Annotated in this window: 47 protein-coding genes and 3 pseudogenes (1 of these 50 cut by a window edge); 19 read left to right on the forward strand and 31 right to left on the reverse strand. The window is 72.2% G+C overall.

The window, feature by feature from the left end; genetic code table 11:
- The 4 genes from ASC60_RS17055 to ASC60_RS17075 all read left to right on the forward strand — a co-directional run.
- Positions 1 to 1,755: the 3' portion of an FAD-dependent monooxygenase gene (locus tag ASC60_RS17055; RefSeq protein WP_055551719.1), read on the forward strand. Its footprint begins 18 nt before the window's first position; 1,755 of the gene's 1,773 nt are visible here — the last part of the coding sequence; the start codon falls outside the window, past its left edge; the stop codon is at positions 1,753 to 1,755.
- Positions 1,756 to 1,797: 42 nt separating this feature from the next.
- Positions 1,798 to 2,670 carry a dioxygenase gene (locus ASC60_RS17060; protein WP_055551720.1) on the forward strand — a complete coding sequence of 291 codons (873 nt, stop codon included), beginning with the start codon at positions 1,798 to 1,800 and terminating at the stop codon, positions 2,668 to 2,670.
- A gap of 111 nt (positions 2,671 to 2,781) precedes the next feature.
- Positions 2,782 to 3,705 (forward strand): YceI family protein, encoded by a 924-nt coding sequence (locus tag ASC60_RS17065; protein WP_055551722.1) that lies wholly within the window; start codon positions 2,782 to 2,784, stop codon positions 3,703 to 3,705.
- A 461-nt stretch (positions 3,706 to 4,166) separates the two neighbouring features.
- Positions 4,167 to 4,655 carry a glutathione peroxidase gene (locus ASC60_RS17075; RefSeq protein WP_055551726.1) on the forward strand — a complete coding sequence of 163 codons (489 nt, stop codon included), beginning with the start codon at positions 4,167 to 4,169 and terminating at the stop codon, positions 4,653 to 4,655.
- A 78-nt stretch (positions 4,656 to 4,733) separates the two neighbouring features.
- Here the strand turns inward: ASC60_RS17075 and ASC60_RS17080 are convergent, their stop codons facing one another.
- On the reverse strand, positions 4,734 to 6,524 hold the full coding sequence (locus tag ASC60_RS17080; RefSeq protein ID WP_055551728.1) for a glycoside hydrolase family 9 protein: 1,791 nt from the start codon (positions 6,522 to 6,524) through the stop codon (positions 4,734 to 4,736).
- Positions 6,525 to 6,547: 23 nt separating this feature from the next.
- The gene (locus tag ASC60_RS17085) at positions 6,548 to 7,585 is read right to left on the reverse strand and encodes a glycoside hydrolase family 5 protein (protein WP_055551730.1); all 1,038 of its coding nucleotides are present in this window, start codon (positions 7,583 to 7,585) and stop codon (positions 6,548 to 6,550) included.
- A 237-nt stretch (positions 7,586 to 7,822) separates the two neighbouring features.
- On the opposite strand from ASC60_RS17085, the pseudogene ASC60_RS17090 reads away from it, so the two are divergent.
- Positions 7,823 to 8,038 (forward strand): annotated as a pseudogene (locus ASC60_RS17090) (sigma factor); the annotation flags it as partial.
- Here the strand turns inward: ASC60_RS17090 and ASC60_RS44090 are convergent.
- The 3 genes and pseudogenes from ASC60_RS44090 to ASC60_RS17100 form a co-directional block, all read right to left on the reverse strand.
- Positions 7,998 to 8,168 (reverse strand): annotated as a pseudogene (locus ASC60_RS44090) (IS5/IS1182 family transposase); the annotation flags it as partial. The pseudogenes ASC60_RS17090 and ASC60_RS44090 overlap by 41 nt on opposite strands.
- 311 nt (positions 8,169 to 8,479) lie before the next feature.
- Positions 8,480 to 9,292: a carbon-nitrogen hydrolase family protein gene (locus ASC60_RS17095; protein ID WP_055551734.1), complete on the reverse strand. Its 813-nt coding sequence runs from the start codon at positions 9,290 to 9,292 to the stop codon at positions 8,480 to 8,482.
- A 10-nt stretch (positions 9,293 to 9,302) separates the two neighbouring features.
- The gene (locus ASC60_RS17100) at positions 9,303 to 10,061 is read right to left on the reverse strand and encodes an HpcH/HpaI aldolase/citrate lyase family protein (RefSeq protein WP_055551735.1); all 759 of its coding nucleotides are present in this window, start codon (positions 10,059 to 10,061) and stop codon (positions 9,303 to 9,305) included.
- Positions 10,062 to 10,117: 56 nt separating this feature from the next.
- Here ASC60_RS17100 and ASC60_RS17105 point away from each other — a divergent pair, with 56 nt between their 5' ends.
- Positions 10,118 to 10,798, forward strand: a complete 681-nt coding sequence (locus ASC60_RS17105) for a GntR family transcriptional regulator (RefSeq protein ID WP_055551861.1) — start codon at positions 10,118 to 10,120, stop codon at positions 10,796 to 10,798.
- A 26-nt stretch (positions 10,799 to 10,824) separates the two neighbouring features.
- On the opposite strand, the gene ASC60_RS17110 is transcribed toward ASC60_RS17105, so the two are convergent.
- The 11 genes and pseudogenes from ASC60_RS17110 to ASC60_RS17160 all read right to left on the reverse strand — a co-directional run bounded on the left by ASC60_RS17110 (position 10,825) and on the right by ASC60_RS17160 (position 23,035).
- Positions 10,825 to 12,501, reverse strand: coding sequence for an ABC transporter ATP-binding protein (locus ASC60_RS17110; protein WP_055551737.1), 1,677 nt, complete (start codon positions 12,499 to 12,501; stop codon positions 10,825 to 10,827).
- 17 nt (positions 12,502 to 12,518) lie between these two features.
- Positions 12,519 to 13,346: a creatininase family protein gene (locus tag ASC60_RS17115; protein ID WP_055551739.1), complete on the reverse strand. Its 828-nt coding sequence runs from the start codon at positions 13,344 to 13,346 to the stop codon at positions 12,519 to 12,521.
- Between the two features lie 45 nt (positions 13,347 to 13,391).
- Positions 13,392 to 14,285, reverse strand: coding sequence for an ABC transporter permease (locus ASC60_RS17120; RefSeq protein WP_055551741.1), 894 nt, complete (start codon positions 14,283 to 14,285; stop codon positions 13,392 to 13,394).
- Positions 14,286 to 14,287: 2 nt separating this feature from the next.
- A complete protein-coding gene (locus ASC60_RS17125) occupies positions 14,288 to 15,232 on the reverse strand; it encodes an ABC transporter permease (RefSeq protein ID WP_055551742.1) in 945 nt (314 codons plus the stop codon).
- A complete protein-coding gene (locus ASC60_RS17130) occupies positions 15,229 to 16,737 on the reverse strand; it encodes an ABC transporter substrate-binding protein (protein ID WP_234356979.1) in 1,509 nt (502 codons plus the stop codon). Before ASC60_RS17130 ends, ASC60_RS17125 begins: the two co-directional genes overlap by 4 nt.
- A 491-nt stretch (positions 16,738 to 17,228) precedes the next feature.
- Positions 17,229 to 17,558, reverse strand: a pseudogene (locus tag ASC60_RS17135) (discoidin domain-containing protein); the annotation flags it as partial.
- Complete coding sequence (locus ASC60_RS17140) at positions 17,450 to 18,607, reverse strand: transposase (RefSeq protein WP_370592923.1); 1,158 nt, start codon at positions 18,605 to 18,607, stop codon at positions 17,450 to 17,452. The gene ASC60_RS17140 and the pseudogene ASC60_RS17135, both read right to left, overlap by 109 nt.
- A 138-nt stretch (positions 18,608 to 18,745) precedes the next feature.
- The gene (locus tag ASC60_RS17145) at positions 18,746 to 19,741 is read right to left on the reverse strand and encodes an aldo/keto reductase (protein ID WP_055551748.1); all 996 of its coding nucleotides are present in this window, start codon (positions 19,739 to 19,741) and stop codon (positions 18,746 to 18,748) included.
- Positions 19,742 to 19,831: 90 nt separating this feature from the next.
- The gene (locus ASC60_RS17150) at positions 19,832 to 20,749 is read right to left on the reverse strand and encodes a CoA ester lyase (RefSeq protein ID WP_055551750.1); all 918 of its coding nucleotides are present in this window, start codon (positions 20,747 to 20,749) and stop codon (positions 19,832 to 19,834) included.
- Positions 20,739 to 21,956, reverse strand: coding sequence for a CaiB/BaiF CoA-transferase family protein (locus ASC60_RS17155; RefSeq protein WP_055551752.1), 1,218 nt, complete (start codon positions 21,954 to 21,956; stop codon positions 20,739 to 20,741). Before ASC60_RS17155 ends, ASC60_RS17150 begins: the two co-directional genes overlap by 11 nt.
- Before the next feature lie 140 nt (positions 21,957 to 22,096).
- Positions 22,097 to 23,035 carry a LysR family transcriptional regulator gene (locus ASC60_RS17160; RefSeq protein ID WP_055551754.1) on the reverse strand — a complete coding sequence of 313 codons (939 nt, stop codon included), beginning with the start codon at positions 23,033 to 23,035 and terminating at the stop codon, positions 22,097 to 22,099.
- 145 nt (positions 23,036 to 23,180) lie between these two features.
- Between ASC60_RS17160 and ASC60_RS17165 the strand changes: the two genes are divergently transcribed.
- Positions 23,181 to 24,524: a CitMHS family transporter gene (locus ASC60_RS17165; protein ID WP_055551755.1), complete on the forward strand. Its 1,344-nt coding sequence runs from the start codon at positions 23,181 to 23,183 to the stop codon at positions 24,522 to 24,524.
- Positions 24,525 to 24,555: 31 nt separating this feature from the next.
- Positions 24,556 to 26,631, forward strand: coding sequence for a 3-hydroxybutyrate oligomer hydrolase family protein (locus tag ASC60_RS17170; protein WP_063787154.1), 2,076 nt, complete (start codon positions 24,556 to 24,558; stop codon positions 26,629 to 26,631).
- Positions 26,632 to 26,824: 193 nt separating this feature from the next.
- On the opposite strand, the gene ASC60_RS17175 is transcribed toward ASC60_RS17170, so the two are convergent.
- The 5 genes from ASC60_RS17175 to ASC60_RS17195 form a co-directional block, all read right to left on the reverse strand.
- Positions 26,825 to 27,889 carry a zinc-dependent alcohol dehydrogenase family protein gene (locus ASC60_RS17175; RefSeq protein WP_055551759.1) on the reverse strand — a complete coding sequence of 355 codons (1,065 nt, stop codon included), beginning with the start codon at positions 27,887 to 27,889 and terminating at the stop codon, positions 26,825 to 26,827.
- A 59-nt stretch (positions 27,890 to 27,948) separates the two neighbouring features.
- Positions 27,949 to 28,746: an SDR family oxidoreductase gene (locus ASC60_RS17180; protein ID WP_055551863.1), complete on the reverse strand. Its 798-nt coding sequence runs from the start codon at positions 28,744 to 28,746 to the stop codon at positions 27,949 to 27,951.
- Between the two features lie 84 nt (positions 28,747 to 28,830).
- Positions 28,831 to 29,184, reverse strand: a complete 354-nt coding sequence (locus tag ASC60_RS17185) for a hypothetical protein (RefSeq protein ID WP_055551761.1) — start codon at positions 29,182 to 29,184, stop codon at positions 28,831 to 28,833.
- 56 nt (positions 29,185 to 29,240) lie between these two features.
- Positions 29,241 to 30,416: an amidohydrolase family protein gene (locus ASC60_RS17190; RefSeq protein ID WP_055551763.1), complete on the reverse strand. Its 1,176-nt coding sequence runs from the start codon at positions 30,414 to 30,416 to the stop codon at positions 29,241 to 29,243.
- 3 nt (positions 30,417 to 30,419) lie between these two features.
- On the reverse strand, positions 30,420 to 31,871 hold the full coding sequence (locus ASC60_RS17195) for a glutamine synthetase family protein (protein WP_055551765.1): 1,452 nt from the start codon (positions 31,869 to 31,871) through the stop codon (positions 30,420 to 30,422).
- Between the two features lie 284 nt (positions 31,872 to 32,155).
- Between ASC60_RS17195 and ASC60_RS17200 the strand changes: the two genes are divergently transcribed.
- Complete coding sequence (locus ASC60_RS17200) at positions 32,156 to 33,298, forward strand: glycoside hydrolase family 105 protein (RefSeq protein ID WP_234356980.1); 1,143 nt, start codon at positions 32,156 to 32,158, stop codon at positions 33,296 to 33,298.
- Positions 33,299 to 33,357: 59 nt separating this feature from the next.
- Here ASC60_RS17200 and ASC60_RS17205 read toward each other — a convergent pair whose 3' ends face one another.
- Both ASC60_RS17205 and ASC60_RS17210 read right to left on the reverse strand, forming a co-directional pair.
- Positions 33,358 to 34,449 carry a sorbosone dehydrogenase family protein gene (locus ASC60_RS17205; RefSeq protein ID WP_055551767.1) on the reverse strand — a complete coding sequence of 364 codons (1,092 nt, stop codon included), beginning with the start codon at positions 34,447 to 34,449 and terminating at the stop codon, positions 33,358 to 33,360.
- Between the two features lie 11 nt (positions 34,450 to 34,460).
- Positions 34,461 to 34,682, reverse strand: coding sequence for a hypothetical protein (locus tag ASC60_RS17210; protein WP_055551769.1), 222 nt, complete (start codon positions 34,680 to 34,682; stop codon positions 34,461 to 34,463).
- Between the two features lie 453 nt (positions 34,683 to 35,135).
- Between ASC60_RS17210 and pqqA the strand changes: the two genes are divergently transcribed.
- From pqqA to ASC60_RS17240, 6 genes are all read left to right on the forward strand, one after another.
- Positions 35,136 to 35,276, forward strand: coding sequence for a pyrroloquinoline quinone precursor peptide PqqA (pqqA, locus tag ASC60_RS17215; RefSeq protein WP_055551866.1), 141 nt, complete (start codon positions 35,136 to 35,138; stop codon positions 35,274 to 35,276).
- Between the two features lie 11 nt (positions 35,277 to 35,287).
- Positions 35,288 to 36,190 (forward strand): pyrroloquinoline quinone biosynthesis protein PqqB, encoded by a 903-nt coding sequence (gene pqqB, locus ASC60_RS17220; RefSeq protein ID WP_055551771.1) that lies wholly within the window; start codon positions 35,288 to 35,290, stop codon positions 36,188 to 36,190.
- Positions 36,187 to 36,909 (forward strand): pyrroloquinoline-quinone synthase PqqC, encoded by a 723-nt coding sequence (pqqC, locus tag ASC60_RS17225; protein WP_055551773.1) that lies wholly within the window; start codon positions 36,187 to 36,189, stop codon positions 36,907 to 36,909. Before pqqB ends, pqqC begins: the two co-directional genes overlap by 4 nt.
- Positions 36,906 to 37,172 (forward strand): pyrroloquinoline quinone biosynthesis peptide chaperone PqqD, encoded by a 267-nt coding sequence (gene pqqD, locus ASC60_RS17230; protein ID WP_055551775.1) that lies wholly within the window; start codon positions 36,906 to 36,908, stop codon positions 37,170 to 37,172. Before pqqC ends, pqqD begins: the two co-directional genes overlap by 4 nt.
- Positions 37,160 to 38,281, forward strand: a complete 1,122-nt coding sequence (pqqE, locus tag ASC60_RS17235) for a pyrroloquinoline quinone biosynthesis protein PqqE (RefSeq protein WP_055551868.1) — start codon at positions 37,160 to 37,162, stop codon at positions 38,279 to 38,281. The genes pqqD and pqqE overlap by 13 nt, the downstream gene beginning before the upstream one ends.
- Positions 38,282 to 38,368: 87 nt before the next feature.
- Positions 38,369 to 39,895: an SDR family NAD(P)-dependent oxidoreductase gene (locus tag ASC60_RS17240; protein WP_234356981.1), complete on the forward strand. Its 1,527-nt coding sequence runs from the start codon at positions 38,369 to 38,371 to the stop codon at positions 39,893 to 39,895.
- Between the two features lie 33 nt (positions 39,896 to 39,928).
- Here ASC60_RS17240 and ASC60_RS17245 read toward each other — a convergent pair whose 3' ends face one another.
- On the reverse strand, positions 39,929 to 41,194 hold the full coding sequence (locus ASC60_RS17245) for a glycosyltransferase family 4 protein (protein ID WP_055551777.1): 1,266 nt from the start codon (positions 41,192 to 41,194) through the stop codon (positions 39,929 to 39,931).
- 173 nt (positions 41,195 to 41,367) lie between these two features.
- On the opposite strand from ASC60_RS17245, the gene ASC60_RS17250 reads away from it, so the two are divergent.
- A complete protein-coding gene (locus ASC60_RS17250) occupies positions 41,368 to 42,072 on the forward strand; it encodes a response regulator transcription factor (protein WP_055551778.1) in 705 nt (234 codons plus the stop codon).
- A 3-nt stretch (positions 42,073 to 42,075) separates the two neighbouring features.
- Positions 42,076 to 43,476, forward strand: coding sequence for a HAMP domain-containing sensor histidine kinase (locus ASC60_RS17255; RefSeq protein ID WP_055551780.1), 1,401 nt, complete (start codon positions 42,076 to 42,078; stop codon positions 43,474 to 43,476).
- A gap of 10 nt (positions 43,477 to 43,486) precedes the next feature.
- On the opposite strand, the gene ASC60_RS17260 is transcribed toward ASC60_RS17255, so the two are convergent.
- Genes ASC60_RS17260 through ASC60_RS17270 form a run of 3 tightly spaced genes read right to left on the reverse strand, consistent with a single transcriptional unit; the run spans position 43,487 to position 45,467 of the window.
- Positions 43,487 to 44,308: an SAM-dependent methyltransferase gene (locus tag ASC60_RS17260; protein WP_079038442.1), complete on the reverse strand. Its 822-nt coding sequence runs from the start codon at positions 44,306 to 44,308 to the stop codon at positions 43,487 to 43,489.
- On the reverse strand, positions 44,305 to 44,607 hold the full coding sequence (locus tag ASC60_RS17265; RefSeq protein WP_055551783.1) for a DUF397 domain-containing protein: 303 nt from the start codon (positions 44,605 to 44,607) through the stop codon (positions 44,305 to 44,307). Before ASC60_RS17265 ends, ASC60_RS17260 begins: the two co-directional genes overlap by 4 nt.
- A gap of 2 nt (positions 44,608 to 44,609) precedes the next feature.
- Positions 44,610 to 45,467 (reverse strand): helix-turn-helix transcriptional regulator, encoded by an 858-nt coding sequence (locus ASC60_RS17270; protein ID WP_055551784.1) that lies wholly within the window; start codon positions 45,465 to 45,467, stop codon positions 44,610 to 44,612.
- Between the two features lie 268 nt (positions 45,468 to 45,735).
- On the opposite strand from ASC60_RS17270, the gene ASC60_RS17275 reads away from it, so the two are divergent.
- A complete protein-coding gene (locus ASC60_RS17275) occupies positions 45,736 to 46,158 on the forward strand; it encodes an ATP-binding protein (protein WP_234356982.1) in 423 nt (140 codons plus the stop codon).
- 52 nt (positions 46,159 to 46,210) lie between these two features.
- Positions 46,211 to 47,146 carry a TAXI family TRAP transporter solute-binding subunit gene (locus ASC60_RS17280; RefSeq protein WP_055551788.1) on the forward strand — a complete coding sequence of 312 codons (936 nt, stop codon included), beginning with the start codon at positions 46,211 to 46,213 and terminating at the stop codon, positions 47,144 to 47,146.
- Here the strand turns inward: ASC60_RS17280 and ASC60_RS17285 are convergent.
- From ASC60_RS17285 to ASC60_RS17300, 4 genes are all read right to left on the reverse strand, one after another.
- Positions 47,137 to 48,480, reverse strand: coding sequence for a HAMP domain-containing sensor histidine kinase (locus tag ASC60_RS17285; RefSeq protein WP_055551789.1), 1,344 nt, complete (start codon positions 48,478 to 48,480; stop codon positions 47,137 to 47,139). The two genes, ASC60_RS17280 and ASC60_RS17285, sit on opposite strands and share 10 nt — an antisense overlap.
- Entirely contained in the window at positions 48,471 to 49,142 is a 672-nt protein-coding gene (locus ASC60_RS17290; protein ID WP_055551791.1) for a response regulator transcription factor, read from the reverse strand. Before ASC60_RS17290 ends, ASC60_RS17285 begins: the two co-directional genes overlap by 10 nt.
- 30 nt (positions 49,143 to 49,172) lie before the next feature.
- Entirely contained in the window at positions 49,173 to 50,516 is a 1,344-nt protein-coding gene (locus tag ASC60_RS17295; RefSeq protein WP_055551793.1) for an MFS transporter, read from the reverse strand.
- A gap of 569 nt (positions 50,517 to 51,085) precedes the next feature.
- Entirely contained in the window at positions 51,086 to 52,183 is a 1,098-nt protein-coding gene (locus ASC60_RS17300; protein ID WP_055551795.1) for a helix-turn-helix domain-containing protein, read from the reverse strand.
- Positions 52,184 to 52,382: the final 199 nt, after the last annotated feature.

Consider the following 52,382-nt stretch of genomic DNA (forward strand, 5'->3'; position numbering starts at 1 on the left):
GACGTACTGGTCGTCGGCAGCGGCCCGGCCGGAGCCGCGACGGCGCTCGCCCTGAGCACCTACGGCGTGCCCAACATGATGGTCACCCGGTACGGCCGCCTCGCGGACACGCCCCGCGCGCACATCACCAACCAGCGCACCATGGAGGTGCTGCGCGACCTCGGCGTCGAGGAGCGGGTACGGGACCGGGCCACCCCGCAGCACCTCATGGGGAACACCGTCTTCTGCACCAGCCTCGCGGGCGAGGAGCTGGGGCGGCTGCGCTCCTGGGGCAACGACCCGCGCGTGCAGGCCGAACACGAACTGGCCGGTCCCAGCCCCCTGTGCGACATGCCGCAGCACCTCATGGAACCCGTCCTGGTGGACGCCGCCGTCGCCCGGGGCACCGCGCTGCGCTTCGACACCGAGTACCTCGCGCACGAGCAGGACGACGCGGGCGTGACCGCGACCGTACGGGACCGGCTGCGCGGTGACACCTACCGAGTGCGGGCCCGCTACCTGGTCGGCGCGGACGGCGGGCGCAGCCGCGTCGCCGAGAACGCCGGGCTGCCCACCGTCGGGCGGATGGGCGTCGCGGGCAGCCTCAACATCGTCTTCGAGGCGGACCTGACCGCCCTCACCGCCCACCGCCCCTCCACGCTCTACTGGGTGCTCGCCCCCGGCGCCACCGTCGGCGGCATCGGGGCCGGACTGGTGCGCTGCGTACGCCCCTGGACCGAGTGGATGGTGGTGTGGGGGTACGACCTGGAGGCCGGTCCGCCGGACCTCACCGAGGAGTTCGCGCTGTCGGTGGTGCGCCGCCTGCTCGGCGACGACGAGATCCCGGTCCGTATCACCTCGACCTCGGCGTGGACGGTCAACCACCTGTACGCGGAAGACTACGCCGACCGGCGGGTGCTGTGCGCGGGCGACGCCGTCCACCGCCATCCGCCGTCCAACGGCCTGGGCTCCAACACCTCCATCCAGGACGCGTACAACCTCGCCTGGAAGCTCCGCCACGTCCTCGACGGCACCGCCGCGCCCGCCCTCCTGGACACCTACTCCGCCGAGCGGGCCCCGGTCGGACGGCAGATCGTCGAACGCGCCAACAAGAGCATCGGCGAGACCGCGCCGGTCTTCGAGGCGCTGAACGTGCTGTCCACCGCCGACCCCGAGCAGATGTGGCGCAACGTCGCCGCCCGCAAGGACGCCACCGCCGAGGCGGAGAAGCAGCGGCGGCGGCTGCGGGAGGCCATCGCCGCCAAGGTGTACGAGTTCAACGCGCACGGCGTGGAGATGAACCAGCGGTACGCCTCGGCCGCCGTCGTCCCCGACGGCACCCCCGACCCCGGCTTCGTCCGCGACCCGGAGCTGTACCACCAGCCCTCCACCCGGCCCGGCGCCAAGCTGCCGCACGCCTGGGTCACCCGCGGCCGTGACCGGCTCTCCACCCTGGACCTCGGCGGCCACGGCCGGTTCACCCTCTTCACCGGCATCGGCGGGGACCGGTGGCGGCAGGCGGCCGAGGCCGCGGGCCGCGCACTGGGCATCGAGATCGCCACCGTCGTCATCGGGCCCGGTCAGGAGTACGAGGATCCGTACGGCGACTGGGCCGCACTGCGCGAAATCGGCGACGGCGGCGCCCTGCTGGCCCGCCCCGACAACTACATCGGCTTCCGCCACGCCACGGCCTCGCCGGACGCGGCGGGCTTGCTGACCGGTGCGCTGAGGCAGATCCTCGGACATGCGCGCCCCGCACATCAGGAGGACCACTGACGGTACGCGGCACACCCGGCGTACGAAGCGAAGGGGAGAGGCATGGCCACCGACTTCACCGAGGACACCGCGACCGAAGCCGTCATCGACAGCTTCGCCGCCACCCCCGACCCGCGGCTGCACACTCTCCTCACCTCCCTGGCCCGACATCTGCACAACTTCGTGCGCGAGACCGAACCGACCCCGCAGGAGTGGGAGGCGGCGATCGGCTTCCTCACCGAGACCGGCCGTCACTGCACCGACACCCGGCAGGAATTCATCCTGCTCTCCGATGTCCTCGGGATCTCCACACTGGTCGAGACGATCAACGGGCGGGGGGCGGAGGGGGCCACCGAACCCACCATTCTCGGCCCCTTCCACCTGACCGGATCGCCGCGCCGGGACCTCGGTGACACCATCGATCTCGTGGGCACCGGCGAGCCCTGCGTCGTCACCGGCCGGGTGACCGGCACCGACGGCACCCCGCTGCCCGGAGCCGTCCTCGACGTCTGGCAGGCCAGTGACCAGGGCTTCTACGATGTGCAGCAGCCCGGCGTCCAGCCGGAGGGCAATGGGCGCGGGCTGTTCACCGCCGACGCCGAGGGCCGCTTCTGGTTCCGCACCTGCGTACCGAGTCCGTACCCCATCCCCACCGACGGACCGGTCGGCGCCCTGCTGCGCGCCACCGGCCGGCATCCGTACCGGCCCGCGCACATCCACGTCATCGCCGAGGCCGCCGGGCACGCCACCTTGACCACCCATGTCTTCGTGGCGGGCAGCCCGTATGTGGAGTCCGACGCGGTGTTCGCCGTCAAACGGAGCCTGGTGCAGGACTTCACCCTGGTCGACGACCCCGACCTCGCCACCCGCTACGGTGTCAGCATCCCTTTTCGTCGCGCCGACTTCGACCTCGTACTGTCGCGTGCCGCCTCATGAACGGTGTGCACGAGGCCGAGGCCGTTGGCCGATACAACCGCCCCTGATGGGTGACGTCCCCCGGCGCCCCCATCATGGGGAGACCCCGTTACCGAGAGAAACCTTAGAGAGATGACTGCAACACCGTTCGCACTGCTCCGGCGCATGCGAACCAAGCGCCCGAACCGTGGATCGGGTCTCCGCCTCCCCATGCCCGTCGGTGCCGGCGCCTTCAGCTGCGAGGTCCTGGATCCCGTCGGCCAGCCGCTGGGCGGTGTCGAGGTCACCATCACCGCGACCCGCGGCGCGGGCAAGCAGGCGATCAAGGCCACCACCGACCCCCACGGGCTGTTCGTCGCCACGCTGGAGCCGGGCGAGTACTCGGTGCTGCTCACCGGCAGCGGCCTGGAGCCCCATCGCCTCACCATCGAGATCAGGGCGGGCGAATGCGCCGACCTCCAGCGCATCCCGATGCAGCCCTCGCAGCAGCTCGAACTCCCCCCGCCCGGCACCTGGCTGTTCGACCCCCCGCACACCGCCATCCGCTTCATCGCCCGCCACGTCGGCATGGCCAACGTGCACGGCCGCTTCACCCGCTTCCGCGGCGGCATCCATGTCGCCGAGCGCATCGAGGACTCCCGCATCGAGGTGCTCATCGACGCCTCCAGCATCTCCACCGGCAACAACACCCGGGACAACCACCTGCGCTCGGCCGACTTCCTCGACGTCGAGAACTACCCGGACATCCACTTCGTCAGCAACCGCTTCACCTGGCGCAGCGGCCCGAAGTGGAACATCCAGGGTCCCCTGACGATGCACGGCGTCAGCCGCTCCGTCACCCTCGACACCACCTACCTCGGCGCGGTCAACGGCGGATACGACCAGGAACTGCGCTGCGCGGCCCGCGCCACCGCCGAACTCCACCGCGAGGACTACACGCTGAACTGGCGCAACATGCTCGCCCGCGGCATCGCGGTCGTCGGACCGACGGTCAAGCTGGAACTCGACATCCAGGCGATGTACCGCAACCACGAAACCCCGACCCCGCCGGAGTAACCGCACACCGGCCATCACACCACGGGGCGCGCCACCGCGGCGCGCCCCGTCGCCGTGTCACCGGTGGAAGACGGCGACCCCGCCGTGATGCGAGCACGCGCCCTGATGGTGTGCGGCGTACGAAAGCGTCCCGTCCTCACCTCGCCGTGGCCCCGCTCCCCGCCCCGGAAGACGAACCCCCGGCTCGGCCGTGACAGTCTTCGTGACGGTCGGCGTCGGCTCGGCCTTGAGCTTGGTCTGGGCGGGCTTCGCGGTGACCGTCACCGTCACCGTGGGTGCGGGCTTGGCCCGGCCTGCCGCCTTGGTATCCTCCCCATCCGCCCCGCCCGATCATCCGCTTCATGTCCCGGCCTGCAGCCGGATCACCCAGCAGTGAGCCGGCGTCGATCCACGCCGGGACGTGGTGGCGCCCGCAGGGCATAGATTGGGCGCATCTTCTGACGACGAAGGTGGTATCCGCGATGAGTCTGTACGACATTCCCCTGCGCACCCTGTCCGGCGAGCCGACCACCCTCGGCGCGCATCAGGGTGCCGCGGTGCTGGTGGTCAACGTGGCGTCCAAGTGCGGGCTGACGCCGCAGTACGAGGGGCTGGAACGGTTGCAGCAGCGGTACGCCGGGCGCGGCTTCACCGTGCTGGGGGTCCCGTGCAACCAGTTCGCGGGGCAGGAGCCGGGGACGGCGGAGGAGATCGAGACGTTCTGCTCGACCACGTACGGTGTCTCCTTCCCGCTGCTGGAGAAGACGGACGTCAACGGCGAGCAGCGGCATCCGCTCTACGCCGAGCTGACCCGGACGCCGGACGCGGCGGGGGAGGCCGGGGACGTGCAGTGGAACTTCGAGAAGTTCCTGGTCTCGCCGCAGGGCGAGGTGGCCGGCCGGTTCCGGCCGCGGACCGAGCCGGAGGCGGCGGAGGTCGTCGAGGCGATCGAGGCCCAGCTGCCGCGCTGACCGGGAGAGGCCACCGGCCGGCGCCCTCTGCGACGCTCGCGCGTCGTCGGGCGCCGGCCGGCGGCTCACCAATGGCGCTCAGCGTTCGGCGGCGAACGCGGCCAGCCAGGCCAGCGGGGCGTTCCAGTTGATGGCCACCTCGTTGGTGGAGTACGAGCCGATGTCGTCGATGTAGCACTTCGCGGGCGCGCACCCGGCCAGCTTCTCCTGGGCCACCGGGTCCTGCAGTGCCGCGTTCGGGCCGCCCGCGAAGGAGCCCGCGGGCGGGTGCGGGAGGGAGGCGTCGTACTGGTGGGCCCAGAAGCGGTGGTGCTGGTTGAGGGAGGTGTGGTCGCCGTAGCCGGTGACGTAGGACTGACCGAGGGCGTTGCGGCCGAGCAGGTAGTCCAGGGCCTCCAGCGCCCCGGTGCGGTAGCGCGGTCGCTTGGTGAGTTCGTAGGCGATGGCGATGACGCTCGCGTTGTTGGCCACCTGGCTGTTGGAGCCCCAGACGTAGCCGTCGGTGGGCAGGGGGACGGCGTATCCCTGGCGGCTCATGGTGGCCAGGTGGCCGTCGGCGGCGGTGACCACGGAGGCGCGGACGCGGGCGAGGTCGGTGGCGGGCAGCTTGTTCGGGACGGTGGCCAGGGTGATGCGGCCGAGGGCGGCGGTATCGGCCCAGCCGAACCCGCCCGGGGTGAACACGCCGTCGGCGGTGTGGAAGGGCGAGGAGGTCACCGCGTCCCGGTACTGGCTCTCCTCGGTGGTGGCGTACAGCTCGGCGGCCGCCCAGTAGAACTCGTCGCCGACCCGGGTGTCCCCGTAGGCGCCGCCGCCGGTGCTGTCGGAGTCCGGTGCGAGCAGGCCGGGGTGGGCCTGGGCGGCGGTCCAGGCGCGGCGCGCCGAGGTGAGGCAGCGGGCGGCGAAGGCCGCGTCGTAGGGCGCGTAGACGCGTGCGCACTGCGCCGCGGCGGCCGCCAGGTTGAGGGTGGCGGCGGTGGACGGCGGGTGGAGTTCACGCGGCTGGGAGTCCTGTTCGGGGCGGGTCGGCAGGCCGGTCCAGGCCGCGTCGTGCACCTTGTGGAAGGCCATGCCCGCGAGCGGCTTCCCCTCCGGGATCTGCATCCGCATCAGGAACTCCAGCTCCCAGCGCGCCTCGTCGAGGACGTCGGGCACCTTGTTGCCCCGCTCCGGTACGCGCAGGGTGGAGTCGCCGAGCGCCGCGGAGTGGCCGGTCCGCTTGGCGCGCTCGAAGGAGTTCACCAGCTGCCAGGTCGCGATGCCCCCGTTGACCACGTATTTGCCCTGGTCACCGGCGTCGTACCAGCCGCCGCGGACATCTCGCGCGTAGTCGCACACCCCGGGCTGGCAGGGCACGCTGGTGTCGCCCGTGTTGGGCGCGACACCCAGGTGCCCGGCCGGGCGCGCGTACGCCGCGCCGGCGAGCCGGGCCTCGATGGGGGTGCCGCTGCGCTGCTGGTAGAAGAAGGACATCGCGTCCGCGCGCAGCCCGTCGTACAGGCCCGCGCGGATGTCGAACGGATCGCTGGTCCGCCCGTCAACGGTGAGGGTGTAGCCCGTGCCGGTCCCCCGGTACGAGGAGAAGTCCACCAGCTGGGTGGAGTCGCCGGAGGCGGCGTCGGCGCCGCCCGCGGTGGTGGTGCCGGAGGCGGCCGTCGCGCCGGAGGCGTCGCGCAGCTGCCAGGGCAGGGCGGTGGTGCTCGCGCTGACGACGGTGGCGCGTTTGGGGCCGTCCGGCAGATAGCCGAGCTGGTTGACGTGGACGGCCGAGGGCGCGGCCACGGCCGCCTGGGTGGTGGGCGCGGCGGCGAACAGCAGCGCTCCGGCCAGCAGGGCGGCGGCGGTGCGTGGGAGGGGGGACTTGGGCATGGTGGAGGCCCTTCTGTCGGGGGCTAGGAGCGGTAGACCGTGGCTTCTCTGGACGTCGAGCCGATGCCGTTCGCACCGTTGAAGATTCGCTGTCCCCAGCCGGTGAGCGCCGCGGCGTTGAATCCGGTGGCCATGTCCAGGTATTCGACACCGCCGCTGTTGCCGCTCCAGGACCAGCCCAGATAGCCGACGCCGAGCTCCTGGGCGTGTCCCATGATGGCGTCCTCATCGGGGTTGCCGTCGGAGTGGTTATGGCCGAACTCGCCCACGACGAGGGGTAATTGGGCGTTCACGAAGCGGGTGAGGTAGTCCTTGACCTCGGCGGCGGTGTCGAAGACCCCGTACATGTGGACGGAGAACACGGTGTTGCGGTCCGGGTCGGCGGCCAGGACCGAAGCCGCGTTGTCGCGCATGGTGAAGCCCCAGTCCTGGCCCCAGTTGGGGGCGTCGGCCATCAGGGCGTGATGGATTCCGGCGGTGCGCAGCTTCCGGATGGCGGCCTTGGTGTCGGCGGTCCACGCGGTGGCGCCTGTGTTGCCGTACGGCTCGTTGCCGAGGTTGACGACGACGTAGCTCTCCTGGCCCGCGAGCGCGGAGCGCACGCTGATCCAGTAGTCGGCGGCGCGGGAGAGGGTGATGGCGCCGCCCTGCTCGCCGTAGCCGGTGGTGTCATGGGCTTCGAGCACGCAGATGAGCCGGGCGCGCTTGCACTGCGCGACGACGTTCGCCACATCGGCGGTGTCGTTCTTGGCCCAGCGGTCCCCGGTGGACAGCACCACTCGCACGGTGTTGGCGCCCAGCGCCTTGATGTCCGAGAGGGCCTGGGGGGTCCGGGAGGCGTACCAGGTGTGGGCGTGGTTGACGCCGCGCATGACGAAGGGGCTGCCGTTGCCTTCGACCAGCTTGCCGCCCGCGACGTGCAATCCGCCCGCGACGGGTAATGCGCCGGCGGCACGGGCGGGTGGCGCGAGGGAGGGCAGGGACAGCAGCAGGGCGGCGAGGGCGGCGAACACGACGGCCACGACGCGGGGGGTGGCACCGCCGGGGGCGGTCTTACGCATGGGCGACTCCTGGTGGGGGAGCGGTCGGGCCCGAGGATTGCCCCGAGCATGACAACAATGTCCGGAAACGGTGAACGGCTTGGGAGCGCTCCCAAGTTATTAGCCAGGGCGCCGCGGCGCGTCAAGGGCTGGGGGCCGAACGGGCGTACCGGCCCACTGCGGTGTCCGCCCGTCTGTCACATCCGCCGCGGCCCGTACGTCAGTGTTCTGATGACAACCGACGACGAGAGAGGCCCGATGGGCGGAAACGCGTTCCTGGCGGAGAACTTCGAGGCACACCGCGGCCATCTGAGGGCGGTGGCCTACCGCATGCTGGGCTCGCTCAGCGAGGCCGACGACGCCGTTCAGGAGGCCTGGCTGCGGCTCAGCCGCTCCGACACCGGCGAGGTGACGAACCTGGGCGGATGGCTGACGACGGTCGTCGGCCGGGTGTGCCTCGACATGCTGCGAACTGTTCGTCAGTGAACAGAACACCCAGCTCATCCCGGACCCGGATCGCCAGACTGCCCTTGGGGAAGGCTGCGCGCGCCACCCCCACCGTCTCCACCGGAACTTCCCCCGGCTCCTGTGGCTGCATCGACACCGACACCCTCCCCAAACGACAACGTCGGCCTTCAAGACCACAACCAGGTCTTGAAGGCCGACGTCACGCAGGGAGCCGGATTCGCCAACAGCATCTCCTTGGGTCCGGCCCTTCGTGTCACCGGGGGACCGCGCATGCCGGACCCATGCCGCGGACGAGTCCGACGAGATCCGACGGGTCCGCCGGCACGGACGCCGGGGCCGCCCGGCACCCGCACCGGGCCGTGCGCGAACGCGGCCGGACGCGCGCCGCCCGGCGCCCCGTCCGGCCGCGTTCGCGTGCCGGGTGGCGCGAGCCGGGAGCCCCTCCGGTCACAGCACCGGCTGCTCCGGGCCGAAGACGACACGGAACCGCCGGTTCGCGAGGCTGGGGTTCCTGGCGCGGACGGCCGCCACCCGCGCCTGGTCGATGTCGGCCGACGCCACGCCCGGAGCTTCACCCCCCGAGGCCGCCACATGGCCCATCGGGTCCACGATCAGGCTCTGGCCGGTGCAGACGGGGCCGGTCTGGCCACAGGCCAGGACATAGGCGGTGTTCTCGATCGCCCGGGCGCGGACCAGCGTGGTCCAATGGTCCTCCTTGGCCGGGCCGACCACCCAGGCAGCGGGCACGACGAGGGCCGTGGCCCCCGCGTCGACGAGGAACCGGGCCATCTCCGGGAACCGGAGGTCGTAGCAGGTCATGACGCCGAAGGTGACTCCCTCCAGGTCGAAGAGCAACGGCGAGGGCGCATGGGCCTGGACACGGTCCGACTCGCGGTACCCGAAGGCGTCGTAGAGGTGGACCTTGCGGTACACCCCGAGCGGATCGCCCTTGCGGTCCACCGCGAGGACGGCGTTGCTGGGCCGGTCGGCGCCGGTGGGCGGTGTCTCGGTCATGCCCGCCACGACGGCGATGCCGTGCTGGGAGGCCAGCGTGCTGATCGCGGTGGCGAACGGGCCGTCGATGTGCTCCGTGTGCGGGGTGATGTCCGCTTCGGGGTCCGGGTTGGAGTACATGGCGTTCTCGGGCAGTACGACGAGCTGTGATCCCCGGGCGGCCGCCTGCCCGATCAGGGCTGCGGCGGCCTCGAGGTTGGCGGCCTTGTCGGTGGTGGCGCCGAACTGGCCGACGGTGGTGAGCACGATCTGTCTCCTAGCGGTGCGGGTGGAGGGCGGCGGTCAGTTCGGTGGTCTCGGCGAGAACCGTCCGGAAGCCGGCCATGAGGGCGCCGTGCTCCATGGTGAGGACCAGTTGGTCGGCCCCGTGGGTCAGCGCGAACTCCTTCTCCGCCGCGGACCAGGCCGGCAGCACCCAGGGCTTGCCGGCGGCGCGCGCCGCCTCCGCCACGGTCCGGAGGTCGGCGAAGTCGCCGGCGGACCTGGTGTAGGCGCCCCGCTCACGCCGCATGGAGAGGTCACTGGGGCCGATGAAGACACCGTCGACCGTGGGGAGCGCCAGGATGTCCTCGATCTCGTCGAGCGCGCCGGCGTCCTCGATCATCGGGTACACCCGGGTCCCGCGGTCCTGCCGCGCGATCCAGTCGTCGTCGAAGCCGCCGTAGCGCGCGGTGCGGCCGCCGGCGAAGCTCCGGTCGCCCAGGGGCGGGAACTTGGCGAAGGCGCAGACGGTGGCGGCGTGCACGGCGTTCTCGATGTGGGGGACCACGACCGCGGTGGCGCCGAAGTCGAGGGCCTGCTGGATCGGCCCGCGCTCCGGCCCCAGCACCTTCGCCAGCACATCGAGGTTCAGCTGCCGGAGGAACGGGATGAAGCGTTCGAGGTCGGCGAGATCGAAGGAGCCGTGCTCGATGTCCAACACCACCGCGCCATAGCCGAGTTGGGCGACGATCTCGGCCGCTGCGACGCTCGGGCCGGACAGCCAGGCGGCGTATCTGCGGTTCTGCTCAGGCACTGCGGAACTCCTTCATGAAAGCTGGTATACATTGGGTATACATGCAAAGGGGCGAGATGGACTGGTCATTCGACGAAGGTCAGCCCGCTACGGCCGGTGAGCGGGCCTACCGGTGGGCGAAGGAGGCGATCCTCTGCGGTCGGTTCCCCGAGGGGACCTTCCTGGAGGAGAAGATGGTCTCCGACGAGGCGGGGGTGTCGCGGACGCCGGTGCGCGAGGCGCTCCACCGGCTGGCGGCGGAGAGATTCATCGACCTGCTTCCGCGGCGCGGCGCCCAGGTGCGCCGAGTGACGGCCGGAGAGCTCTTTGAGACCTACGAGATGCGGCAGGTCCTCGAGATCCACGGGTTCAGGATTCTCTGTGTGAAACACATCGAGCCTCCCGCCGACCTCACCGGGCTTCTGGACGCCATGGAGGATCCGGACACGCTGGCGCGGTGCCGGGCCGGGGACCGCGAGGCCATCGCCGAGCACGCGAAGATGGATTTCCTCTTCCACTTCTCCTTCGTGAAGGCGACGGGAAACAGCGTCCTGGTCGACCTCTACCGAAGCCTCCAGCCGAGGCATCAGCGGATCGGGGTCAGAGCCGTCTCGGTCCGCCCCAAGAGGCTGACGGTCATCGGCCCGGAGCACCGGGCGCTGCTGGAGGCGCTGAGGGTGCACGACTTCGACGCCGCCGAGCACACACTGCGCCGCCATCTGCAGCCGGACGAGCAGGTGCTCTCGCACCTGCCCTGACCAGGGCCCCGGTGGGCGACGGCGGGTCACTTCGCCGTCGCCTGCCAGAGCCTGCGGCGCTCGGCCTGCTCCGCCGGGTCGGGCACCGGCGCGGCCGCCACCAGCCTGCGCGTGTAGTCGGTGCGCGGGTTGTTCAGCACCTCGCCGGCGGGGCCGTGCTCGACCAGCCGGCCGTGCTGCAGTACGGCGACCTCGTGGGCCAGCAGCTCGACCACGCCCAAGTCGTGGCTGATGAACAGGCAGGAGAAGCCGAGCCTGTCCTGCAGTTCCTGGAAGAGCCGCAACACGGTGGCCTGGACGGAGACGTCGAGGGCGGAGGTGGGTTCGTCGGCGATGAGCAGTTCCGGCTCCAGGGCCAGCGCGCGGGCGATGCCCACACGCTGGCGCTGACCGCCGGAGAGTTCGTGCGGAAACCTGTCGGTCCAGCCGGAGGGCAGCTCGACCTGGTCGAGGAGGTCGCGCACACGCCTGCGGATGGCGGAGCGGTCCGCGAAGCGGTTGATGATCATGGGGGCGGCGATCGAGTCCCCGATCGACAGCCGGGGATTCAGCGACGACCCCGGGTCCTGGAAGACCATCGAGTACTTCCCGCGGAAGTCCCGCAGCGCCCGGCCCCGCAGGCGCGTCACGTCGGTGCCGCAGATCTCCACCGAGCCGGCCGAGGCCCGCGCCAGGCCGACGATCGCCCGGCCGATGGTGGACTTGCCGGAGCCCGACTCGCCAACCAGACCGAGGACCTTGCCCTTGTCGATGGCCAGGCTCACGCCGTGCACGGCCTTGAAGCCCTTGCGGCCCAGCCGTCCGGGATATTCGACCTCCAGGTCGCTGACCCGGAGCGTCGCGGCCCCACCCGGTGCGGCGCCGGGGGCGGCCGGTGCCGGTTCCGTGCGGCCGCCGGCCCGCCGGCGCGGCACCGCGGCGAGCAACCGGCGGGTGTACTCGTGCTGCGGGTCGGAGAAGAGCGTGTCGACCGGGGCCTCCTCGACGACCTCGCCCCGCCGCATGACCACCACCCGGTCGGCGAGGTCGGCGACGACCCCCATGTCATGGGTGATGATGACGACCGCCGAACCGAGATCCTTCTGCAGGCGGCGGAGCAGTTCCAGGATCTCCGCCTGCACCGTGACGTCCAGCGCCGTGGTCGGCTCGTCGGCGATGATGACCTCCGGCGAGTGGGAGACCGCCATGGCGATCATCGCGCGTTGGCGCTGCCCGCCGGAGAGCTGGTGCGGGTAGCTGTCGATGCGGCGCTCCGGCTCCGGGATGCCGACCTCCGTCAGAAGCTGGAGCGCCCGCGCCCGGGCCTCGGCGGCCGGCACGGGCTCGTGGCAGCGGATCGCCTCGATGATCTGCTCGCCGATGGTGTGGACGGGGTTGAGGGCCGTCATCGGCTCCTGGAAGATCATCGCGATCCGCTTGCCCCGGATGGCCCGCAGACCCTCGGCGTCGAGATCGAGCAGTTCCGTGCCGTCGAAGCGGATGCTGCCGTCGCGTCGGCATCCCGGCCCCAGCAGACCGAGCACGGACATCGAGCTGACGGACTTGCCGGAGCCCGACTCCCCGACCAGCGCGACCACCTCGCCCTTGGCCACGGAGAAACTGACGTCCCGCACGGCGGGTGTCCAGGCACCGGCGATCCGGAAGTCCACCGAGAGCCCCTCGACCGAGAGGATCGGGTCGGATGAAGTCGTACCGTTTGTCATGGCGTCTCCTCGGACGGTCACGCGGGACGGGCGGGGGGCTGCTTCGTGGAGGTGTTCCGGTCGTATTCCTGGAGGTAGGCGGAGCAGAATCCGATCACCCGCTCGATCCAGATCCGGCCCGTGCTCGCGCTCCCCAGGCTCACGTCGCCGGTGCATCCGGTCGGACTGACCTCGGAGAAGTCCCACAGGACGGTGCCGCGGACGTCGTAGCCGGGGATCGCCGCCTCGTTGTAGCTGGTCGGCGCCCAGCCGGCGGCGGACTCCAGGCCGCCGGCGACGGCGAGGTCGCCGCGCACCTGGTCGGGGAAGAGCGCGAGCATCGCGGAGTGCTCGGGTTCCGCCCCGTGGCCGTACGCCGTGGCCGGGTCGTCGTACACGTCCCGCATGAGCGCGTAGCCCAGTTGCCAGGGGTAGAGGTGCCCGACCAGGATCCCGAAGTCGCGCCGCGCGTCGAGACCCGCACCGGTGACCGGCCCGACGTTGCCGCCATTGTTGTCGATGACGACGATGCGCCGGAACCCGGACCGGACCAGTGCCTCGATGAGTTCGTAGGTGACCGTGCGCAGCGTCGCCTGACTCAGGGACAGGTTGCCGGGGTATCCGCGGAAGGTGCCGGAGTGCCCGTAGTGGAGCGCGGGTGCGACGTAGCAGTTGTCGTTGTCCTTCGCCAGCCGGTCGGCCACCCACTCGGCGACGATGGAGTCCTCGTGGATCGGCAGGTGCGGCCCGTGCTGCTCGACCGCGCCGATGGGCAGCAGGATGATCGGGTCCTGCTCGGCCAGCTGCTCGACCTGGGTCCAGGAGAGTTCGCCGAGCCGGTGGGTGGTGGGGAGGGCCTCGGACATCTGGTTCCTTTCACTGTGGGTGGTGCCGCCGGGGAGACGACGCGGTCAGGAACTCCTGTCGCGACGGCGCGGGTCGAGCAGGTCGCGCATGCCGTCACCGAAGACGTTGAGCGCGAGGACGATGAGGATGATCAGCACCGAGGGGTAGATCAGCAAGGTGGGCTGGACCTCGAGGAAGTCGCGTCCGGAGCCGACCATCGAGCCCAGGGACGGCAGGGGCGGCTGGGCCCCGAGGCCGAGGAAGCTCAGGCCGGCCTCCATCTGGATGGCGAAGCTCACCGAGAGGCTGAGCTGCACGATCACGGGGGCGGCGACATTCGGCAGGATCGTCCGCAGGGCGATGACGGCCGGGCGCGTGCCCATGATCTCCGCGGCCTCGACGTACTCCACGTGCCGGATCGCGAGCACCTGGCTGTAGACGATCCTGGTGAACCGGGGGATGTAGAGGACGCCGATCACCAGCACCACGTTGGCCAGGGCCGGGCCGAGCACCGCCACCACCGCGATCGCCAGCACGATCGGCGGGAAGCTGAGCAGGATGTCGATGCCGCGCATGATGACGAGCGAGACCGGGCGGCCGGCGTATCCGGCCAGCAGTCCCAGCACGACCCCGAGCACGGCGGCCACCAGGACGGCCGACAGGGCCACGCCCAGGGAGGTGGAAAGTCCGATGAGTAGCCGGGAGACGACATCGCGGCCGAAGTCGTCGGTCCCCAGGACCCCGCCGGAGGAGAGCGGTCTGCCGACGATCTCGCGGTAGTCGTGCGGGGCGATCAGCGGTGCGAAGATCGCGAGGAAGGCGACCAGCAGCAGGAAGGCACCCGCCACGGAGGTCCTGCGGTTCGCCACCATCCGTGCGAGGAAGGACTTCTTGCCGCTGCCGCCGCTCGTCGGCGCATCCGGCAGGGCCGGCACCAGGGGGTGTGAAACGGTGCTCATGATCAGTTGTCCTCCGCCCGGGGGTCGATGGCCCTGACCACCAGGTCTCCGACCAGGTTGATCAGGATGACGATGGTCGCGACGGCCAGCACCACGGCTTGGATGACGGGGTAGTCACGCTGTCCCACGGCGGCCATCAGCAGGGAACTCATGCCGGGCCAGCCGAAGATGGTCTCCACCAGGACCGTGCTGCCGATGAGCGTGGTCAGCTCCACCGTGGTCGCCGAGACCACCGGCAGCAGGGCGGTGCGCAGGGCGTGGCGGTTGATCACGTGCCGTTCGGCCAGCCCCTTGGAGCGGGCGGTGCGCACGTAGTCCGCGGTGAGCGTCTCGAGCATGGCCGCCCTGGTCATCCTGGTGATCACGGCGCACGACGCCGCGGTCAGCGTGATCACCGGCAGCACCAGCGTCTGCAGATGGGTGAGGGGGTCCTCCAGAGGCGAGGTGAAGCGGCGCGGCGGCAGGACGGGGACGAGGAACGCGAAGACGAGCAGCAGCAGGGTGCCGACGACGAAGACCGGCAGGGAGATGCCGAAGATGGACCCCGCGACCAGCGCGTGGTCCGCCGGCCGGTCGGCACGGGTGGCGGCCAGCCTGCCGAGGATGATCCCGACGACCAGGGCGATGGCCAGGGCGACGAGGACCAGTTCGAGGGAGTTGCCGATCCGGGACGGCAGATCCTGCATCACCTCCCGGCCGCTGATCAGGGAGGTGCCCAGGTCGCCCTGGAACAGCCGCCCCCAGAACCCGAGGAACTGCCGCAGGAACGGCTCATCGAGGTGCATCGCCTGCCGGGTCTGGGCGATCTGCTCCTCCGTGGCGGCGTCGCCGAGGACGGCCCGTGCGGGGTCGCCCGGTATGAGGCGCACCAGGAAGAAGACGATGCTTCCGACGACGAACAACTGCACGGCCGCCTGGGCGAACCGTCTGAGAAGGAAGAGTTTCACGCTGTCTTCTCCATCCAGGTCCGGCGCAGGGCCACGGCGGTCCACGCACCCTTCGATGGGTGCTGGTAGCCCTTGACGTAGTGGTAGTGGGCCTCCCCCTGCTCACGGCGGACGGTGTAGGCCATCGGGACCAGCTTCAGCGCCCGCCGTTCCGCCTCCAGGTAGATCTCGTCGCGCAGCGCGGGGTCGGCCGTCCGCCGCCCCTGGACGAGGAGTTCGTCGATCCGGTCGTCCTGGAAGTCGAGGTTCATCGCGAAGGCGCCGGTGCCGCCGATGAAGTCGACGAGGGAGGCGGGGTCGCCGAACTTGGGCGCCGTCCCCCAGGAATGGACCGGGAACGACTTGGCGGCCACACTGGCCCGGAAGGTCAGCCACTCCTGCTGGGTGAGTTCCGGCTTCAGGCCGGCCGCGCGCAGACCGGGCAGCATGGCCTGCGCCGGCCGGGAGATCACCGAGTACGAGCTGGTGGTGACGACCGGCAGCGCGAGCCCCTCCTGCCCCGCCTGCTTGAGCAGGAACCTCGCCTGCTCCGGGTCGTACGGCATCGAGCCGTCGAGTTGCCCCGCGTAGCGGGCGAAGGAGCCGGACATGAGCCCTCCTTCCATGGGCTGTCCGTGCCCCAGCAGCGCGGTGTCGAGGACCGAGCGCCGGTTGATCGAGAGGGCGACCGCCTTACGGACCCGGACGTCGTCGAAGGGCGGCTTGCTGGTCACGAACCCGACGAAACCGAAGCCGAAGGTCCGGTCCGAGGCGAACCGCAAGCGGGGGTTGCGGGTGATGACGCCGACGTGGGTGGCCGGGACGTAGTCGATCATGTCCACGGTGGCCGTGCGCAGTGCCGTCACCCGGGCGTAGTCGTCGCCCATGGGCTGGAAGACGATTCCGTTGAGGTACGGCAGTTCCGGCTCGAAGTACTCGTCGAACCGGACGAAGGTGGTACTGACGCCCGGGATCCGCTCCACGAAGCGGAACGGGCCGGTACCCATCATCTGGATCTTGGTGTCGGCGCCCGACTCGATCCACCGCTTCGAGACGACGTTGGACGTCGGTGCCGCCAGGGCGAACGGGAAGGCCACGTCGGGCTGCGTCAGGTGGAACACCACCGTGGTGGCGTCGGCCGCCTCGACGGACTTCACCCCGGCGAGCAGCTGACCCGAGGTGGCCGCGGTCTCCTTGTCCATCATCCGGCGGAAGGAGAAGACCACGTCCTCGGCGGTCATCACCGACCCGTCGTGGAAGGCGACCTTCGGCCGCAGTCTGACCTTGTACGTGCGCCGACCCGCCCAGCCGAACTCGGACGCGAGGTCGGCGACGATTGCTCCGGAGCCGTCGTACTGAAGCAGGCCGTTGTACACGAGCTGTCGCAGGTAGTCGGAGGCGGTGCCGGTCGAGACGTGCGGGTCCAGGTTGGCCGGGTCGGTGGAGAGCCCGAAGTGGAGGACCCCGCCCCGGTTCGGACCGTCGGCCTTCGAGTGGACGGCCTCCATGGATTCGGGCAGGGTCACCGGATTTCCGCAGGCCGCCAAAGTGGTCGTTCCCAGTGCGGCGGCGCCTCCCCTGAGGAAGACCCGCCTGTTCATCACTCCCATGACATCTCCACCCGCCAGGCCCGGGATGGGGCCGTTCCGAAGAATGATTCACCACGTATGGCGCATGTATACATGGGGTCTACTTGACCGTCAACGGGATGGACCGCATGTGTGTCCGATGGTTTTCGGCCAGAGGAATGCATCGCGTTCCGGCCAGGCTAATCGGGGAGGCGCACGGGTGACCGGTCCCGGTTGTCCGGTTTGGGAGGTGATCGGGTCCGGGCCCGGGGAGCAAGGGTGCTCCGCGGAGCCGGGCCCCAGCGGCGCCGATGTCAGCCGGCCGCTACTGCCGCTACCGCGCCTCGGCCACGCGTCCGTCCGGCCGGACGCTCCCCGCGTGGCCCTGGTCGGGTCGGCCAAGGTCAAACCCACCCGCCGGAAAACAGCCACATCACCCGGTATTGGGGCTAGTTCTCCTGGGCCGCGTAGGCGGCCACCGACCAGGGGGAGTAGCCGAAGCGGGTGGCGCGCTCGACGCCCTGGACGCGGATGAAACGCGTGTCCGGGGCGTCCATGCCGATCGACTCCCGCCCGCCCTTCCCATGGGCGACTGTCGCCGCCTCGCGCCAGGTGCGGCCGTCCCCGGAGACCTGGACGCGGTAGCGGGAGGCGTACGCGTCCTGCCAGGTCAGCTCCAGGCGGCCGATCCGGGCCGGGTGGGCCGGCTCCAGCTGGAACCAGGCGCCGTCCTCGGCCCGGGAGGACCAGCGGGTATCCGACTTGCCGTCGATCGGCACGGCGGCAGCAGCCTGCGGCGCTTGAGCCGGGTGTGGATGCCGGGCAGAGCCTTCGCGTCGTAGCCGGTGGCGTCGGTGGTGGCCACATCCGTGATCACGTTGACGCCGTCGGGATCACAGGTCTCGGTGAGATGCGCGACGAACCCCTTCCATCGGGTGGCGTGTCCGCTGCGTGCGTAGCGGGCCGTCGGCTCGTAGGGCGGGACGACCGCGACGGCCGAGGGCGGCAGGCCGCCGTCCTCGGCGGTGCGCCGGCGCAGGCGGCCGGCCCCGTCGCGGTGGTGGTTCTGCACCATGATCTGCCGCAGGGCCTGGACGCGGGGCCCGGACAGGCGTTCCGGCCCTTGGTGCCCGAGGTGTTCGATCAGCCGGGCGGCGTCGCCTCCGGTGGCGAGGATCCTGGTCTTGGGGCGGGTGGGGTTCTTGCCCAGCCGGACCGGGCGGCCGTAGCGGCGCCCACACTCCTCGTCGACCAGGCCGGCCAGCAGGTGCGGGGCTGTGCCGGCCAGCTCTTCCAGCGCGGCGCGGACGGCCTCGGTGACCAGTTCCAGCCGGGTCAGGTCGCGCACCGCAGCCAGGACGTGGGTGGAGTCCGTGCGCTGGGTGGTGCGCTCGCGGACGAGACCGGCCTCCTTCGGACGCGCGAGCGCGAGGTCGAGGAGCCGGTCGGCTCGGCCGTGCTCGGTGAGACGGTCACGGAAGTCGGCGAGCACGCTGTGGTGGAAGCCGGGATCGTCCAGTTCCATGGCCGGCGCGTACGTGAAATCGATGCGGCAGCGAACCGCTTCGGCCGCCTGCCGGTCCGACAGGCCGAGGAGGAACTGGAGCACGCGGACGGTGGCCAACCGAGCGGGCGAGAGACCCGGACGGCCATCACGCGGATACCAGTCGGCGAAGTCCTCGTCACGCCACAGCCCGCCCAGGTGGTCTCTCACCCACAACGCCGTCGTACCGCCCGGGTTACTCGCCCGCGCCATCCGCACGGTCAGAGAAGGCACTTGCTCACCAGAACGGGCACGGAGCGACAACGGGCACCTCGACAACCGCATCGGTTGAACAGAGCCGAGCAGGCCCGTTGATCATGCTGCCCCGCCGGGGATCCCCAAGATCCCCGACAGAGTCAGCATCCGACCGGCCGGGGCGCCCCCAGCGGCGGCCGGGGGCGCTCCGGCCGCCGCAGACCGCCGCTACCGCCCCAGGATCCGCTCGATGTCGGCCATCTGCCCGGCGGTGAGCGGTCCCTTCGCGATGGCGCCCGCGTTCTCCTCGGCTTGGGCGACCGTGCGGAAGCCGGGGATGGGGATCGTCCGCGGGTCGCGGGCCCAGATCCAGGCGAGGGCGCCCTGCGCGAGGGTGCGGCCGTCGCTGGTGAGGACGGACCGCAGCGCGTCGACCCGCCGGAGCCAGGCCGGGTCGGCCCCGGCGTTCGCGGTGAACCCCGGCAGCCAGGCGGGCGGCGCGTTGCGGATGTCCCCGCTCTCCAGGGCGCGCCCGGCGGTGTGCTTGCCGGTGAGCAGGCCCATGGCGAGCGGGCTGCGGTTGACGCTGGCGAGGCCGGACTCCGCGCAGAGGGCGAGGAGCCCGGGCGCGTCCTGGAGGACGTTCAGCCGGTGCTGGACGGCCGCGCAGTGCGGGCCCTCGGCGAAGACGGCGGCCCGGGCGGGGTCGTCGGTGCTCCAGGCGTACGCGCGGATCAGCCCCTCGCGTACGAACTCCTCACACGTCTCGCGCAGCCGGGCGGCGCGCTCCGGGTCGGCGTCGGAGATGTGGAGCTGGTACAGGTCGATGTGGTCGGTGTCCAGGCGCCGCAGGGAGGCGGTCAGGGCCCGGCGCGCGTGCTCCGGGGAGTCGTCCTGTCCGAGGCGGGTCCGGGTCCGCTCGTCGAAGACGTTGCCCCACTTCGTGGCGACGACGACGTCGGCGCGGCGCTTGCCGAGGGCGCGGCCGAGTACGCGTTCGCTGTGGCCGGTGCCGTACGCGTCGGCGGTGTCGAAGAAGGTGACGCCGAGGTCGAGGGCGCGCCGGATCGCGCGCACGGACTCGTCGTCGTCGACCTTGCCCCAGCCCAGTGGCTGCCCGTCGGGGGACTGCCACTCACCGCCGATGGCCCAGCAGCCGAAGCCGAGGGCGCTCACCTCGATGCCGCCGCGGCCCAGCGTTCTGTTGTGCGCCATGGTCTCCATGGCTGTGGACTGTAGGAGTTGGAGCGCGCTCCAGGGCAAGCCCCCGGGCGTGGAGCGCGCTCCAGGGCAAGCCCCCGAGCGGAACGGGAGTCAGCCGTGCCGGGCGAGCGTGTGGCGGGCCGTGGCCGCCATCGCCTCGTCCACCATTCGCCCCTCGAACCGCACGGCCCCGGCCCCGCGCGCCTGGGCCTCCTCCACCGCCGCGATCAGCCGGGCGCAGCGGGCCAGCTCGTCGGGGCCGGGGGAGAACGCCTCGTTGACGACCGGCACATGGGAGGGGTGGATCACCGCCATCCCCTCGTACCCCAGGGCGCGGTTCTGCTCGGCGAAGCGGCGCAGCCCGTCGAGGTCCGCGAGGTCGGTCCACAGCCCGGCCACCGGGTGGGGGCGGTCCGCGGCGCGCGCGTCGAGCAGTACCCGGGCGCGCAGTTCGCGTGTCTCCTCGCCCTCCCGGCTCCAGCGGTAGCCCACGGCGCGCTCCACGTCCCCGCCGGGGCCGGTGAGCGCGCCCAGGTGGGCGACGCGGTCGGCGGCGCGGCCGATGGCGTAGGCCTCGCGCAGTCCGCGCGCGGTCTCCAGCAAGGGGATGAGCGCGAAGTGGCCCTCGGGCAGGCCGTGGTGGTGCTCGCACCACGCCAGCATCCGGTCGGCGGCCGTCACGTCGTCGGCGTGGGCGACCTTGGGCAGCACGATGCCGTAGAGGCCGGGGCGGGCCACGGCGCGCAGTTCGTCGGCGGCCTGCCAGCCCGCCCCGCGGTCGAGGGAGTTGACGCGGACCAGCAGCCGCATCCGGCCGGTGGCGGCTTGCGCCGCCGCCTCGTCGACGGCGCGGGTCACCGCGTCGAGCGCCGCCGCTTTGCCGTCGCCCGGGACCGCGTCCTCCAGGTCGAGGATCGCGGCGTCGGCGCCCGCCGCCCGCGCCTTGGGCAGCCAGTCGGTTCTGCTGCCCGGGACGAACAGCAGGGAGCGCAGGGGGACCCGGGCGGGTGCACACGGTTCAGATGACACCGTCGTCCTCCAGTTTCGCCAGCCGCTTGTCGTCGATGCCGAGCCACTGCCCGTAGACCACGGCGTTGTCCTCGCCGAGCGCCGGGCCGGTGCGCCACACGGCGCCGGGGGCCTGGCGGAAGTGGGGGATGACCGCCTGCATCCGGACCGGGCCGAGGTCGGGGTCGTCGACGGTGATGATGTCCTCGCGCTCGGCGTAGACGGGGTCGGCCGCGATGTCGGCGGCGGTGAAGACGCGGGAGGCCACCACCTCGGCGCGTTCGAACTCCGCCAGGCATGCGGCCGAGGGGCGCCCGGCGACCCACTCGCGCAGCGCCGTGTCCAGCCGGTCGCGGCCCGCGTGCTGCTGCTCGACGGTGGCGAACTCGGCGTCGGGCAGGCCGAGCAGACGGACCACGTTGCGCACCGAGCGGGTGGTGGCGGAGGTGACGGTGAGCCAGTCGCCGTCCGCGCTGCGGTAGGTGTTGATGACGGCGGCGGGGGCGACCGCGAGCTGGTTGCCCGCCCGCCCGGGGGCCGTACCGAGCTGGTCGTACGCGATGATCTGCCACTCCACGAGGCGGTAGAGGGGTTCGAAGAGGGCGAGGTCGATCCACTCGCCGTCGAAGTCCGGGTCGGTGTTACGGCGGTGCAGCGCGGCGAGCACCGCGAACGCCCCCATCAGGCCGGTGACGGCGTCGCCGTGCGAGAAGCCGGTGTGCACGGGCGGGCCGTCGGGGAAGCCGGTGAGGTGGACGACCCCGCTGCGGGCCTCGCCCATCTTGCCGAAGCCGGGGGCGTCCGCGCGGGAGGAGGTGGCGCCGAAGCCGGAGATCTGGAGCAGGATGGCCCGGGGGTTGAGCGCGTGGACGGCCTCCCAGTCCAGCCCCCAGGTCCGCAGCCGCCCGGCGCGCAGCGTCACGATCACCACATCGGCCCAGGCGACCAGCTCCCGGGCGACCTCCCGGCCCGTCTCGTGGTGCAGGTCGAGCGTCACGGAGCGCTTGTTGCGGCCGGCGACCTTGAACCAGAGCGGGACCCCGTCCCGGCGGGGCCCCATGGCCCGGGCGGCGTCCCCGTCGCCGGGCGGCTCGACGTGTACGACGTCGGCCCCCTGGTCGGCGAGCATGCCCCCGGCGAGCGGGCCCGCCACGACGTGGGCGAACTCCACCACCTTGAGTCCCGCGAGCTGTCCCTGCCCCTGCCGTGTGCTGGTGTGGTCCTCCATGCGGTTCAGGCTGCGGGCTGGGGCATATGCGGGTCCAGCATTGAACGAGCATCAATTCATGCGGATGTCGCAACAACGAACGGGGCGCCCGGCCAGGGACCGGCCGGGGACCTGCCGCTGAGGGATCAGCCGCTGAGGGATCAGTCGGCCTCCTCCCACGCCACCCCGTCCGGGAGCCCCCGGCCCGCCGCCCGGCACGCCTCCAGCTCCTCCAGGAAGCGCCCCGCTCCCGGCGGGAGCGCCCGGTGCGCCGGGAGGACCACGTACAGGCGGCGCTCCAGCACCGGGGCGACCAGCGGGCGGCGGACCACGGGGCCCGGCGGGATCAGGGGGTGGACCAGGGCGGGGAGGGCGGAGACGCCGAGGCCCGCCGCCACCAGGCCGCCCACCGTGGCCACGCTCGACGCCTCGGCCGCCGGGGCCGCGTCCCTGCCCGCCCGGGCGAAGGCGGCGTCCGTCATGCGGCGGACGCTGGAGTCCGTACCGACCGCGAGGAACGGTTCGCGGCCCAGCTGGTCCCAGGTGACCTCCTCCCGCTCGGCGAGCGGATGGTGTTCGGGGAGCACCGCGTGGAAGCGGTCGCGCACCAGGGGCCGCAGCCGGACGCCGCCGGTCGCCTGGTGGTGGGGGACCGTGCTCACGGCGAAGTCGGCGTCGCCGTCCACGACCCGCTGCAGCACCGAGCGTTCCAGGCCGTCCAGGAGCCGTACGGTCATCTCGGGGCGCCGGGCGCGGAAGACGGAGATGACCGGCGGCAGGAGGACGGCCGCCACCGAGGGGAGCGCGGCCAGCGACACGGCGCCGCGCTCGCCGGCCACATAGCGGCCCAGCTGGGCGAGGCCCGCCCGGTGCGCGGCGAGGATCTGTTCGGCGATCCGCAGCGCCTCCGCCCCGGCCGGGGTGAGTTCGACGTTGCGGGTGTCGCGTTCCAGCAGCCGCATGCCGAGGGTGCGTTCCAGATCGGCGACCGCACGGCTCAGGGAGGACTGGGACACGTGCAGTTCGGCGGCGGCCGCGGTGAAGCTCACCGCGCGGGCGACCGCGGTGTACGCCGTGAGCTGGCGGAGGGTGACGTCCATGGTCGGCGAGCGTATGCGCGACCGCCGTCCGGGGGAACTGTTGCGCAGAACGCATGGATAGATCTGTGTTCGATGCTGGACGCGGATCTATCACCGCTCCGACACTCTTCGGCAACACCTGACCGGACGAGGAAGAGAGCGGCCCATGCTGGCAGCCCTGGGATTCTGCACGATCGGCGGCTTCCTGCTGCTCACCATGTTCAAACGGGTCTCGGTGCTGGTCGCCCTCGTGCTGACACCGGTGGTCACCGCGGTGGCCGGCGGCTACGGGGACGAACTCGGCCCGATGGCGCTCGACGGGCTGTCCCAGGTCGCCCCCACCGGCATCATGATCGCCTTCGCGGTGCTCTACTTCAGCCTGATGATCGACGCGGGTCTCTTCGAACCGCTGATCCGCGCCATCCTGCGCATCGCGAAAAACGACCCGGTCAGGGTCGCGGTCGGCACCGCCGTCCTGACGATGTGCGTCGGACTCGACGGCGACGGCGCCTCGACCTTCCTCATCACCATCTCCGCCCTGCTGCCCGTCTACCGGCGGCTCGGCATGAGCCGGCTCGTGCTGGCCGGGATCGTCGCGCTCGGCGCGGGCGTCATGAACATGATCCCCTGGGGCGGGCCGACCGCACGGGCCGCCGCCGCCCTCAAGCTCGACACCTCCGATGTGATCACCCCGCTGCTGCCCGCGTTTGCCGCGGGTCTCTGCTGGGTGCTGCTCGCCTCGTACCTCATCGGCCGCCGCGAACGCACGCGCCTCGGCGCGCTCGGCCGGGAGTCCGGCCCGGAGCCGACCCCGGAGCCGACCGCGGTGGCGGCCACCGGCGACGGTCCGGGCACGCCCCGGGTGGCGGCGCGGGCGGGCACCGCGCTCACCGTCTTCAACCTGGCCCTCACCCTGGCCCTGCTGACCTGCCTGGTGCTGGAGGCCATGCCGCTGCCGGTGCTGTTCGTGCTCGCGTTCGCCATCGCGCTGCTGGTCAACCACCCGCGCTGGGAGGACCAGCAGGCCCTGCTGGAGAAGCACGGCAACAGCGTCGTCCTCGTCACCACCATGATCTTCGCCGCCGGTGTGTTCACCGGCATCCTCACCGGCACCGGCATGATCGGGAAGATGGCCCACGCGATCGTCGGGGTCATCCCCGACGGCCTCGGCGGGCATCTGCCCGCGCTGGTCGCCGTCACCAGCATGCCGCTCAGCCTCGTCTTCACCCCCGACGCCTACTACTTCGGCATCCTGCCCGTGCTCGCCGGGACCGCCGACTCCTTCGGCACCGACCCGGCCGAGGTCGCCCGCGCCGCCGTCCTCGGCCAGATGACCACCGGCTTCCCGCTCTCCCCGCTCACCGCCGCGACGTTCATCCTGCTCGGCATGAGCGGGGTGCAGCTCGGCGAGCACCAGCGGTTCATCTTCCGCTGGGCGTTCGGCTCCACGCTGGTGATGACCGCGGTCGCCATGGCGACGGGCGCGATCCCGGTGTGCATTCGTTCGTAACGCTGTGACGCCCCGAGGAGGAGCCTCCGCGATGCCATCCGTACGCCGTACGTCCGTGAGCCTGCTGACCGTCGCCCTGACCGCGGCGTCCCTCACCCCCGTCGCCGCGGCGGAGCGGTCCCTGCCGCCTCCCGGCTTCCACCACCTCACCTCCGTCCACTACGACGGCACGGGCGACGATCTGCTCACCGCCGGGCTCGGCTTCGACGGCCTGCGCGGCCCGCTGCCCGCCCCCGCCGACCCCGACCGGCCCACCACCGCCGAGCTGCGCCGCCAGGCCGTCTGGGCGTCCGCCGGGATGTCGGCCGGCTCCGGCGGCGGACTCGGGCGGCTGTACGGGGCCAACGTCGACCGGGGCCGCCCGCTGCCCGGCGACGGCCGGATCGCGGGCACCGAGTACCGGGCGGTGGCGGGGCGCGGCGCGGACAGCGTGAGCTTCGTCGTCCAGGTGCCGGACACCTTCGACCGCGCCCGGCCCTGCGTGGTGGCCGCGCCCGCGACCGGACTCGGCGGCGTCTACAGCATGGTCGGCACGGCCGGGGCCTGGGGCCTGCACCGCGGGTGCGCCGTCGCCTACACCGACAAGGGCATGGGCCCGGCCTTCGACGACGTGCACTCCGGCACGGTCATGGCCTACGACGGCACGACCGGGCCGCGTACGGAACTCGACGGCCGCAGCGCCTTCGACGCCGGGCTGACCGACGCCGAGCGGGCCCGCTTCGACACCGCCCGCCCGTACCGCGTGGCGTACAAGATGGCCCACTCCCGGACCGATCCGCAGGCCACCTGGGGGCGCGATATGCTGCGCTCGGTGCGGCTCGCGCTCGCCGTCCTGAACCGCGACCGGGCAAGCGGCGCGCCCCGCGGCGGCTACACCGCGGCCACCACCACGGTCCTGGCCACCGGCGTCTCCAACGGCGGCGGCGCGGCCGTCGCCGCGGGCGAGGACGACCGTGCCGGGCTCATCGACGCCGTCGTCGCCTCCGAACCGCAGATGAACCTCGCCCCGCGAGGCGGCATCCGGGTGCGCCAGGGCGGGCGCGCCGTCCCCGTGGCCGGGCTCCCGCTGATCCGGTACAACTCCCTGGCCTCGCTGCTCCAGCCGTGCGCCGCTCTCACCGAACCCTCCGCGCCCGGCTACGCCACCCTGGACGTCCCCGCCGCGCGCCGCCGGTGCGCGGCGCTGGTCGGCGACGACCCCCGGCTCATCACGCGCCGCGACGCGCGCCGGGCGGGGGAGGACGGTCTGCCACGGCTCGCCGCACGGGCCCTGGCGCGCGCCGGATACCAGCCGCAGTCCGGGTACTTGCAGCTGTCGCACTACGATCCGCAGACCCCGGCCTCGTACGCGATGAGCTACGCGCGCGCCTCCGTGGACGACGCGCTGTGCGGATACGGGTGGGCGCGCACCGACGGCTCCGGCACCCCGGTGCCCTACCGCCGCTCCGAGCTGGCCGCCGCCTTCGGCACCAGCCCGGGGCGGGCGCCCGCCCCGGGGACGCTGATCGACGAGAACGCGCCCGGCGGGCCCGTCGCCGACAGCAAGTCCCGTGGCGCGGACGGCCGTCACGACTACAACCTGCGCGGCGAGCGCTGCGTGTACGGGCTCGCCTTCCCGCGGCCGGGCGCCACCGAGGGACGGGGCTGGGCGGCGCGGCTGGCCGCCGGACTCGATGCCACGCGCCGCAGCGGCGACCTGCACGGCAAACCGGCGCTCATCGTGCACGGCCGGGACGACACCAGGGTGCCCGTGAACCACAGCTCGCGGCCGTATCTGGGGCTCAACGCGCGTGCGCAGCACGGGACTCCCACGGTCGCTTACGTCGAGGTCACCCACGCCCACCACAGCGACGCGCAGACCCCGGGGCTGGACAACCGGTACGTCCCGCTCGGGTACTACTACCAGCAGGCGCTGGACGTGATGTGGCAGCGGCTGCGGGGGCGGGGCGGGGAACTGCCGCCCAGCCAGGTGGTGCGGACGGTGCCACGGGGCGGCGAGCCGGGACACGCCCCGGAGCTGACCCCCGCCAACGTCCCCGCGATCGCGGCCGATCCGGCGGCGGCGGACCGGGTGCGGGTGGTGCGGAACACCGTACGGGTGCCGTAGGGCGGGGCCTGCGGTCCGTCACGCCTCCGGTGGTGTGGGGGCGAATCCGCGGATCGTCGCGATCGGCATACCGGAGGGGCGGTCCTCGCGATGCGCGACATCACCATCCCCACCCCACCGGGCCGCGGACGCACGTCCGCCCCACGAGCCGGTGACCGGGCGGCGGCGACGCCCGCCCGGAGCCGAGCCGGTGTCAGCGGCCGGAGGGCGGTGCGCGATGGGGCTCTATCATCGTCACTCCGCCCTTGGCCGCCGACGTCAGCGTGGTCAGGGCCTCGGGGACGGCGTCCAGCCCTATGACGTCGGTGACCAGCAGATCCGGCCGCAGCGTCCCGGCATCGACCATCTCCATCATCGGCCCGTAGGCGTGGGCGGCCATGCCGTGGCTGCCCAGCAGCTGGAGTTCGAGCGCGATGACCCGGTCCATCGGGAGCATCGGGTTGCCGGCGGCGGGCGGCAGCAGGCCGATCTGGACGTGGCGGCCGTGGCGGCGGAGGCTGCTCACGGAGGCCGCGCAGGTACGGGGCGAGCCCAGCGCGTCGACGGAGAGATGGGCGCCGCCGCCCGTCGCGTCCGCGACGGCCTCGGCCACCGAGCCCAGGGTGGAGGACGCGTCCACGCAGACCGCCGCGCCGAAGCGGGAGGCCAGGGCGAGCGCCCGGGCGGAGATGTCGACCGCGACGACCCGCGCCCCGCAGGCCGCCGCGATCATGACGGCGGACAGTCCGACCCCGCCGCATCCGTGCACCGCGACCCATTCGCCCGGAGCGACCCGGCCCTGGGTCACCACCGCGCGGAAGGCGGTCGCGAAGCGGCAGCCGAGCGAGGCGGCGGTGGTGAAGGGCAGTTCGTTGCGGATGCCGACGAGGTTGACGTCGGCGTTCTCGACCGCGACGTACTCGGCGAACGACCCCCAGTGGGTGAAGCCCGGCTGCGTCTGCCGCTCGCACACCTGCTGGGCGCCGTCCGCGCACGCGGCGCAGCGGCCGCAGGCGCAGACGAAGGGCACGGTGACCCGGCGGCCGGGGCGCCAGTTCAGGACCTCGGGGCCGATCTCCTCGACCGTGCCCGCGAGTTCATGGCCGGGGACGTGCGGCAGCCGGATGTCCGGGTCGTGGCCCATCCAGCCGTGCCAGTCGCTGCGGCACAGCCCGGTGGCCTCGACGCGGATCACCGCGCCGCGGGGGGAGGGGGTGGGATCGTCGACGGTCCGTACCGCGGGCCTGCGCCCGAAGTCGTCGAACACCACAGCACGCATGAACCCGCTCCCTCGCTCGTACTCCCGGTGGGGTCGCCCGAACCTACACCACGCCGCGCTCAGCGCTTGTCGCGCTGTCCGTCGGCGAGCTGCCGGGACGTCTGCCCGGCCCCGGCCCCGCGCTGGGCGCGCTCGGCGAGGGTGGGGAAGAGGCCGCCGAGGGCGCTGCCGAAGCGCAGCTCCAGCGGGGCCACGTTCACCTCGGCCCGGTTCCGTTCGATCCCGCGGAGCGTGGCCGCCGCGACCCGGCCGGTGGTGATGGTGCGCACTCCGGGCGGCGTGGAGGCGCCGGAGCCGGCGAACATCCCGGCGTCGCCGACGAACCCGGGCTGTACCACCGTGACCCCGACGCCCGTGCCGTGCAGGTCCTGCCGCAGCCCGAGCGCGAAGCCGCGCAGCCCGAACTTGGCCGCGTTGTAGAGCGCGGCGCCGGGGGAGGCGGTACGGCCCGCCAGCGAGCCGATCATCACCAGCTGCCCCGAGCCCGCGGCCACCATCCGCGGTGCCATCAGCCGGGACAGCAGCAGCGGGGCGCGCAGATTGACGTCGAGGGCGCGGTCGAGGTGGTCGGTGTCGCAGCCGAGGACGTCACCGCTGGAGGGCAGCGCGGCGTTGGCGATGAGGATGCGGGTGTCCGCCGCCTCCGCCTCCTCGACGAGCCGCTCCAGATCGGACCGGTCGGCCAGGTCGGCCACGATCGCGCGGGCGCCGAGCCGCTCGGCCAGCGGCCGCAGCACCTCCTCGCGGCGCCCGGTGAGCAGCAGCTTGGCGCCCCTGGAGGCGAGGGCCCGGGCGAGGGTCTGCCCGATGCCCCCGGTCGCTCCGGTGAGCAGGACGGTGGTGCCGCTGATCCGCATGCGTTCTCCTCCGGCGACGCTGACGTGGTGGGCGACGGCGGCACGCACCATCGCCCACGCCGAACCGTACCCGCCGGTAGATCCTCACGTGCCTCCGGGATCCATGCCGCTGGCCCGGGCTATCGCCTCGACCTCGCGCCGGTCGCGCTCCTGCTGGTCGCCGAACTCGACGATCAACTGCAGCCCGTGCGGCCCCAGCAGACTGGTCAGCTCGGCCAGCTCCCGTCCGAGAGCGGGGGTGAACAGATCCCGGTCGAGCGCGGTGACCGGCACGTCGATACCGGTGGCGCCGCCCGAGGACCGGCCCACGATGGCCTCGTTGACGCCGTGCAGTATGCGCAGCAGCAGATCGTACGACGCGGGGTCGAGACGCGACTGAAGCTCGGCCAGGTGAAGCGCGAACTGCTGGGCGCGCTCCAGGAATTGCTCTTCGTCCATCCCACCATCGTGACGAAACTCCTCGCCCGGTGCCCCGCGAACCGGGGATTCTGCGGTCAAGGCTGATGATCACGGGTGATCGTACTGCCGAGCCCGTACACTCGGCGCGCGTTGTCCGCGCCGAGGAGCGCCGCCACCCGCCCGGCGTCGCCGCCCGACCACGCCCCCTCGCGCACCCACTGGGTCAGCAGCGCGGTCAGCGCCTCCCGGAAGAGCCGGGCGCCCACCACGTACAGCTCGGGCAGCCCGTAGGCGTCGGTGGAGAAGAGCACCTTGCCGAACGGGGCCAGCTCCAGCATCTCGGCGAGCACCGCCCCGGCCCGCGCCCCGGTATGGGTCAGGGACAGGCCGACGTCGGCGTAGACATGCGGGAAGACGGCGGCGAGGTAGGCAGCGCCGCGGTGGTACGGATAGCCGTGCAGCAGGATCAGCGAGCAGCCGGTGGGGCGCACGGCGCGGATGAAGTCGGTGAGCGCGAGCGGATCGCAGCGGTCCAGCCGCAGATCCGGATCGCCGAAGCCGGTGTGCAGCTGGAGCGGCAGCCCGGTGTGGGCCGCGGACCACAGCAGATGGCGCAGCAGTACGGGATCGTCCACCCGGGCGGCGGGCGCGCCGCCCTCGGCACGGTGGGCGAGCCAGCGCTCGGCCGCGGTGTGCACGGCGGCGGGGGCGGGCGGATCGGGCTCGAAGTGGAGGCCGTAGCGGTAGGCGGCCACCGATTTGAAGCCCGCGGCGGTACGGGCGGCCTCCCGGATCCCGTCGGCGAGCCCGGTCAGGAAGTCGTCGGCGCCGCGCGAGGTGTCGGCGGTCCGCTCCGCGAGGTGTTCCAGCCGGACGATCTCGTGCGCGGTGCCCCCGGCCGCCGCGGCCAGCTCGTCCGGGGTGGTGAGGCCGCCGGGGAGGCCGGTGTCGACGAGGAATTCGGTGATCCCGGCGGCGCTCAGCAGCCGCCGGTTGACCTCGCCCGCCCCCAGCTCCCGCCGCCGGGCGAGGTAGCGGGCGGGCGGGCAGTGCGGTTCGAGGTCGAGCAGCGGCGGGCACCAGCGGCGCAGCGCGAAGCCGAGCTGGCTGTCGAAGAAGGTGGTGCCGAGCGCGGCGGGCGCGTCGGACTCGGTCAGGAACGCCTCGAACGCGGCGGCGTCCAGTTCGTGGCGGGCCACCCCATGACAGTGGTGGTCCACCAGCGGCGGCAGAGGCGGACCGCTCGGCGCCGTCTCCTCGGCGGAGCGCATCGGTCAGTACCGTCCCCGGGTCGCGGCCGCGATCTCCTGCGGGGTGGCCTTCTCGAACAGCGCCGCCTCGGCGCGGCGTACGGCGGCGATCGACTCGAAGAGCGGATCGCCCAGCGCCTCGCGCAGGACGCCCGAGTCCTCGAAGTGCTCCAGCGCGGTGAGCAGCGAGGTGGGCAGCCGCGGCTCCCGGCCCGTCCGCGCCGGGTCGCCGCAGACCGGTGGCGGCAGGGTGAGCCCGGCGTCGAGCCCGGCGAGCCCGGCGGCGATGACCGCGCCCGTCAGCAGATAGGGGTTGGCGGCCGGGTCGAAGCATTTGATCTCGGCGTTGGCCGCGCCCGGATCGTCCGGGGCGCCGGTGATGAAGCGCAGCGCGGCCTCGCGGTTCTCCAGCCCCCAGCACTGATACGCCCCGGCCCAGCGGGAGGGTTCCAGGCGCAGATAGCTCGCGGGGGAGGGGGCGCCGAGGGCGAGCAGGGCGGGCAGCGCGCGCAGCACTCCGGAGAGGAACGCCTCGCTGGTCGCGGTCATGCCGTGCGGCCCGTCCCCGTCCCGGCACAGATTGCGGTCGCCCTGCCACAGACTCAGGTGCAGATGGCCGCCGTTGCCGACGCTGCCCGCCTCGGCCACCGGGCCGAACAGCGGTGTCAGCCCGTGCCGGGCCGACACCCCGCGAATCGTCTCGCGGACGAGGACGGCGAGATCGGCGGCGCCCACCGGGTCCGAGGGCGCCACCGACACCTCGAACTGCCCGGCCGCGTACTCCGGATGCAGCTGCAGCACCTCCACGCCCTGGGTGCGCAGCGTGCCGAGCACGTCGGCGAGGTAGCCGGAGAGGTCCACCAGGCGCGCCATGCCGTAGGCCGGGCCCGTACCGGCGTAGCGCGGGCCCGGGGCGGCGCCGTACGGGGCCGTGCCGCGGGGGGTGGTGTCGTACGGGGTCACGTCGTACGGGCCCGGGCCGGGCGTGTCGCGGGCGGGGCGCGGCGCGCCGGTGCCGCCGGTGGTGACGACCCACTCCGTCTCGAACCCCATGCGCAGCGCGATCCCCCGCCCGTGCGCCCGCTCGGTCATCCGGCGGGCGAACAGCCGCTGGCAGGCGGGGTGTTCCAGGCCGGACTGGGCGTAGCGGTCGGCCGGTGCCCACGCCCAGCCGGGCTGGGCGGCCAGCACGGTGAGCCGGCCGAGATCGGGGAAGAGCCGCAGATCGCCGTCGGGGCCGCCGATATGAGGGCTCGTCGTCATGGAGTCGTCCACGAGGTACACGTCGAACACCGGGGACATGCCGACGCCCCGCCGCGCGGCATGGGCCAGCCGCCCGGTGGGCACGGACTTCACCCGGGTGAGTCCCGCGTTGTCCACCCAGGTCAGCGCGATGCCATGGATGCCCTGCGCGGTGAGCCGGTCGGCCTCCTGCCGCGCCCGTGCCTGTGCCTGTTCACGATCGCCCGTCCCCATGGGCTGCCTCCTCCGCCGCGGCCTGTACGCCGAGACTATTGCCTGCGGAGGGCATTATGGTGACAGATTGTCCCGATCGCATACGGGGTGTGACGGTGGGATATGCCTTCCCCATAACCGTCGCGAACGTCCGGCTCCGCCGCGGTGAACGGGGCCTCATGGCAACCCCTGGTCGCTGACGGGAGTTGCGGATCCGGCTGATTCCTCCGCGTTTGATCACAAAAGGCGGGTTCTTCGCTATGCTTGGCGCGTACATGGCATTCACGGAAGAGGAGAGTCCAGTGATGAGACGCAGGACCGTACTCGCGAGCGCGTTAGGCATCGGCGGCGGCCTTCTGCTGCCGGGGACCGGGGTAGCCCATGCGGCCCGTACGGACTGGTCGCGGGCGGTGGTGGAGTCCACCCTGGCCCGCTACCCGGACCCGGTCTCGCTCGGCGGCTGGGGCTACACCCGGGGGCTGTTCCTGCTGGGGGCCTACCGCGTCTACCAGCGGGTGCGGGAGCCCTCGTACCTGGCGTACATCAAGGCTTGGGTGGACAACTTCGTGGACGCCGAAGGCCATATGGCCCGCACCTTCGACAACCTCGACGCCATGCAGTCCGGCAACCTGCTGCTGATGCTCCACCGGGAGACCGGCGACGCACGCTACCGGGCCGCCGCCGACCAGATCCGCGACCGCTTCACCAGCTATCCGCGCACCGCGGACGGCGGCATGTGGCACGCCACCGGCAAGACCAACGAGCTGTGGGGCGACGGGGTCTTCATGGCCCAGCCGTTCCTGCTGCGGTACGGCATCGCCTACGGGGACAGGTCGTACGCGTACGACGAGGTCACCCGGAACCTCTCGGTGTACTTCCGCCACTTGAAGGCGCCGAACGGGCTGATCTACCACGCCTACGACGCGGACGGCGACGCCCCCTGGAACCCGGACCCCACCACCGGCACCTCCGCCCACTTCTGGGCCCGGGCCATCGGCTGGACCGCGATGACGCACATCGAGGTGCTGGAGATGCTGCCCGCCGACCACCCCCGCCGCGCCGAACTCATCGGCAACGTGGCGCACTTGGCCAAGGGATTCCTGCGCTACCAGGACCGGGCGACCGGCCGCTGGTTCCAGGTCGTCGACAAGGCGAGCGAGCCCGGCAACTGGACCGAGACCTCCGCCTCCAGCATGTACACCCTGATGCTGCACGCCGCCCTGGGCCACGGCTGGATCCGCGGCGACGGCTACGCGGCGGCGGCGCGCCGGGGCTACCAGGGTGTCCTGGACAAGGTGACGGTGGACGCGGACGGGCGGACCAGCATCACCGACATCAGCGAGGGCACCAACGTCGGTGACCTGGCGTACTACCTCGGCCGCAAGCGCAACACGAACGATCTGCACGGGTTGGGCGCCTTCCTGCTGATGAACGAGCGGATCGCCTGACGACGCGCGTGTGCGGCCGCGCTCCGCGGAGCGCGGCCGCACCCAGCGGCACGGGGGGCCTACTGCAGGTCGACCTGGAACACCTTGTCCGCGCCGTCCGGCTCCCCGCCGTTTTTGTCGGCGTTCGTCGTGGACAGCCACAGCGTGTTCTCGCCGGGCACCGTCTCGACGGTGCGCAGCCGCCCGTAGGAGTTGGTGTAGTACGCCTGCGGGGTGCCCGCGCTCGTGCCGTCGACCGGTATCCGCCACAGCCGCTCGCCCCTCAGCGCGGCCATGTACAGCGCGCCGTCGGCGTAGGTGACCCCGCTGGGCGAGGCGTCGCCGACCGACCACTGGCGCTTGGGGCTGGTCATCCCGGAGGTGGAGCAGGAGCCCTCGCAGGTGGGCCAGCCGTAGTTCTTGCCCGGCTCGATGAGGTTCAGCTCGTCGTACTTGTTGTTGCCCAGCTCCACCTCCCACAGCCGGCCCTGCGGATCCCAGGTGAGGCCCTGCGGGTTGCGGTGGCCGAGCGAGTAGACGAGGGTGCCGAACGGGTTGCCGGGGGCGGGCTTGCCGTCGGTGGTCATCCGCAGGATCTTGCCGTTGAGCGAGTCCTTGTCCTGGGCGAGGTCGGCGGTCTGGGCGTCCCCGGTGCTGGCGTACAGATAGCCGTCCGGGCCGAACTTCAGCCGCCCGCCGTTGTGGTACCTGTTCTTCTTGATGCCGGTGGCGAGAGCCTTGTAGCCGCTCAGTGAGGAGCCGTCGTAGGTCATGCGGGCGATCCGGTTGCCGTCGGACGCCGTATGCATGAGATAGACGTAGTGATCGGTGTTCCAGTTCGGGGAGACGGCAAGGCCCATCAGCCCGCCCTCGCCGCTGGTGGTCACCACATTGGGCACCGTGCCCACCTGGGTCTTGGTGCCCGACTGGGTGAGCTTGAAGAGTTTGAACGAGTCCCGCTCGGTGATGAGCGCCGAGCCGTCCGGCAGCCAGCCCAGCCCCCAGGGGACCGTCCAGTCCGACGAGACGGTCTTGATGGTCGAAGGGGCCGAAGAAGCCGAATCGGCGGCGGTCGGTGCGGCGTTGCCCGTGCCCGCCTGGGCGAGCAGCAGCCCGGCGGTGAGCGCGGTGGTGGCGACCGCGGCCACCAGGGTGTTCCGACAGTTCTTCATCGCGTCTCCTCCTACTGGAGCTTGTACGCCTTGAAGTTCCGGGTGAGCAGAGAGGTGGTCTGCAGCGGCGCCATGCCGGCGGCTCCGGCCTCGGGGTGCCATGTGAGGCTCCAGGACGCGGCAGGCGCCTGCGGAGCGCGCTCGGTGCCGTAGGCGACCGCGGCCGGGGCGATCAGTGCCGCGGTGGCCGCGAGGGTGAGGGCGGTGCGCGGTAAGAGCGGTGGGCGCTCCATCAAGGATTCCCCTGTCCGATCCTTGTTCATCGTTCATCAACTTCTTTGGGCGTGACGGCGCATCGCGGAAGGTAGGAGGTATGGCGCGATGAGTCAAGGAATGGTGTGGACCAAGAAAATGTCCTGATAGGCAGTCAGTAGTGAAGTACCGGCATCCACCTGCGAATTTCGCTGAGCTGGTCGAGATATACGTGACATATCTATTCAAATAGGTCGGAGGAATTGCCTGCATGCTTCTTGACCGGACACCGACAGGGCGGTGACGCTGCAACAGCACCGCACCCGACCGCGGCCCGGCTTCAGCGGCGTCACCGGCGCCCCGTGGTCCGGCACAGCGCCACCACCGACGGCGAGCGCTTGCGCCGGCACCACCGGCTGACCGCGCCCGCCCCGCCCCGCGGCACCTCCTCAGGACCGACCCACCCATCGGAAACCGGAAGGCAGGTCAGCACCATGAACGAGACCGTGCGGCAGACCCCCACCACGGCGGACCGGACACCGCCCGCCCCGGACCAGACCGCCTGGCAGACCCCCGACTACGTGGTCGTCGAGACCGCGCTGGAGGTCACCGCCTACTCACTGAACGCCCGCTGACGGCAGCCGCCATGCGCGTGCGTGTGCTCGGCACCGCGGCGGGCGGCGGCGTACCCCAGTGGAACTGCGCGTGCCCCGGATGCTCCGGGGCACGCGCCCACCCGGAGCGCCGCCGCCGCCACGCCTCGCTCGCCGTACGGGCCGCCGAAGGCCGCTGGTATCTCGTCAACGCCACCCCCGACCTCGGCGAGCAGATCGAGGACTGCCCCGAACTCCACCCCGGGCCCGAACCGCGCCGCACCCCACTGGCCGGGGTGATCCTCACCGACGCCGAACTCGACCACACCCTCGGCATCGCCCGGCTGCGCGAGGCCGACGGCGTCGAACTGCACACCACCGCCCCGGTGCGCCGGGCCCTGCTGACCGGACTCCACCTCGGCGATGTGCTCACCCCCTACACCCGCCTCGACTGGCACGAGCTGCCGGTGGAAGGCCCCCGCCCGGCCGCCGCGGACGCCGGCTTCACGCTCGACGCCGTCCCCGTCTCCGCCAAACGCCCGCGCTACGCCACCGGGCTGGGCGGAGCCGACGACGACGCCTGGGTCGTCGCCCTGCGCTTGACGGACCGCGCCACCGGCCGCTCCCTCCTCTACGCCCCCGCCCTCGCCGCCTGGCCCGACACCTTCCAGCGGGCCGCCGAGGAGGCCGACTGCGTCATCGTCGACGGCACCTTCTGGGACGACGAGGAGCCCCGGCGCAGCGGTTTCGGCTCCCGCACCGCCACCGCCATGGGCCATCTGCCGATCGACGGACCCGGCGGCACGGCGCGGCGGCTCGCCGCACTGGGCGCCCGCACCCTGTACACGCACCTCAACAACACCAACCCCCTCAACGACCCGGCCGCGCCCCAGCACGCGGTGCTCGCCGGACGGGGCATCGAGGTGGCCGCCGACGGGATGGTGATCGAGCTATGACCCGGAGCCTCGAGACACGGCTGCGCGCCGTCGCCGAGGAGCGCTACCACGACCGGCACCCCTTCAACCTCCGCATGCACGCGGGCGAACTCACCCCCGCCGAAATGCGCCGCTGGATCCTCAACCGCTTCCACTACCAGCGCCACATCCCCGTCAAGGACGCGCTCATCACCGCCAAGCTGGACACCCCGGGGCTGCGCCGGATGTGGCTGCGCCGCATCCGTGACCACGACGGCGCGGCCGACGGCGAGGGCGGCATCGAGCGGTGGCTGCGGCTCGGCGAGGCCGCGGGTCTTGGCCGGGAGCGGCTGCTGACCGGCGCCGACGTGCTGCCCGGGGTACGGCTCGCGGTCGACGGCTACGTCAACTTCTGCCGTCTGGGCACCCCGCTGGAGGCCGTCGCCGCCTCGCTGACCGAACTGTCCGCCCCCGGCATCATGCGCACCCGCATCGAGGCGTTCGAACGCCACTACCGGTGGATCGAGCGCGAGGGCTTGCGCTACTTCCGCGACCGGGTCGGCCAGGGCAGCCGGGACAGCGCCGAAGCCCTCGACCTCGTCCTCACCTGGGCCCGCACCCCCGAGGACGAGGAGCGGGCGGTCGCGGCGCTGACCTTCAAATGCGAGGTGCTGTGGTCCCTGCTGGACGCGGTGGAGCACGCCGACACCAAGGACACGTCCGGCCACACCGCGGGCGACACCGCGGGGGAGGGGACATGACGGCCCCGGCCGCCTGGCGGCCCGCCCTGGCCCCCGCGGTGCGCCTGCGCCACGACCGGGTGCGCGAGGTGGACCTGCTGGTGCTGCCCGAGCGCGTCGTGGTCCTGCGCGGCACCGCCGGGACCGTGCTGCGGCTGTGCGACGGCGACCGCGACCTCGACACCATCGTGGCCGAACTCTCCGAACGCTTCCCCGGCGCCCCCGTGGCCACCGAGGTCCCCGCGTTCCTTGGCCGGATGCACGAGGAGGGCTGGATACGGTGACCGCCCACCCCCCAGGGACCGCCCACCCCCGCCCCTGGGCGCTGCTCGCCGAGCTGACCCACGGCTGTCCGCTGCACTGCCCGTACTGCTCCAACCCGCTCCAGCTGGTGCGCCGCTCCCGCGAGTTGACCGGCGAGGAGTGGGAGCGGGTGCTGCGTCAGGCGGCCGAGCTGGGCGTCGTCCACACCCATCTGTCCGGCGGCGAGCCGCTGCTGCGCCGGGACCTGGAGGCGATCGTCGCCGCCGCCGTGTCCGCCGGGCTCTACACCCAGCTCGTCACCAGCGGCGTGGGACTGGACGAGGCCCGGCTCGCGGCGCTGACCGGGGCCGGGCTGCACAGCGTCCAGCTCTCCGTCCAGCACGCCGACCCCGAGGCGTCGGACCGGATCGCCGGACACCGCTCGTTCGCCGCCAAGGAGCGGGCCGCGGCGCTGGTACGGGAGGCGGGGCTGCCGCTGGGCGTCAACATCGTCCTGCACCGCGACAACCTCGACGCGCTGGACGCCCTGATCGACCTGGCCGTGGCCTGGGGAGCGGACCGTATCGAACTCGCCAACACCCAGTTCTACGGCTGGGCCCTGCGCAACCGCGCCGCCCTGCTGCCCACCCGCGACCAGCTCGCCCGGGCCCGGGAGGCCGTCGCACGCCGGCGCGAACAGCTCGGCGGCCGCACCGAGCTGGTGTGGGTCCTCCCGGACTACTTCGAGGGCGTCGCCAAGCCCTGCATGGGCGGCTGGGGCGCGGTCTCGCTCACCGTCGCGCCCGACGGCACCGTCCTGCCCTGCCCCGCGGCGGCCGCCCTGCCCGGCCTGGACCCGCCGAACGTCCGCGACCACGCGCTTGCGTGGATCTGGGACCACTCCGCCGCCTTCAACCGCTACCGCGGCGAGGAGTGGATGGCCGAACCGTGCCGTAGCTGCTCCCACCGCGCCGAGGACTTCGGCGGCTGCCGCTGCCAGGCGTACGCCCTCACCGGGGACGCGGCCCGCACCGACCCGGCCTGCGCCCGCTCGCCCGATCATGGCCTGATCCGCTCGCTGACCGGCCCCGCCCGGGCAGCGGAACCCCCGCTCCGGGGCTATACCTACCGCGGGTACGGGAGGGGGTGAGACCGCGCGGGTTTGGCAGGGCCGTCCCCGCTTCCGTACAGTTCGGCCGTTACCCAGGGAAAACAGAACGAGGAAGCGGCAGCGGCGATGACGGTGACTGACGACGGCCGGGCCGAGCGGACGGAGGCCGGGCAGACCGGCGCCGTGCCCACGGAGCCGGGGGAGCCCGGGACCCACGCGGAGCCCGGCATCGACCCCGGGCGCCTGGCGACCTGCCTGAGCGTCCTGGAAGAACTGGACCGGCTGCCCGTCGACCACCCCGACGCCATCACGGTGCGCCGGGCCACGGCCGGTATCTACCGCACGGTCAAGCAGCGCAGGCGCCAGGAGCGGCGGGCCGCCAAGACCGCCAACGACAAGACGGTGACCGAGGCCACCGCCACCGGCGCCGCCGACCGCATCGACGACGAGACGCTGGGCCGCGCCCTCAAGCGCTCCGTCACCACCGAGATCGCGGGCATCCTGGCGCGCCCCCGCTCCTGCTACGTGTGCAAGACCCGCTACGTCGAGGTCGACGCGTTCTACCACCAGCTCTGCCGCGACTGCGCCGCCGAGAACCGGGCCCGCCGCGACGCCCGCACCGACCTCACCGGCCGCCGGGCGCTGCTCACCGGCGGCCGCGCCAAGATCGGCATGTACATCGCGCTGCGGCTGCTGCGCGACGGCGCCCACACCACCGTCACCACCCGCTTCCCGAACGACGCGATCCGCCGCTTCACGGCGATGCCGGACAGCGCCGAGTGGCTGCACCGGCTGAAGATCGTCGGTATCGATCTGCGCGACCCCGCCCAGGTCATCGCGCTGGCCGACGAGATGTCCGCCGCCGGGCCGCTGGACATCCTGATCAACAACGCGGCGCAGACCGTGCGCCGCACCCCGCAGGCGTACGCGGAGCTGATAGCGGGCGAGTCGGCGCCGCTGCCCGCCGGCGAGCTGCCCGAGTCCGTCGTCCTCGGCGCCTTCGGCAGCGGCTCCCAGACGGCGCTGCCCGGACCGCGTACGGAGCGGGACGGCGCGCTGACCGCCCAGGACCTCACCGCCCTCGCCCTCACCAGCGGCTCCGCCTCGCCCGCCCGGATCGAGGCGGGCACCGCGATCGACGCGGGCGGGCTCGTCCCGGACCTGGACGCCACCAACACCTGGATCCAGCGGGTCCACGAGGTGGACCCGGTGGAGATGCTGGAGGTGCAGCTGTGCAACGAGACGGCGCCCTTCATCCTGGTCAGCCGGCTGCGCCCGGCGATGGCCGCCGCGTCCGCCCGGCGCAAGTACGTGGTCAACGTGTCGGCGATGGAGGGCAAGTTCGGCCGCGGTTACAAGGGCGCGGGCCATCCGCACACCAACATGGCCAAGGCCTCGCTCAACATGCTCACCCGCACCAGCGCCCGTGAGATGTTCGAGACCGACGCCATCCTCATGACCAGCGTCGACACCGGGTGGATCACCGACGAGCGGCCGCACCCGGACAAGATGCGGCTCGCCGCCGACGGCTTCCACGCCCCGCTCGACCTGGTGGACGGCGCGGCCCGGGTCTACGACCCCATCGTCCGCGGCGAGCAGGGCGAGGACCTGTTCGGCTGCTTCCTCAAGGACTACGCGCCGACCACCTGGTAGGCACGGAGCCGCCCGGCAGGCCCGGGCGGCCCGTCAGGCCTTCGCGCCCGTCCCGCCCGCCGCGGGCAGACGGCGGCGGAAGGCGCGCTTCCAGCGGCGGACCGTACGGCGGTAGCGGGCCCGCAGCCGGGTCCGGGAACGCTCCCAGGAGCGCGCGAACCGGCTGGAGGCCAGCTCCTCGAAGAGCCGCTCGTAGCGCTCGGCGATCGGCTCCGGGTCGTACCTCCGCGCGCTCTCCAGCGCCGCCGCGGCCATCGCGCGGCGGCCCGGCTCGTCGTCGATCAGGTCCCGCAGCGCCTGTGCCAGCGCCTGCTTGTCGCCGACGGGTACGAGCCGCCCGGTGACCCCGTCCTCGATGATCTCGGCGGGGCCGAGCGGGCAGTCCGTGCTCACCACCGGCACCCCGCAGCGCATCGCCTCCACGATCGTCATCCCGAACGACTCGGCGTCCGAGGCGACCGCGACGATCGACGCCTTCGCGAACTCCTCCTCGATCGGCGAGTACGGCCCCATCAGCTCGGCGCTCCCGGTCAGCCCCAGCTCCTCGATGCGCTCCTGCAGCTGCTCCCTCTGGGCGCCGCCGCCGTAGATCCGCAGCCGCCAGTCCGGATGCTTGGGCGAGACCTCGGCGAAGGCGTCGATCAGCAGGTCGAAGCGCTTGCCGCGGACCAGCCGGCCCGCCGCCGCGATCACCGGAGCGGTGCCCTCGGAGGTCTCGGCCGCCGGTTCGGGGACGCTGTTGGGGATCGCCAGGGTCCGCGCCCCCGGCAGCGGCATCTTCGCCCGGTACACCGCCGCGTCCGCCTCCGTCGTGGTGACCAGGGCGTCCAGCGTGCGGTAGAACGGCGTCAGCTCGGCCCGCAGCTTCTTGCTGTGCGCCTCGTACCGCAGGTGCTCCTGTGCGATGCGCAGCGCCTCGCGCGGGCCGAAACGGGCCAGGTACACATTGATGCCCGGCCGGGTGCCGATGATCACATCGGCGTCGCAGCCCTCCAGATACCGGGCGACCCGCAGGTCCATCAGCCGGTTGTACTGGTGGTTCCGCTTCTCGTGGACGGGAAAGTCCACAGTGGGCTCGGCGAACAGCGGATCTTGCGCGTCCAGGCCGCCGGGGCGCGTGTCGACCAGCGGCACCAGCCGCACCCGCGGGTCGAGGGTGAAGCGCGGCGTCGCGCGGTGGCGCATCATCGACGCGATCTCCACCTCGTGGCGCTCCGCGAGCGCCGCGGCGAGATTCAGCGTGGTGCGTATCGTTCCGCCGATCCCATAGGCGTTGTGCAGCAGGAATACGATCTTCATACGGTGTCTCTCCGGCCGGTGGCAACACCGGGGCGCGATCCCCCCGGAACGTACTGGGTACCCTGTCCCGGCTCGGTAAGCCGGTCGCGTGAGAAAGGTGAGAGCCGGGTAAGAGCCGCAGCTCCGCGGGGGCGAGGGCGATCGCTCCCGGGCGGTCTTGGCAGACTCGTCCTGTGACCAACACCGTGCTGCTCGCCGAGGACGACCGCGCCATCCGCCATGCGCTGGAGCGCGCCCTGATACTGGAGGGATACCGGGTCACCGCGGTGTCCGACGGCGTCGAGGCCCTGGCGGCCATCCACCGCGAGCACCCGGACGTGATCGTGCTGGACGTGATGATGCCGGGCGTGGACGGAGTCCAGGTGTGCCGGGTGCTGCGCGCCGAGGGCGACCGCACCCCCATCCTCATGCTCACCGCGCGGGTGGAGACCGCCGACCGGATCGAGGGGCTGGACGCGGGCGCCGACGACTACGTGGCCAAGCCGTTCGAGGTCGAGGAGGTCTTCGCCCGGCTGCGCGCGCTGCTGCGCCGCGTCGCCCCCATACCGGAGCCCGCGGCGGAGGAGGCCGCCTACGACGCCACCCTCGCGGTCGCCGACCTCCGGCTCGACCCCTCGGCGCGCCGGGTGTGGCGGAGCGGTACGGAGCTGGAGCTGACCCGCACCGAATTCGACCTCCTGGAGTTGCTGGCCCGTAACGCGGGCATCGTCCTCGACCATGCCACGATCTACTCTCGCATCTGGGGCTATGACTTCGGCCCCGGATCGAAGAACCTGGCCGTGTACATCGGCTATCTGCGCCGCAAGGTCGACCAGACCGGGCGCGCCCCGCTCATCCACACGGTGCGCGGCGTCGGCTACACCCTGCGGGAGGAGTGAACGGTGCGCTTCCGGCCCCGCCGCAGGCCGCGGCCCAGCCTGCACACCACCTTCGCGCTCTCCTTCGCGGCGCTCGCGTCCGTGGTGACCCTCCTGGTGGGCTTCCTCAGCTACGACGCCGCGGCCGGGCTGGTGCGGGTCGACCAGAAGTCCGCGTTCACCGACGTCGTCCGTGATCTGCGCACCCAGGTCCGGGGCCAGAAGGTGGTCCTGCGGCAGTACCCCTCCGAGGTCCCGGTGCCCTACGGGCTGCGCGACGACCTGCGCCGGATCAGCCGCATGGACGTCCAGGTGCTCGGCGGCCGGGGCGGCGTCTACGACGAGGGCAAGCCCCCGCTGCCGGTCGGCGAGGAGGACCGGGAGACCGCCGCGGACACCACCCCGGGCACCGTGCGGCAGCGCAACATCTCCATCGGCGAGGACCGGTACCGGATGGCCACCGTCGCGCTCGGCGACGGCAGCGGCGCCGTCCAGGTGGCCCAGCAGATCAGCGACACCGAGGATCTGCTGCAGGAGCTGCAGAAGCGCACCGCGCTGTTCGTCGTCGCGATCATCATGGCCGCCGGGCTGGCCGGCTGGTGGCTCGCCGGACGCATCACCCGGCGGCTGGTACGGCTCACCCGGGTCGCCGAAAGCGTGGCGGCCACCGGACGGATGGAGGTGGCGGTGCCGGTCGCCGGGGACGACGAGGTGGGCCGGCTGGGCCGGGCCTTCGACGGCATGCTCGGCCGGCTCGCCCGCTCCAAGGACGACCAGCGGCGCCTCGTCCAGGACGCCGGCCACGAACTGCGCACCCCGCTCACCTCGCTGCGCACCAACATCTCGCTGCTGAGCCGCTTCGAGCAGCTGCCGCCCGCCGCGCGCGAGGAGCTGCTGGCCGATCTGGCGGGGGAGACCCGGGAGCTGACCGACCTCGTCAACGAGCTGGTGGACCTCGCGGCCGGCCAGCGGGACGACGAACCGCGCACCGAGGTGTCCCTCGACGAGGTCGCCACCAAGGCCGCGACCCTCGCCCGCCGCCGCACCGGCCGTGAGATCACGGTACGGGCGGAGGGCGACACCCTCGTCGAGGGCCACCCCGGTGCCCTGTTGCGCGCGGTCTCCAACCTGGTGGAGAACGCCGCCAAGTTCGACCGGGAGGGTACCGGGCCCGTCGAGGTCGTGGTGACCGGGCACCGCGTCGAAGTACGCGACCGGGGCCCCGGCATCGCCGAGGAGGACCGGACGCGGATCTTCGACCGCTTCTACCGCGCCCCCGGCGCGCGCAGCCTGCCCGGCTCCGGGCTGGGGCTCGCCATCGTGCACGAGGTCGCCCTCGCGCACGGTGGCACGGTCTTCGCCCGCCCCCGCCCCGGCGGCGGCGCGGTGCTCGGCTTCACCGTCGACGGCCCGGAGGAGCCGTAGGGGGTGTCCGCTACGGCTTGCGGCCCACTCCGGCCCACATGTTGATGTCCGCGCTGCGGATCTCGTCCGGGCGGTCGCCGGGGCCCGGCTTCCAGTCCTGCGGCTCCGAGACGCCCGGCTCGACGAGCTCCAGACCGTCGAAGAACGCCTCGACCTGGCTCCTGCTGCGGGTGGTGAAGGATATGCCGCTCTCCTCGTACACGGCGATCACCTTCTGCCACGTCTCCGCGTGGAAGTCGGCCGTGGAGTGCGTCAGCATCAGATAGCTGCCCGGGGCGAGCGCGCCCATCAGCTCCGCCACGATCTCGTACGGCTTCTCCTCCTCCGGAATGAAGTGGAAGAGGGCGTTCACCGACAGTGCGACCGGCTTGCTCAGGTCGAGCGTCTCGTTCAGCTCGGTCGCCGACATGATCCGCTGCGGCTCGCGCACATCGGCCTGGACGTACGCGGTGCGCCCCTCGGGGGTGCCGCGCAGCAGGGCCTGGGCGTAGGCGAGCACGATGGGGTCGTAGTCGGTGTAGACGACCCGGGCGTCCGGGGCCACGCTCTGCGCGACCTGGTGCAGATTCGGCTCGGTGGGGATGCCGGTGCCGATGTCCAGGAACTGCCGGATACCCGCCTCGGCGGCCAGCCAGCGCGTCGCCCGGTGGATGAAGCTGCGGTTGACCGTGGCGTTGAGCTTGACGGTCGGGTAGACCGACAGGACCTTTCCGGCGGCCTCCGCGTCGACCTCGTAGTGGTCCTTGCCGTTGAGATAGAAGTCGTACATCCGAGCCGGGTGCGGCTTGGTGGTGTCGATCTGCTGGTCCGGGGCGAGTCCGTAGTCGGTCACGCCGCCCTCCGTTCCGGTGCGGTACCCGCCGAGGTGGTCAGGTGGGGGTCGGGTCGGGAGAGGAGGAAATCCGCGTCGCCGGCCTTGGCGCCCTGGATGAACCTCTCCATTTCATGGTGGGTGTAGATCAGCGCAGGGCCGTCGGGGTCCGTCGACTGCCGCAGGGCGATCCGCCCGTCGTGCAGCCTCAGGGCCTCCACGCACGCACCGCCGTTGGGGCCGCTCCAGGGCTTGCGCCAGCCTTCCGTCGCCAGACGGGTGGCCGGCATGCCGTTGTAGACGTCTTGTACCTGATCCACAGTCACAGCTCCTTGCGAATCTCACGGAGGAAGGTCTCCGTGCGGCGCGCCGGTGTGGCCTGGGTGCCCATCCGGTCGAGTGCCTCCAGATAGGCGGCCACATCGGTGCGCTGGTCGAGATAGCCGGCGCCGGTCAGGCCCTCGGCGTAGACGATGTCCGGCAGCTCCGGAATCTGGAACCGGAACAGCTGGAAGGGACCGCCCATGCCCGGATGCGGCCCGGAGGCGAACGGGACCACCTGCAAGGTCACGTTCGGCATCTGGACGGTCTCGATGAGGTGGTCGATCTGGTCGCGCATGATCTGCGGCCCGCCGATGCGCAGACGGAGCACCGTCTCGTCCATGACGGCCCACAGATGCGGCCCGTCGGGTCTGGACAGCAGCTCCTGACGCTCCATCCGCAGGGCGACCCGGCGGTCGATCTCCTCGTCGGTGCCCTGCGGAAAGCCGATGCGCAGCAGTGTCCGGGCGTAGCCCTCCGTCTGCAGCAGGCCGGGGACGAAGTGCGGTTCGTACGCGCGGATCCGGCTGGCGGCGCCCTCCAGGCTCACATAGAGGCTGAACCAGTCCGGCAGCACATCGCGGAAGCCCTGCCACCAGCCGGGCTTGTTGGCCTCCTCCACGAGTCCGAGGAAGGAATCCACCTCGTCCTGCTCGACGCCGTAGGTCTGGAGAAGCTTCTCGACGTACGGGAGCTTCAGCCCGACTTCGGCCTTCTCCATCCGGCGCACGGTGGTCTGGTTGACGTGCAGCGCCTTGGCGGCCATGTCATAGCTGACCCCGGCTCGCTCACGGAGGTGCCGCAGCCGCATGCCGAGGACCATCTGCCCAACGGTCGGGGCAGACCGCGCTTCACCCACGTCGTTCCTCCTCGGACGGTGTGCTGTGCGACTCAGTGTGCCATGCTCGCGATGGGCGGCACAGACTGCCTCGGTCATTCTGCATTTTGCAGAACGCGTCTTGCCAACTGATGCTCGCAGGAACGATAGTGGCGTCGTGACCGGTCCCAACGTGGCCGCCCTGTCGCGCACTTGCGGCATTCACGTACGGCATTCACGCCCCCACAGGTAGACGGACGGAAGGCACATGGCCGTGGCATTGCGTCAACGCTCGACGATCGCCCCTCACATGAGCTCCGCCGGTGTGGACGCGGCCCTCCGCCAGGAGACCTTGCAGCTGCCCGCCCGGGGCGCCTCGGTCGGCGCCGCGCGCCGGCTCGTCCGGAGCCTGGTGCCCGCCTGGGGCTTCGACGAGGAGGTGTGCGGCGCGGCGGAGCTGGTGATGTCCGAGCTGTTCACCAACGCCCTCGTGCACACCGCGAGCGAGCAGATTCTGTGCGTGCTGCGCGCCCAGGAGCGGCGCTCGCTGTACGTCGAGGTCGCCGACCAGGGCGGCGGCCCGCTCGGCCCCATGCCCCGGGAGGCGGGCGTGGAGGACGAGAGCGGCCGTGGCCTGGCCCTCGTCCGCGCCCTGACCCAGGCGTGGGGCGACCGGCCGGGGGCGGCGGGCGGCCGCGTGGTGTGGGCTCAGCTCAGCGCGATGGCCCGCTGACGGCGACGCCCGGCGCTCCGCGGCACCCCACCGCGGCGGTTAGCATCGCCGCGTGCACACCGTCCCACGCCGCCTGCTGCTGGCGCTCGCCGCGGGCGGGCTCGCCGGCTGTTCGGACCCCGGGCCCTCCGCCCGGGTGCGGCTGGCCACCGGCCCCCGTGGCGGGCCCTACGCCACCTTCGGCAGCAGACTGGCCACCGAGGCGCACCGGGTCCACCACGGCCTCACCGTACGGGTGCTCACCACCGCCGCGAGCGTGGAGAACCTGCGCATGCTCGGCGACGGGCGGGCCGACACCGCGCTCACCCTCGCCGACAGCGCGGCCGACGCCGCCGCGGGGCGCGGCACCTTCCGGCGGCCGGCGCCGATCGCCGCCCTCGCCCGGTTGTACCTCAACTACCTGCACCTCATCGTGCCCGCCGACTCCACGATCGAGCACCCCGCCCAGCTGGCCGGGCGCACGGTCTCCCTCGGCGCCGCCGAGTCCGGCACCAGGGCGGCCGCCGGACGGGTGCTCGCCACGGCCGGGGTACGCGACATCCGCGCCGTACGCCTCGGGCTCGGCGAATCCGCCGACGCGCTCACCAGGGGGTCCGTGGACGCCTTCTTCTGGTCCGGCGGCGCCCCCACCTGGGCCATCTCCCGGCTCGCCCGCCGCCACCCGCTCCGCCTGATCCCGCTCGGCGGGTTCGCCCGCGCGCTGCGCGCCGCGCACGGCCCGGTCTACGAGGAGGTCTCGATCCCGGCCGGTGCGTACGGAACGCGGAAGCCGACCCCCACCGTGGGCACGCCCAGCTATCTCGTATGCCGCGACCGGCTCGCGGACGGCACGGCCCGCGCGCTCACCGGGGTGCTCTTCGAGCGCCGCGACCGGCTGGCGGTGCCGGACGCGCCGGGCAGCCGCCTGGACGAGCGCTACGCCATCGGCACCGGCACGGTCCCCCTCCACCCGGGCGCTGCCGCGTACTACCGCGCCGCCTACGGCTGACCGGGCAGCCGCAGCTCCACCACCAGGCCGTGGGGCTCGGCAGAGCGGAGGGTCAGCCCGGCGCCGCAGGAGCGGGCCAGTTCGGCGGCGATGGCGAGGCCCAGACCGCTGCCGGGCACGTTCCCGTGGTCCGGTGCGCGCCAGAAGCGTCCCGGGGCCGCCGCCAGCTGGTCGGGGGTGAGCCCGGGGCCGTCGTCGGCGATCCGCAGCGTTCCGGCGGCGTCCAGCGAGACGGTGACCGTGCCGCCGGACGGCACGAACTTGGCCGAGTTGTCCAGCGCGATGTCCGCGATCCGGGCGGCCGGGGCGGGCAGCGGCGGGGCGTCCGGGCCCGCCGCTTCGACGTCCACCACCAGGGTCAGCCCGCGCGCCGCGTGCACCTCGCGCCAGGTGCCGAGCCGCGCGGCGAGCGCCGTGGGCGGGATCGGCTCGGGTGCGGCCGTCCCGGCCTCCACCCGGGCCAGCTCCAGCAGGTCTTCCAGCAGTTCGGCCAGCCGGTCGACCTCGGCGAGCGCTTCGGCGTAGTCGCCGGTCCCGGATTCCCGCAGGTGCGGCTCCAGGTTCTCCAGCCGCAGCGACAGCACGGTCAGCGGGGTGCGCAGCTCGTGCGAGGCGTCCGCGACGAAGGCGCGCTGCCGCTCCAGGGCGGCGGAGACCGCGTCCGCCATGGCGTTGAACCGCCGCTCCAGCAGCCGCAGTTCGGCGGGCCCGTGGCCGCCGTCGCGCACCCGGGCGTCCATCCGGCCCTCGGCGATGGCCCGGGTGGTGACGTCCAGTTCGGTCACCGGCCGCAGGATCCACCGCGCGAGGCGGCGCGCGGCGATCAGGGCGCAGGCCACCGCGATCAGCGAGCCGCCCGTGACCGCCGCCCACATCAGGGCCACCTCGCGCCGGGCGGTGGCCGTGGTCACTCGCATGAGCACCACGCCGGAGACCTGGGCGTCCCGGCCGACCGGCTCGGCGATCACCACCGCGTCCGGGCCGAACGGGGTGACCAGGGGCAGGCTCCCGGTGGTACGGCCGGACAGCGCCCGCTCGGCGGGCCCGCGCGCCCAGGCCCCGCCGCCCGCGACCCGCTCGCCGTCCCGGCCGCGGATCTCCACCGCCGTGCCGTACAGCTGGTGGTAGCGGGAGACCTCCTGGACGAGCCCGGTGGTGTACCCGTCCCGGATGGCCTGGTCGGCGAGTTCGGCCAGGCGCGTCGCGTCCGCGCGCCGCTCCAGCAGCAGCTGCCCGGTGCGGTGCGAGGAGTACGCGCGGGCGAAGGGCACCGCGAGCGCGGCCACCAGGCACGCGATGAGCACGGTGTAGACCGTCAGGATCCTCAGGTGCATCCGCCGGTACCCAGCCGGTATCCGGTGCCGCGCAGCGTCTCCACCAGCTCCGGACGGCCGGTCTTGGAACGGATTCCGGCGATGTGGACATCGAGGGAGCGGGACGCCGACAGCAGCAGGTCGCCCCAGACCGCGTCCAGGATCTCCTCGCGGCTGCGCACCACACCGGGTTCGCGGGCGAGCAGCGCCAGCACGTCGAACTCCCGGCGGGTGAGGGCGACGGGATGGCCGTCCACCTCCAGTTGCCGGGTGGCCAGGTCGATGGTCACGCCGCCGACCGTGACCACCGGGCCCGCCGCCGTGAGCGGCCGGGTTCCGCGCCGGACGACGGCCTCCATGCGCGCGACCAGTTCGGCCGTGCGGAACGGTTTGACCAGGTAGTCGTCGGCGCCGCCGCGCAAGGACCGGACCACGTCCCGCTCGGCGGACCGGGCGGTGACCACGATGACCGGGACGGCGGAGGCGCGGCGCAGCCTGCGCAGCGCCTCCAGCCCGTCCATGTCGGGCAGCCCCAGGTCGAGCAGGACGAAGTCGGCGCCGTCCTTGAGCCGGAGCGCGTCGTCGGCGCGCCCGGCGCGGACGACCTGGTGCCCCAGCCGGTCCAGCGCCGAGATCAGCGCGGCCGCCAGCCGGTCGTCGTCTTCGACCAGGAGAACGTGCATGGGCCACAGCGTATGCGCTGGGCCGATGGCTCAGACAGCGCTCTTCCGCAAGTCCTCGGCGGCCGTCTTCTCGGCCGCTTCGCGGGTGAGGGCGGTGTCCCGGGTCTCGCGCATCGTGAGGTAGACGACGAGCGAGACGGCGGCGCAGCCGGAGACGTACCAGTAGAAGCCGGACTCCATGCCGGCGTTCTTGAACCACAGCGCCACGTACTCCGCCGTGCCGCCGAACAGGGCGTTGGCCAGCGCGTACGGCAGCGCCACACCGAGCGCCCGGACATGGGTGGGGAACAACTCGGCCTTCACCACCGCGTTGATGGAGGTGTAGCCGGTGATGATGACCAGCGCCGCGAGCGAGAGCAGCAGCGCGCCGAGGAAGGTGTCGGTGTGCGAGAGCGCGGTCATGATGGGCACGGTGCCGAGCATCGAGCCGATGCCGAAGGTGATCAGCAGCGGCCGGCGGCCGATCCGGTCCGACAGCGATCCGGCGACCGGCTGGAGCAGCATGAACAGGAACAGCGCGCAGAAGCTGACCAGCGACGCGTCGTTCTTGCTCAACCCGGCGGTGTTCGAAAGGTATTTGGTGAGATAGGTGGTGTACGTGTAGTACGCGACCGTGCCGCCCATGGTCAGCGCGATGACCAGTGCCGCCTCCTTGCGGTGGAGCAGCAGCTGACGAAGACTCCCGCGCTCGGCCGACCCGTCCTGGGCGCCCTCCTCCTCGGTGTACGCCTCGGTCTCCAGCAGGTTGCGGCGCAGCCAGAAGACCACCGCGGCGGCCACGGCACCCACGATGAACGGGATGCGCCAGCCGTAGGAGTGCAGCGAGCCGTCGGACATGGTGCGCTGGAGCATGATCAGCAGGCCCAGGCCGATGAGCTGGCCGAGGGTCATGGACACGTACTGGAAGCTGGAGACGAAGCCGCGGCGGCCGGGCTGGGACGCCTCGGTGAGATAGGTGGCGCTGGCCGCGTACTCGCCGCCGACCGAGAGGCCCTGGAGCAGCCGGGCCACCAGCAGGACGAACGCGCCGAAGTAGCCGACCTGGTCGTACGTCGGCGCGATGGCGATGAGCAGCGCGCTGGCCGACATCAGCGTCACGGTGAGGGTGAGGGCGGCCTTGCGCCCGCGCCGGTCGGCGTACCGGCCCAGCAGCCAGCCGCCGATCGGGCGCATGAAGAATCCGACGGCGAAGATGCCGGCGGTGTTGAGGAGTTGCGCGGTGTCATTGCCCTTGGGGAAGAAGGCACCGGCGAAGTAGGTGGCGAAACTGGCGTAGACGAACCAGTCGAACCATTCGACGAGATTGCCGATCGAGCCGCCGAGCACGGCTCGCCAGGGGGTGCGGGGGTGTTGCGCTGAGCCGGTGTCGCTCACTGGGCCTCCAGATACGTGCGGTAGGCGCCCGGCCGCCGAAGGAGCGGTCGTCGCGCAACGCAGCGTCGGTGCGGACAGGGGGCGGCGTACAGCCTCCGGACCGAGAGCTAACGTCCGGTTAACACAGTCGGTGGTTTTCTCTCTCCAGGAGACCGGCAGGGGCTCAAGACTCTTGGGCGGGTCTCAGGAGGTGCGAACGCGCTCCGTAGGGAGCGTTCGCCAAGGTGACAGCGCTGCGCTGATTCGCCTCCGCTGGGAGGGCTCCCGGTCGGGCAAGCCCCTTTCGGCAAGATTGCGCACGCCGGAGGAGCTTCGCCGGGCTCCGTTCCGTCCCGGTTGGAGCCGGACCGAGCCGGACCTTAGGGAGGGTTTAAGGAGGGTTCCGAGACAGCGCGGATGATCTTCCCTCACGCCGCGACTTGGGCTCGGACGGGCCGTGCTGTCAGACGGGTGACATGGGCCCTGTGGTCCTCCACCTGCTTGCTCATCAAGAAGGTGGTTGTAAGTGCGCCGGATCTCCTGGACGCTGTCGCCAACCCTGCGCTTGCCGGAAACCTCATCCGCCCAGGTCATGCGGCATGTCGGTATTCGTGGAGGATGCCGCCAAGGCGCTCGCGTCTTCGTATGTCGAGGCTGGCGATCTGGTCCGGATCGGTGATCGGCGCGGGTAACGGGTGCAGAGGACGGGCGTTGGCGATGCCCTGATGTGGCCGATGAGCGTTGTAAAACCCCTCGAACTCCCGCAGTACATAGAGCAGGTGCCGGTGGTTCCAGATCAAGGTCCAATCCAGCAGTTCACGCCGGCAGGTCTGCACCCAACGCTCCATGACCGAGTTCATTCTCGGCATCCTGACACCGCTGAGAACGACCTCGATCCCCACATCGGCAAGGACGGCATCGAACAGGGCGGGGAACTTCCCGTCCCGGTCCCGGATCAGGAACCGCACCCGGCAGCCCGCGTCCTCAAGGTCCATGACCAGGTTCCTGGCGGCCTGCGCCACCCATGAGGCGGTCGGGTTCGCAGTCGCCCCCAGGATCCGGATGCGTCGGCTGGCCTGCTCGATCACCGCCAACACGTACAGTCGCGCCCCGGACAAGGTGACCGTTTCCAGGAAGTCGCAGGCCAGCAAGGCATCGGCCTGGGAGCGCAAGAAGTCAGCCCAAGTACTACCGGCCCGCTCGGGTGCCGGGTCGATCCCAGCTTCCTTCAAGATCTGCCAGACGGTGGACGCAGCGACCTTCACGCCCAGGACCAGAAGCTCACCATGCACCCTCCTGTAGCCCCAACCGGGATTCTCCTTCGCCAGACGCAGCACCAGGGCCCGGACGGAGTGGACAGTGCAGGGTCTTCCGGGACGCTTGGGCCGGGAGGCAGCCGCGTGGCGGCGTGCGACCAAGCTGCGGTGCCATCGAAGTACCGTATCCGGGCGCACCAGCAGCTGTATGCTGCCGAGCACGTTCCGTGGCAGCCGGTGCAGCAGCGCCGCCAGGAACGCCCGGTCGATTGGAGTGAACCGCACCCTCTCCTTGCCGAGTTGCCGCTCCAGCACCATCAGCTGGTGACGCAGGGCAACGATCTCCGCGTCCTTGTCGCGGTCGCTCATCGGGAGCAGGCGCAACATGGCAAACGCATGGATCACAGCCAGGTAGCCCAGTCGCAGTAGCACGGTAGACCATCATCCCGCGACGATTGACAGCCGCGCGAGGGCACGGGGCGAGCGCCTTCCAACGAGACTCGTACACCCTCGCACACCGCCTCCCACCAGGGCGGACGGGTTTTTCGGCAGGCGCAACGTTGTCGGCACCAGCTCACGGGTCTCGGTGGACGTCGTGCCACACCTCGGTGACGTGGCCTTCTGCCACCTC

This window comes from Streptomyces sp. NBRC 110028 (genome assembly GCF_001417735.1).
GTDB lineage: Bacteria > Actinomycetota > Actinomycetes > Streptomycetales > Streptomycetaceae > Streptomyces.

Coding starts and splice junctions, on each gene's coding strand:
- ASC60_RS17060 (WP_055551720.1), top strand. CDS start 1,798: ATGGCCACCGACTTCACCGAGGACACCGCGACCGAAGCCGTCATCGAC.
- ASC60_RS17065 (WP_055551722.1), top strand. CDS start 2,782: ATGACTGCAACACCGTTCGCACTGCTCCGGCGCATGCGAACCAAGCGC.
- ASC60_RS17075 (WP_055551726.1), top strand. CDS start 4,167: ATGAGTCTGTACGACATTCCCCTGCGCACCCTGTCCGGCGAGCCGACC.
- ASC60_RS17080 (WP_055551728.1), bottom strand. CDS start 6,524: ATGCCCAAGTCCCCCCTCCCACGCACCGCCGCCGCCCTGCTGGCCGGA.
- ASC60_RS17085 (WP_055551730.1), bottom strand. CDS start 7,585: ATGCGTAAGACCGCCCCCGGCGGTGCCACCCCCCGCGTCGTGGCCGTC.
- ASC60_RS17105 (WP_055551861.1), top strand. CDS start 10,118: ATGGACTGGTCATTCGACGAAGGTCAGCCCGCTACGGCCGGTGAGCGG.
- ASC60_RS17110 (WP_055551737.1), bottom strand. CDS start 12,501: ATGACAAACGGTACGACTTCATCCGACCCGATCCTCTCGGTCGAGGGG.
- ASC60_RS17115 (WP_055551739.1), bottom strand. CDS start 13,346: ATGTCCGAGGCCCTCCCCACCACCCACCGGCTCGGCGAACTCTCCTGG.
- ASC60_RS17120 (WP_055551741.1), bottom strand. CDS start 14,285: ATGAGCACCGTTTCACACCCCCTGGTGCCGGCCCTGCCGGATGCGCCG.
- ASC60_RS17140 (WP_370592923.1), bottom strand. CDS start 18,607: ATGCGGTTGTCGAGGTGCCCGTTGTCGCTCCGTGCCCGTTCTGGTGAG.
- ASC60_RS17145 (WP_055551748.1), bottom strand. CDS start 19,741: ATGGAGACCATGGCGCACAACAGAACGCTGGGCCGCGGCGGCATCGAG.
- ASC60_RS17155 (WP_055551752.1), bottom strand. CDS start 21,956: ATGGAGGACCACACCAGCACACGGCAGGGGCAGGGACAGCTCGCGGGA.
- ASC60_RS17160 (WP_055551754.1), bottom strand. CDS start 23,035: ATGGACGTCACCCTCCGCCAGCTCACGGCGTACACCGCGGTCGCCCGC.
- ASC60_RS17165 (WP_055551755.1), top strand. CDS start 23,181: ATGCTGGCAGCCCTGGGATTCTGCACGATCGGCGGCTTCCTGCTGCTC.
- ASC60_RS17170 (WP_063787154.1), top strand. CDS start 24,556: ATGCCATCCGTACGCCGTACGTCCGTGAGCCTGCTGACCGTCGCCCTG.
- ASC60_RS17175 (WP_055551759.1), bottom strand. CDS start 27,889: ATGCGTGCTGTGGTGTTCGACGACTTCGGGCGCAGGCCCGCGGTACGG.
- ASC60_RS17180 (WP_055551863.1), bottom strand. CDS start 28,746: ATGCGGATCAGCGGCACCACCGTCCTGCTCACCGGAGCGACCGGGGGC.
- ASC60_RS17185 (WP_055551761.1), bottom strand. CDS start 29,184: ATGGACGAAGAGCAATTCCTGGAGCGCGCCCAGCAGTTCGCGCTTCAC.
- ASC60_RS17190 (WP_055551763.1), bottom strand. CDS start 30,416: ATGCGCTCCGCCGAGGAGACGGCGCCGAGCGGTCCGCCTCTGCCGCCG.
- ASC60_RS17195 (WP_055551765.1), bottom strand. CDS start 31,871: ATGGGGACGGGCGATCGTGAACAGGCACAGGCACGGGCGCGGCAGGAG.
- ASC60_RS17200 (WP_234356980.1), top strand. CDS start 32,156: ATGAGACGCAGGACCGTACTCGCGAGCGCGTTAGGCATCGGCGGCGGC.
- ASC60_RS17205 (WP_055551767.1), bottom strand. CDS start 34,449: ATGAAGAACTGTCGGAACACCCTGGTGGCCGCGGTCGCCACCACCGCG.
- ASC60_RS17210 (WP_055551769.1), bottom strand. CDS start 34,682: ATGGAGCGCCCACCGCTCTTACCGCGCACCGCCCTCACCCTCGCGGCC.
- pqqA (WP_055551866.1), top strand. CDS start 35,136: ATGAACGAGACCGTGCGGCAGACCCCCACCACGGCGGACCGGACACCG.
- pqqB (WP_055551771.1), top strand. CDS start 35,288: ATGCGCGTGCGTGTGCTCGGCACCGCGGCGGGCGGCGGCGTACCCCAG.
- pqqC (WP_055551773.1), top strand. CDS start 36,187: ATGACCCGGAGCCTCGAGACACGGCTGCGCGCCGTCGCCGAGGAGCGC.
- pqqD (WP_055551775.1), top strand. CDS start 36,906: ATGACGGCCCCGGCCGCCTGGCGGCCCGCCCTGGCCCCCGCGGTGCGC.
- ASC60_RS17240 (WP_234356981.1), top strand. CDS start 38,369: ATGACGGTGACTGACGACGGCCGGGCCGAGCGGACGGAGGCCGGGCAG.
- ASC60_RS17245 (WP_055551777.1), bottom strand. CDS start 41,194: ATGAAGATCGTATTCCTGCTGCACAACGCCTATGGGATCGGCGGAACG.
- ASC60_RS17275 (WP_234356982.1), top strand. CDS start 45,736: ATGAGCTCCGCCGGTGTGGACGCGGCCCTCCGCCAGGAGACCTTGCAG.
- ASC60_RS17285 (WP_055551789.1), bottom strand. CDS start 48,480: ATGCACCTGAGGATCCTGACGGTCTACACCGTGCTCATCGCGTGCCTG.
- ASC60_RS17290 (WP_055551791.1), bottom strand. CDS start 49,142: ATGCACGTTCTCCTGGTCGAAGACGACGACCGGCTGGCGGCCGCGCTG.